This is a genomic window from Pyxidicoccus fallax, from assembly GCF_012933655.1.
GTDB classification, from domain to species: domain Bacteria; phylum Myxococcota; class Myxococcia; order Myxococcales; family Myxococcaceae; genus Myxococcus; species Myxococcus fallax.
On record NZ_JABBJJ010000001.1, the window covers coordinates 1 to 57,671 of the forward strand.

A 57,671-nucleotide genomic window follows, 5' to 3' on the forward strand; every position below is an offset into this window, starting at 1 on the left:
TCAGATGTGTAACAGACACGGGTGAGGGAGGAGAGGGGCGGTGGGGTGACGCGCACCTCCAGCTCCAGGAGGGACTCGGGACCGTCGGGACGCAGCGCGAGGCGGCGGGTGTCGGAGAGCTTCTCGAGCTGCTCGGACAGTCGCTCGGTGGCGTTCTCGGGGAGTGACCTACCCTGGAACCAGAGCTGGGTGCCGAGTCGCGGCGCGTGCAGTCCAATGAAGGACTGGTGGGTGGGTGCGACGACGGTGGTGAGATGCAGGGGTGCGGTGGTGTTCTCCTCGGCGCCCCAGACGGGGATGCCGGGGAACTGCACGGGGTGCGCGGTGCCGCCCTGCGCGGCGATGAACTCGGGGACGCGGCGGGGGTGGACGCGGGAGAGCTGGTCATCCAGCGCGAGCGTCAGCTCCTCGGTGGCCTTTTCCAGGGAGTCCGCGTGGACCGCGAGGCGGGGCAGGGCGAGGGGCGTGAGCGTCACGCGGCCGCTGGCATGTTTCTGCACCCAGCATTGGAAACGAAAGTTCATGGAGAGCGCTCACGCTAGCACGGTGACGCGCAGGGACGCGGCGGGCCCACGGAGGCTGACGCGCCACCGTGGCGCCTTCGATGGTCTCGTGCACGGAGGGCATGTGTATCCGGGCGCTCTTCCTATACATGTGCGCGCTTTCCTTGATGGGGGTATCGCTGGTGCTCGGGCTCATCGGGCCGAGGTGACAACGTCTCGCCTCAACGCCTGCCAACTCGCTGAAGCGCCGCACTGCCCCTGGGGCCGCAGTGGCAGGGCCCACAGCTTCCGGGTGCCTGTACCGTCAGCGGCGGTGAAGAAGACGTCCTCACCGGCGCGAACGAACCTTCGCGGATCCGATGAGAGTGCCCCGGGAGCCAGCTCGTCGAGCGGCACCGTCCCCTCCGCCGTGCCATTGCTCACCCACGGCTCACGTCCACGCCCCGTGACCTCGGCGCTGAAGAACAGGTTGCCCTGAGCCACCATCAGCTCCGCGGGAGACGCGCTGCCGGCCCCGGGTTCGAGGTCCATGACGAGGTGGGTCCCCGACTCCGTGCCATCACTCACCCACAGCTCGCGCCCGTGCGTCCCATCGTCCGCGGCGAAGAAGAGTCGGTTCCCCATCACCGTCAGCCCACCCGGTGCCGAGCCCGCCTCGCCGGCCCGGAGGTCCTTCACCCGCTGCGTTCCCTTCTCGGTGCCGTCGCTGCGCCACAGCTCCGCGTCGGTGCCCGCCTTCCCGGTGGTGGCGCTGAAGTACAGCTGCCCGCCCAGGGCCGCCATCCCGCCGACCTGCGCGAACATGCTCACGAGCGTCGGTGCGCCTCCCTCCGTCGCCATCAGGTGCATCTCCGGGTCGTGCAGGTGCCCCATGACGAAGAACAGGCGCCGGCCCGCGGTGGTCAGCGACTCCAGGATGCCGCCCTCGCTCGGGACGCGCGCCAGCTCGACGGCGCCCGGTCCTCCGTCGCTGCGCATCAGCACCGTGGAGAGCCCCTGGAAGTGCGCGAGGAAGTAGAGCGCGCCATCTCCCCCTCGCGTCATGCGGTCGGGAGAGGTGCCCTCGGGGCCCGGGTCGAGATCCTGCACCAGGACGGTGCCCTCGTCCGTCCCATCGCTGCGCCACAGCTCGCGCCCATGCTCGGGGTCGCTCGCGGCGAAGTAGAGCAGGCCGTTGTACTCGAGCAGGGACTGCGGCTCCGAGCCCGTCTTCCCGGGCCAGAGGTCCTTCACCCTCCGCGTTCCACCCGCGCTGCCGTCACTCACCCACAATTCCCGCCCGTGCTCCGGGTCCTCGGCGGCGAAGAAGACCCTGTTGCCCACCCGGGTCGCTTCCGAGGGCCCCAGCCCCGTCGGCCCGGGGGAGAGGACCCGCACGAGGCACGAGCCCGGCCCTCGGGTACCCCTGCTCGCCCACACGCCTTGCCCCGTCGCGCCGGCCTCAGCGACGAAGAAGAGGGCGCGCTCGCCGTCCACCATCTCCGGAACACCTCTGTCCGATTCCTCGGGCGCGGGCCCCAGCGGGATGGCGGTGCGCCCGCAGGGAGTCCAGGGCAGGGTGTCCGGAACAGGCGGGGGCGGACCGTTTCCTTCCGGCGGAGGCTTGCCGCCTGGGGATGTGGCGCAGCCGCAAAGGAGCGCGAGCACCACGGAGAGCTGACGCCACCACCTCATGAGAGCCTCCTGCGCGGGGACCCTCGTCTATCCGCCTGGAAGAACGGTGTCTGTCTCCCCGCGGGGTCAGCGTGCTCCCATGACCTGACGATTCTCCAGACCCGAGGCCGATTGGCGCTCCATCCCTCCCACGTAGGTTGCGCGCTTTCAGCCGGCAGGAACTCACCCGGAGGCCGCCATGCAATGGAGACCCGTCTTCCCCCGCTCGTGGGGGCTCGCGGTCTGGCTCGTCGGATTCGCGGTGCTGGCCTCTTCCGCTCGGGCCCAGGGCCCCGCGGAGGTGGGGCAGTGGTCGAGCGTCATGTCGTGGCCCATCTCCGCCACCCACACGTCCCTGCAGCCCGATGGCAGGGTGATGTTCTTCGGAGAGTTCGACGAGGGGAACCTGCCTCCGCGGCGCTGGGACCCCGTCACCAACACCGTCACCGCGCTGCCGCACCCGGGTTACAACATCTTCTGCGCCGGCCACTCGTACCTCGCGGACGGCAAGCTGCTCGTCACCGGGGGGCACGTGACGAGCAACGTGGGGCTCAACGACGCGAGCCTCTTCGACCCCTTCACGGCGTCGTGGATCCGCCTGCCGGACATGAACGCCGGGCGCTGGTACCCCACCAACACCACGCTGTCGAACGGAGACGTGCTGGTGGTCTCCGGTGACATGAACGGCAGCGGCAACGTCAACACGCTCCCCCAGCGCTTCCTGGCCAGCAGCCGGACCTGGCGGAACATGACCACGGCCCGGCTGGCGCTGCCGCTCTATCCGAAAATGTTTCTCGCCCCCAGTGGCCGGCTCTTCTACGCCGGCCCGTCGCGAGCCAGCCGCTGGTTGAGCACGGCGGGCACGGGCACCTGGAGCTCGGGCCCCTCCAGCAACTTCGGCACCCGGAGCTACGGGCCCGCCGTCTACCTGGACGCCCGCGTGTACATCATCGGCGGCGGAGACCCGCCGACCGCCACCACCGAGGTCATCGACCTCGACGCGGACGCACCGAGCTGGAGCTACGTGTCCTCGATGACCATTCGCCGGCGCCAGCACAATGCGACCCTGCTCCCCGATGGGACGGTGCTCGTCACCGGCGGCAGCTCCGGCAGCGGCTTCGACAACGCGAGCACCCCCGTCTTCCATGCCGAGGTGTACGACCCCACCGCCAACCGCTGGACGCGGCTCGCGAGCAACACCGTGTACCGGGGCTACCATGCCACCGCGGTGCTGTTGCCGGACGGGCGGGTCCTCAGCGCCGGGGGCAGGAACCGGCGCTCCGCCGAGGTCTTCTCGCCGCCCTACCTCTTCAAGGGGGCCCGCCCGACGCTCGGCTCGGCTCCCGAGACGGTGATGCCCGGGACGACCTTCACCGTCACGACGCCGGATGCGGCGCGAATCACGAAGGTGACGCTCATCGCGCTCGGCTCGGTGACGCACACGTTCGACGAGAACCAGCGGCTGCTGACCTTGCCGTTCTCGCGCGGCACCGACAGCCTCACCGTCACCGCGCCGACCTTCAACAGCAGGGCGCCGGTGGGCTACTACCACCTCTTCCTCGTGAACGACGCCGGAGTCCCCTCGGTGGGGCGGAGCATCAGAATCCTGCGGCGGCCCACGGTCGCGGCCGGGGCCCTCCAGGACGAGGAGCCGTAGCACGGCCGGCTTCGGGTTGCCCTGGACCGTGTCTCGGCTTCACTCTCAGGGGCCATGACCGGTCCGCGACCCAAGACCTGTGCGGCCTGCGGCCGCGCCATCGCCGCCCACGAGGTGTATTACCGCTTCAAGCTCGTCCTCGAAGGGGAGCAGGACGTGCTCGACGCCCCGGGAGAAGGGGGGGAGGGGGACGACCTCGCCACGCTCGTCCGGCAGCTCGAGGAGGGACCGGAAGATACACGCGAGTTGGAGGAACAGGTGCACTGGGAGCGCACCGGGGTGGTGTGCTCGAAATGCCGCTCGGTGGTGGTGCGGACACTGGCGCCCCCCTCGGTGGCCGGGCCGCACTGACGCCCTGCCGTCACGGTGAGACTCCGCCGCTGGAGGGGCAGACTGGCCGAGCGAGTTGGCTCGAGGGCAGTGCCAACACTCTGTCGGACCTCCCACGGCCTCGCTGTAGTAAGTTGGCGCGAATGGTACGCACTCCAGTACTGGTACTCATCGGATTCATCCTCTTCGCCTCCGCCCAGGCCTCCGCCGCGGCTCCGGCTCCCGGCTCCGCGAAGTCCGTCGCGGAGGCCTCGAAGCGAGTGGAGAGCGCTCGCGCCGCCCTCAACGCGGCCGTTCAGCGGATCGAGAAGGATCCGCCGAACAACGCCGACCTCGACGCCGCCGTCGCGGCGGTGGAGGCGCTGAAAGACGCGCTCAATGCGGGAGCGAGCTTCGAGACGGAAGATCTCGACTACGCCAAGACCGTCCTGGCCGCACGGAAGCAGCTCCGGGCGCAGCGCGAGTACGTCGACGAGCGCCGAGCCAAGGTCCACATCCACGAGTTCCGCCGGCGCATCGACGGCGCGCTCGCGACCGTGAACGAGCGCATGACGAAGCTCGCGGACAAGGACCCCGCCCCCAAGGCGATGGATGATGCCCGGGCCGCGGTGGCGGAGCTCAAGAAGCTGACCAACGAGGGCCGGTCCCTGACGAGCCAGGACCCGAAGTTCGCCGCGTACATCACTGATGTCGACGCGACCGTCGCCCGTCACGAGAAGACCATCGACGAGCGGTGGCTGCAGCAGTCGGCCCAGAAGCAGCGAGGGCTCCTGACCGACAGTCGCAAGGCGCTGTCCACCTCGCTCGCCGAGCTGGACAAGGCCTGGTCGGACGAGAAGTTCGGCGCCACCGACAAGGCCGTGGCGGCGCTGCAGAAGCAGCTCGACGAGGGCAAGCCGCTCGAGGAGAAGGACAAGGCGTATCGCGCGGACGCGGACAAGGCTCGGGCCGAGATCACGCAGGCGAAGCGCCGGATGGAGGAGCTCGTGGTGCAGGCGGGTGTCTCGCGGGTCAAGGCGGAGATGGGGCCTGCCCATGAGGAGCTCGTCGTGGCCGCCAAGGCGCTGCGCGCGAGGAAGCCCACGCCCGAGCAACTCGCCGAGGCCAAGACCGCGGCGTTCGTCGTCCGGAAGCTGGTGGAGCGGTACGAGCCGCAGGCGGCGCGGAGCCAGGCCATTGGCCAGTACATCAACGAGGTGAAGAACACGCTCGTCGAGGTGGAGGTGGCCCTCCAGGTTCGTAGCCTCGACGCGGCTCGCGCCGACGTCCTGCAGGCCCTGCGCAATGTCGAGAAGCGCTCGGCGACCGACGAGCAGTTCGAGGAGGCGAAGACGGCGCTGGTCGTCCTGGAGAAGACGCTGGAGACGGTCCACGCGAAGAACCCGGCCATCAGCCCCGCCGCCGCCGAGGCACGTCAGCTGCTCAAGGACGGACGGGCGACGATGGAGCGGCGCCGGTACGAAATCGATCTGCAGCAGCAGCGCGCGAAGGTCGACGAGGCGCGGAAGAACGCGGCGGCCCTGGTCACCCAGATCCAGAAGGAGAAGCCCACCGAGGCGCAGCTCACGGAGGCGGAGAACGCCGTCAAGCAGATCGGCACGGTGCTGGAGACGGGCGCCCACTTCGTCAAGAAGGACCGCGACTACGCGATTTACGCCAAGGAGTCGAAGGAGCGCATGGCGGAGCTGAGCGACCGCATCAACCGGCGGAAGATCGTGCTGGCCGCGGCGGACGCCCGCGCTCAGCTCACCGAGCGGCTGGCCTCGACGAAGGAGAAGCTCGCGACCGCGAAGCTCGTCTCCGCGACCGACGCCGACGTCGAGACCGCCCAGAAGAGCGTGGACGAAATCATGCAGATGTTCGAGGCGCGCGCGGAGCTGGAGCGTCAGGACGCGGGCTATGCGTCGTACGCCGAGCGGGCACGCGCCGAGTGGCTGAAGCTGGTGGAGGGGCTGGAGCTCGCGAAGCAGGCGCGGGCGTTGCGCCGGCTGACGGGTGAGGCCCTGGCCGCCGCCAGCAAGGAGTCGGAGGCGGCCGCGTCCGCCACGGACCTGCGCAAGCGGAAGAGCCTGTACGCGAGCGCGATGGAGAAGCTCCAGGCCTGCCAGGACGACGGCGCCAGGATGGTGAAGGAGAACGCCAGCCTCGCCACCATCGACGTGCTCATTGGCGGAGTCCCCACCCGGCCCCAGGACGTGATGGCTCAGTGCGCCCAGAAGGCGCAGGCGCTGCAGGAGCCCCACAAGAAGGCCGACATGCAGCTCCGGTTCCACGAAGGCCCGAAGACGGCCTACGACTCGGCCCGGCAGCTGCTCTCCAAGGGGAAGAAGAGCGAGGCGCTCGCGAAGCTCAACGACTGCGTCACGGAGGGGCGCATCTTCGAGAACCGGTATCCCGACTTCAAGGAGCAGAAGTTCGACGTCGGCGGCGCCAGCATGAGCGTGAACGACCTGATCCAGGTCTGCGTGAAGGAGCGCAAGCCGCTGCAGGCGGCCCGCTGACGCGCCCGGGGCGTTCGCGCGCCCCGGAACCCCGGCCTGCTCGGCCGCTCGGTGTCAGGACCGGGCGGCCAGGTGCTTGCCGGTCAGTGAGCCCGGGTGTGAGACGAGCTTCCCGGGGAGCCCTTCGAAGACCACGCGGCCGCCCTCGTTCCCGGCGCCGGGGCCCAGGTCAATGACCCAGTCCGCGCGGGAGACCACGTCGAGGTTGTGCTCGATGACGATGACGGTGGACCCGGCGTCGACGAGCCGGTCGAACAGGCCAATCAGCGTGTCCACGTCGTTCATGTGCAGGCCGGTGGTGGGCTCGTCGAGCACGTAGATGTTGCCCGACTGGCCCAGCTCGGCGGCGAGCTTCAGGCGCTGGCGCTCGCCGCCCGAGAGCGTCGACAGCGGCTGCCCCAGCGTGAGGTAGCCGAGCCCGACGTCATCCAGCCCCTGGAGAATCCGGGCGATGGCCGGCTCGGTGAAGAAGGCCACGGCCTCGGTGATGGACATCTCGTAGACGTCGCTGATGGACCTGCCGCGCAGCTTGTAGGCCAGCACCTCGTCGGTGAACCGCTTGCCCTCGCACGTCTCGCAGACGGTCACCATCGGGTCCAGGTGCGCCAGGTCCGTGTAGATGACGCCGAGCCCGTTGCAGTCCGGGCAGGCGCCCTTCGAGTTGGCGGAGAACAGCGCGGCGTCCACCTTGTTCGCCTTGGCGAAGGCCTTCCGGACGTTGTCGAGGATGCCGGTGTACGTGGCGGTGTTGGAGCGGCGCGAGCCGCGCGCCAGGTTCTGGTCGATGATGAGCGTCTCGGGGTACGCCCTGGGCAGGCAGCCCTGGATGAGCGACGACTTCCCCGAGCCCGCGACGCCCGTCACGACGGTCAGCACCCCGCGAGGAATCGAGACGGAGACGTTCTGGAGGTTGTTGAGGCGGGCGCCCTCGATGCGGAGCTGCCCCGTGGGCTGGCGTGGCGTCGTCTTGAGGGGCTGGTACTTCTTCATGTGGTTGCCCGTGAGCGTGCCCGAGGTCAGCAGACCCTCGTAGGTGCCCTCGTAGACGACCTGTCCGCCCTTGCTGCCGGCCCTGGGCCCCATGTCGACCACGTGGTCGGCGATGGCAATCATGTCCGGCTTGTGCTCGACGATGAGCACGGTGTTGCCCTTGTCGCGGAGCTGCTGCATCAGGCCCGCGAGCCGGCCGACGTCGTGCGGGTGGAGCCCCACGCTGGGCTCGTCGAAGATGTACGTCACGTCGGTGAGGCTGGAGCCCAGGTGTCTCACCATCTTCACGCGCTGGCTCTCTCCACCCGACAGCGTCGAACTCTCGCGGTCGAGGCTGAGGTAGCCCAGCCCGATGGTCACCAGGTTGTCGAGCCGGTGGGCCAGCGCCTCCAGCATCGGTCCCACGGACGGAGCGTCGAGCGCGCGGACGAAGGCGGCGAGGTCCGAGACCTGCATCGCTGAACACTCGGCGATGTTCTTGCCCTGGATGCGGCTGCCGAGCGCGGCCTGGTTGAGCCGGCCACCCTTGCAGGCGGGGCAGGTGGCGCGGGTGAAGATGCGCTCGTATTCCGCGCGGACATGCGGCTGGACGTTCTCCGGGTCCTTGGAGCCCAGCGTCCTGCGCAGCCGGGGGACGAGGCCCTCGTAGGTGAGGTTCAGCTTGTCGACCTTGACCTTCCGGCCGTCGTCCAGATGGAGGAGCTTGTCCAACTCCTCCTTCGAGTATTTGGAGAGCTTCTTGTCGAGGTCGAAGAAGCCGGACTTCGCGTAGATGGTCCAGTTCCAGCTGTCGACCGCGTAGTCCTTGGGGAGGATGGCGCCCTCGTTGAGGGACTTGGACTTGTCGATGACGGCGTCCATGTCCATGGACGCGACCTGACCCAGGCCCTCGCAGTCGGGGCAGAGACCGCGCGGGTCGTTGTAGGAGTAGAACCCCGGGCTGCCCAGACGGGGCTCGGCGAGACGCGAGAACACCACGCGGAGCATCTGCGCCGCATCCGTGACGGTGGCGACCGTGGAGCGCGAGTTCCCGCCCAGCCGCTGCTGGTCGACGATGATGGCCGCGGAGATGTTCTCCAGGCTCTCCGCATCCGGCTGGCCGTAGTGCGGCATGAACTGCTGCACGAAGGCCGGATAGGTCTCGTTGATGAGCCGCTGGCTCTCCGCCGCGATGGTGCCGAAGACCAGCGACGACTTGCCCGAGCCCGAGACACCGGTGAAGACGGTGATCTTCCGCTTGGGGATGTCGAGCGAGACGTTCTTGAGGTTGTTCTCCCGCGCCCCACGAATCTTGATGGAACCGTACATGGCGTCCTTCTCCTCGCCGCTCGACATCCTTCCAGCGGCGGCGTAACTTCGTACAGTGCACGGGGTTTAGCACGACAACCTCGTACACTGTAAATAGTTATTTCGAGAGACGGATGAGTGACGAGATTTCTGGGCGGGGCGACCCGTTGAAGTCACTGCAGCTGCTGTGGGGAAGGACCGAGGCGCCGCGACGGGGTCCGAAGGCGAAGGCCGGTGTGGCGGACCTGGTGTCCGCGGCCGTGGCCATTGCCGATGCCGAAGGGCTCGACGCGGTGAGCACGCGCCGGGTCGCGGACGCGGTGGGCATCTCTCCCATGTCGTTCTACACGCACATCCCCGGCAAGGCGGAGCTGCTCGACCTGATGATGGATGCGGTGGCGGGCGAGGTCCTGAAGGACAGGCCCGTCTTCAAGCCCGCGCAGTGGCGAGCCAACCTGAGCCGGGTGGCGACGGACTATCGCGACTTCTATCTGGCCCACCCGTGGGTGATTCAGCTCGCGACGCACCGGACAGTGCTGGGGCCGAACACGTTCCGGTCGGCCGATGTGGCGCTGAGCGCTGTCGAGGGACTGGGGCTCACCGATTTGGAGATGGACCGGGTCCTGAACCTGGTCCTGGACTACGTGCACGGCGCGGTACGCAACGCGGCGCGGGAGAAGCGGGTGAAGGAATTGACTGGAATGACCGACGCGGAGTGGTGGTCCCGCGTCGAGCCGTTCCTGGAGACGGTGGACTTCTCGCCCTATCCCGTGCTGTCGCGTGTGGGGAAGACCACCGGAGAGACCTACGGGGCGCATGACCCCGAAGGGGCCTTTGCTTTCGGACTGGCTCGGGTGCTCGATGGCTTGAGCGTGTTCATCGAGGAGAAGACCGCGAAGCGGAAGCGATAGCTGTGCACGACCCACTTCCAGCAACGAGATGAAGTCATGCGATGGCATCAACAGGAAAGCATTCCGCACTACGAAGACGCCCTGGAACATCCAGAATGGGGCTTCATGCTGCCCACCGATGACATGGATGTATTCGTCTTCGAACCCATGCCGTCAGAAAACTGGAAGGTATCCTCCTTCAACTACGCAGGTGAGAAGGTCTTCTTCAGGCATCGACTTCACGACGACAGAATCCAGGTAGACGTGTTCATCCCCTCCAGGCCCTCCGACGAGCGCACTGAAGGAGATGATGAGTCTTCCCAATACCGTTGCGCGTTGTGGCTGTGCAACCTGGAGCAGATGAAGGATGGCAACCGTCCTCCCAACGCGTCAGTGAAACACAGCGTCTTCAGCGATTTTGAATATTCCCTGGCCGCAAGCCGGACAGACCCTGTCTGCTTCGGCTTCTACCACTGCGAGTGGTACTGAGAGGCCTGCAGTGCCGCAAGGCCCTGCTTTAGAGCATGAGCCCGTGAACGGACCAGGGTTCCATCTACCGGGTGGGCAGTTCCTGGAACGTGATGCCGTTCAGTCCCAAGCGGTGAACTGCCTCCATGAACCGTTCGGTGCCGACAACCACCGTGGAGAAGTTGCTCACCCGGAAAAGGTCCAGGTCGGTGGGCAGGGATGCCACGTCGAGGATGGGCACTTCCGGCAGTCGGGCCGCGAGCCGGCCGCAAGTCGCGCAAGGGGATGGCATGTCCGGCGGTAGGCAGTCCGGGTGCAGCCTGCCGTAGGGCTCGATTTGAAGCTCCAGCAACTCCGGCGGGTTCTTCTCGCGGAACCGCAACGCCGTCGGGAATCCCTGAAGCCCGCGAACGTCTCCCGCTTGCAGGCGCTCCAGCACCTCCCGGCGCACCACCCACGAGATGTCCCCAAGAGACGTGAATGGGCCGAACTTCCCGGAGGCCCGGCCCTCCAGAGGCCCGAAGCGCGTGCCGGGTGGCAGCTTCGCATTGGGAGGCGCGAAGGGACGTACCAGCTCCCGTAGCCGCGCGAGTTCGGTATCGGGGACGGGCCAGGGCCGTACGAACTTCGCCCGCTCGGGCAGTTGTGACAGGTCCACACCGGGGTATTGGTGCCCTGACATCCCCCACGTGACGCCGCATTCGGAGCACTTCACGCCAGGCAGGCTCCACTTGTGCGCGGCATCAATGCTCGCGGGATATGGCTTCTCTTCGCGCAAACAGAAGTACCGGGTCATCTCGATGACCAACCCCTCACGCCCCCGGGCGGGAATAATAGGACTGGATGGGACCGCCCAGGAGTTCGAAGCGGTAGATGAGTTCCCCCGCGTGCTTGAAGATTTCCTCGGGGGAGGCGTACTCGTTTTGTCTCCTGAAGTCCCGCCATGCCTGGTTCCACGGACCTCCACGCCCGTCATTGCCATGAATCCGTCGGTGAACGTGCAGCGGAATGGGCAAGGTGTAGTCGTGGATTTTGACTCCTCTGTCCCTGAACCACTCCGCCATTTCCCGGGCCTGCGGGAAAATGTGGTGCTTCTCCCAACGGCCGGCCGTGAGCTGGCGTGAAGGGGGGACGATTCGCTCGGGGGCGCCGTTCCAATTGGGGAAGACCATGACGGCGCCACCGGGGAGCTTCCCCGCGCCTCCCCAGTTCCTCCGAGGACCGCTGCCCGGCGCCGCCGCAGGAGGGCGCGCCCCGGGGAAGCGCGCCAGCTCGACTTCACCGGGCACGTCCTCACAGCGATAGAAGCCGCAGGTGTCCCCCAGGCAGAGGAGGGTGACGCACTGGTCTTCATGGGGTGCGTCACACTCAACTTCCGCCGCATCGGCCCAAGCCTGCTGCAAGGGAGGTGTGACGCTGGAGCAGCCCAGCCAGGACGCGGCGAGCAGCGAAAGCCAGAACGCGTGAAGGGTCTGCATTGCACGCGAACCCTAACAGCCCATCCCGTCAGAAGCCCAGGATGCGGAGCCTGGGGTTGCCGCGGCGGAGGGCCTCCACCGCGCCGGGCTCCAGGGGCGTGCGGTACAGCATGAGCTCCTGGAGCGAGGGCATCCGAGCCAGCGCCGCTGGGAGCCCCTGAAGGGGATTGCCCGAGAGGGTCAGCGAGGTGAGTGACTTCAGCTCGGTGATGCGCTCAGGCAGGGAGGTGAGGCCGCAGTCGTGCAGGAAGAGCCTCGTGAGCCGGGGCAGGCGAGTGAGGGCCTCCAGGAGCGATTCCACGTCGAGCCCCGGATTTCGGCCCAGGTCCAGGTGCACCAGAGAGCGCAGCCCTCCCATGGCGGCGGGAACACGGACGAGTCCCGACTCGCGGTACGCGAGGACCGCGAGGTTGCGCAGCCGGCACGCCTGGTCCAGCGTCGCCGTGGCATCGCTCCAGGGGTTCCCATCCAGCGACAGCTTCTGCATCCGGTAGAGCGCCTCGAAGCCGGAGGGCAGGGTGCGCAGGGCGTTGCCATGAAGGTGCAGCACCTTGAGCGACCTCAGCGCCATGAAGGCCTCGGGCAGATGCGAGAGGCGCGAATCGCTCAGGGAGAGCACCTCCAGCCGGGGCAGCCTCGCGAGCTGCGTCAGCGCGACGTCGGCATCCAGGCTGGGATTGAGGGAGAGGTTGAGCTTGCGCAACGAGCCCAGCGCCTCCAAGCGGTCATGGAGCTTCACCAGCCGGTTGTCACGCAGGCTCAGCTTCTCCAGGCCCGGCAGGTCGAAAATGACGTCGGACAGCCGGGTGAGCCGGTTGTGGGACAGCTCGATGCGGCGCAGGTTCGGAAATTCGAGAAGGTCGGGCGGCAGTTCCTCCAGCCTCGCGTGGCTCAGCGAGAGGTGGGTGGCCCGCGAGGCATCGGCACGGGCTTCCCGGAGCGAGACATGGCCGGAGAGCATGGCCGCCATCCTACAGCCGTGGGCCCTGCTTCACTCGACGTGCGGTGAGACCGTACTCCCGAGCGCGCCGGGAAATGGCCGCGCACGCGTCGCGTAGGGATGGGGTATGAGCCGCGCCGAAGCCATGCACACGCCCGCCGTGGATACCTCTCCCTGGAAACCCCTGCTGCTCACGGTGGTCGGGTTCGCCCTGCTCGACGCGTTCTATTACCTGCCGCTCATGCTGGGGCCGAGCCCCACGGTCTACGTGGCGGTCTACGTGTCGTTCTTCCTCGTGGCCCACGTCTGGGGCCGGCTCACCGGGGTGGGCGGCTTGCGCGGCTACGGCTTCTTCCGGCACGCCGGCTGGGGCCGCAACGTCGCGCTGGGCTTCGCCGCCGGCCTCGCGTTCCAGGGGCTCGGCTACGCGGCGGAGTGGGCGCTGGGCGGCTTCCGCGTCGACGGCTTCATCGCCGCCGGGCCCCTGTTCTCACTGCTGGCGATGGCCGCGTTCGGGATGTTCCTGTCCTCCGCGACGGACGACATCCTCATCCGCGGGTACCTCTTCCGGCACCTATCGCCCTACGTGTCCAGCCGCGGCCTCATCCTCGGGACGACGGCGGTGTACGTCCTCAACCACGTCTTCTACGCGGAGCTGACGCCCCTGCTCTGTCTGCGGCTCGCGCTGCTGGGGCTCGTCTTCGCGTACACACTGGCGCGCACCGGCTCGCTGTGGCTGGCCATCGGCCTGCACTGGGGCGGCAACGTCATGTACCGCATGCGCAACGGCTTCGACCCCCAGCAAGGCGGCATCATCCGGTTGTCCGAGCTGCCCCAGCCGGCGTGGTTCGACTGGCTCGGCGTGGGCGCGACGGCGCTCATGCTCGCGACCTCGGTCCTGCTCGTCCGTTGGGCGGTGAAGGCGGAGCCGCTGCCTCCATCCACGGAGGCAGCCGAGCCAAACGCCGCTCCGGCCATGGCGCCGGGCGCCTGACGTCCTTCGCCGCGCGGCCGAAGTCAGGGGGCGACGGGAAGTCGCTCCGGCTCCTGGAGCAGCACCTCCAGGCACCTGCCTCGGACCTCCTCATGGAGTGAGTACCTCGCGAGGTGGCCCACCAGGCTCCGGCGGGCCCGCGCCTCCCAGTGTCGGCTCTTATCCAGCAGCTGCTCCAGCCAGACTCCCGCGGGCAGACGGGGCAGCTCGGGGAACTCCTCGACAGCCCGCGCCCGGGTCCAGGCCTCGCGCCAGAATGCATCGGAGGGGCTGTACGCCCCCTCGCTGGCACGGACCAGTATCGGACGCAGCAGCTCCGGGGACAGCTCGCGCTCGCGCAGCGCCGGCAGGTCCTGCGCCAGGAGTGCGTCCACGCACCCGAGTCCGAGTGCGCCTCCCTCTGTCCGCGCGAGCGCTCCGAAGACGCACGCGCTTCCATGCGCGCTCAGGAGGGCCACCCAAAAGGAGGCCGTGGAATCTCCCCGCATGGGCCGAAGCCATTCCGGCGAGAGGGCGAGCCTGAGGAGGCCCTCCGCGCGAGCCGGATGATGCTCGGCGCTCCGCCTCAGCGCGTCCCCGAAGAAGGGGGCCGCCCTGACCGCCTCAGGGGCCGGTGCGGCGGCGAGCAACCCGCCCACGATGCGCACGGGCTCCACGACGTCCTCGCCGTGCTCCGCCGCGTAGGCCAGGACCCGGGCCTTCACGTGCAGCGGCGCCCAGGGGTTCTCCCAGGGCTGGCCGGGGAGCCGCACGTAGAAGGGAAAGACGGTGGGCTCTGGCTCTCCCTGGAGCTCGATGTGCGCCTTGAGGGAGGGCCAGTTCCGCTCGGTCACCAGGAAGACGCTCATGCGTTGCTCGAAGCACGTGAGGAGCCGCCAGGCCTCGTCTTCCCAAGGCGTCTTCCAGGCCTCGCTGACGAGCCGCTCCCACAGGGCCACCTCTTCGCTCGGCAAGGGCAGGGGCAGGTCGGACAACCAGTGGAACTCCCCCAGCGGGGCGTTCCTCTCGACCCTCGCGTACAGCGCTTCCCTCCCGGCGGCGCGAGCCAGAACCTTCCGCCAGAACACCAGGTGGAGCGGAATCTCCATTCCGGCCACCTGGCCCATGGAGGGAGCGAAGCCCGCGTGCAGCGCATCCGGTGCGAGGCAGGCATCCGCCAGGACGGAGAGGGCGCTGGCATCGCCCTCGGCCAGCAACCAGTTCAAGGCCTCCTCCGCCTGCTGGAACGCGCGCTGCCATTGCCCCGAGCCGAGGACCTCGGCGCCCGAGATGGCGATGACGCCCACGGGCCCATGACGGAAGGCCTCCGGCGCCTCGCGCTTCTGGATGAGCTTCCGGACGCACCATTGCGCGATGAGCGCCTGGGGAACACCGGCCTCGAGCAGCGTCCTCCAGCCCAGCGCCGGCTGCTCCATCCACATCTCGCTGTGTGCCTGCCACTCCGGGTCGCCGAACCCCAGCAGGCGCAGGACCGCGGCATGGGTCCGGATCCGCTCGCCGTCCCTGTCCGTCCGAGGCCACAGGTCCACGAGGTTCTCGAGCAGCGCCTGGACCGCCGTCTCACGCAGGCCGAGCGAGTCCAGCCGTTCCAGGCCTTGCTCCAGCACGAGCCGCCGGAGCGCCTCCGAGACCTCTGCCAGACCGACGAGCCGGGGCACGGCGCCGACCCACGCCTGCACCGCCTCCTCGGGCGAGGACACGGAGAGACTCCGCCAATCCTCGAACCACGAGGGGATGAGGCTGGCGCGATTGAGCAGGTAACCCGCGGGATGCCGCCCCTCGGGAATGACGAGCAGCCGCCGGGCCTCGGAGCCTCCCACACGCCGGAGGATGGGGATGCCCACGGCCAGGAACCAGGTCTCCAGGAAGGGCTCGGTCATGAGCCGCCCCAGGCGTGTCTCCGGGAAGCCGAAGACCTGTCGTAGGAAGGGCTCGCCGAGCCGTCCGCTCCGGGCCGCCGCATCCGGTGCGCACAGCGTGGCGATGGCCTCCCGCTCCTCGGGGACGAGGCGGAATGGAAGCTCCAACGCGGTGAGGACCTCCGACAACGGGGCCGGTGGCGTGGGCGGCAGCACCAGGCTCAGGCGCGCTCCGAGAACACGCGAGGCCTGGGCCAGGTCCAGCACGCACTGACGCCAGGACTCCTCGGGAAGGAACCAGGGAGAATCCGGGTCGCTCACGTGCTCGTCGGACACATATCGTGGCGCGAAGGCCACCATGGCCGCGACGCAGAGCTGGAAGGCCCGCGCCATCTCCTCCGAAGGTACGGCGCCCTCGGGAGTCGCGCCGAACGCAGCGCAGGTGACCACGACTCGCTCGAACAACCGGAGCGGGTCTCGTTCCGCGAGCAGGGGCCTGGCCCAGGAGGCCAGGTCGTCGCCATCGGCCACCGCCATCCAGGCGGCCTCCGCCCAGGAGCGCTCCCGGCCCACCTGCTCGGTGAGCCGCTCCGCCTCGCCGCGTCCGCGCGCGAGCTGCCGGCCCACCAGGAGCGCGGCGAGGGTGGGCACCTCGAAGCCCAGCCCGTCCTCGTCCCGCCGCAGCCAGCCCGCCTCGATGCAGAGCATCGATTGCCGGTGCAGCAGCGGCATGAGCATGAGCAGCCGCTCGGTGTCCCGGGGCGACACGCCATGGTCCATGCTCCGCATGAGGATGTCCTTGAAGGTCTCCTCGACGCGCTCCCCGGGGCCTTCCAGCCGCCCGTCCGCGTCCAGGCCCGCATCGAGGAGCCGCCGCGCGTGCCACGTCAGCAAGTCCAGCGCCTCCCGCTCGAAGGAGGCCAGGGACGCGCCCTGGTCGTCCCGCCGGCTGTAGCGCAGCCGTTCCAGGCCTTCATGCAGGAGTCGCTCGATGAACGCCGCTCCACCCTCCACGCGATGACGGCGGATCCCTGGGGACGGGTCGACGGAGGACTTCTCGGCCGGGTCCTCCGTCGTGGACGGCGGACGCGGCAGGGGAGGGACCTGCCCTTCGGAGACGGGCAGGTAGTCGAGCAGGAAGCGGCGGATGTCGAAGAAGGCCTCCCGCAGCTGGCGGTGGGGAAGGAGCGCTCCCTCATGGGTGGTGGTGTTACGCCGGATGCGCCATCGGTGGAGCGCCGCCGCCCGCTCTCGTTCGAAGCGGGGCCGTGCGTGACGGGCCAGCATCCGGAGCAGCTTCTCGAAACCCTCCTCATTCAGCTTGTCCAGCTTCTCCGGTGGCAGGCGGTCGGGGCAGAACGCGTCGAGGCAATACTTGACGCCCCATTCCAGCGCTCCCACAACCTCGGTCCAGGCCGCGCGGCTCTCACGCTCGTAGCGAGCCAGGTCCTGCTCCTTGACGGCTTCCAGGGCGCGCAGGAAGGCGTCACGCCCCTGGTTGAAGCGAGCCACGGCCTCCTGGCTGTCTGGGACGTTCCCCATGGGGCACCTCCGGGTCCTTCGGTCTCAGGTAGCGTAGTACGACGGAGCGGAATGATTTCAATGACAGCCGTTCCACGCCGTGTGCCGGCTCTCCAGTGCTTTCCGTGACGTGCCACGCACTCGTGTGATTGTCGTTGACCGGTGCGCTGGAACCTATAGAAGGCCGCCCCGCGTCGGCGCCCGGTTCTCGCGCCACGCGCAACTCCTCTTCAATTCAACCCAAGCACGAACATTCCAAGGGAGTGTCATGTCTTCTTCACGCAAGGTTCTTGCGGCGGCCGTGGTGTGCGCGGCGATGTCCCTCTCCGCCTGCGGCGGTGGAAAGGACCCGCAGAGTGGCGAGGTGGGCGAGCAGCAGCAGGGCGCGCTGACCGGCTGGACGGTGCCCTCGTGCACCAAGGTCATCGGCACCAATGCCATCACCTTCACGAAGGACGAGGGGGCCACCCTCACGCCCGTCAGCGGCACGGCGCTCAGCGGCGTGGCCTACACTCATGGGTTGGTCGCGCTGGACACGCCCAACACGATGCTGGCGTCGCACAACGGGAAGCTCCTCAAGTCCACCAACGCGGGCTGCAACTGGACCCAGGTGAACACGCTGGACTCGGTGACGCTGACGGCGGCGCAGGGTGGCCGCGCCTACGGCTGGGCCGAGAATGGCTCCAGCCTGTACCGCATCGACGGGGCCAGCACCCTCGTTCCGCTCGTCTCCCCGGTGTCGAACATCCTCGGCCTGGGCGTGGACCCGGCCAACGGCCTGCACGTGCGGGTGGGTGACTCGGTGGGGCAGCTCTACGAGTCCTTCAACGGCGGTGTCTCGTGGACGGCGGTGGGCGTGCCGGCCGCCACCGGTGACCTCGTCCTCGGCTACACGGTGGCGTTCGACCCGAGCAACCTCGACAAGGTGTTCTACGGTCAGGCCGGCGGCGCCCGGGTGTCCACCAACGGGGGCGCCACCTGGACCTCTGTCACGGGCCTGTCCACCACCCGCGCCAATGCGTTCACCATCGTCGTGTCCCCGGCTGACAACCAGGTGGTCTGGCTGGAGGCCATGGACCTGACCACCGAACAGCGGCACATCTACCGCTCCACGAACGGTGGACTCTCCTTCGCGCCGGTCGTCACCGAGTCGGCGGACGTCACGCTGACCAATGGCATCCTGCTGGTGGCCCACCCCACGAACGCCAACGTCATCTATTTCGAGTTCGGCACGCACTTCCAGCAGTACGGCACGGACATCTACAAGTATGACCATGCCGTGGGCACCGTGACGAAGACGCACAACGCGAACGATGGCGTGTCTTCCATTGCGTTCTCACCGGCCAGCCCTTCCGTGCTGTACTTCGGGCTCACGTCCACGAACTGAGACGCGATACGAGGTCCGCGCTTCGGGGGAGGGATGGACGCGAGCCTCACGCCACGGAACGCGGACGGTGACGGGGTGCCCGCTTCACGGGGGCACCCCCTCCAAGCTCAGCTGATGGTGGTGACGAGGCCTCCCTCGGCACGGAGCACCGCGCCGTTGGTCGCGGCGGACAGGGGACTGGCCAGATAGGCGACCAGGCTGGCGATCTCCCCCGGTTCAATCATCCGCTGCAGGAGCGAGGACGACCGGTGCCTGGCGAAGAACTCGGCCACGATCTTGTCGGCCGGAGCGTCGGGCTCACTGGACACGCTGCGCAGGAAGTCGACGATGCCCTCCGAGTGCGTGGGGCCCGGCAGCACCGAGTTGACCGTCACCTTCGTGCCCTTCGTCAGGTTCGCGAGCCCCCGCGAGATGGAGAGCTGCGCCGTCTTGGTCGTCGCGTAATGAATCATGTCCGGAGGAATGGTGAGCGCGGACTCGCTGGAGATGAAGATGATGCGTCCCCAGTCGCGCTTCAGCATGCCCGGGAAGTAGGCCCGCGACAGCCGCACCCCGCTCATCACATTGACGTTGAGATAGGAAAGCCAGTCGGCATCGGAGATCTCGGCGAAGGGCTTGCTCTCGTAGATGCCCAGGTTGTTGACGAGGATGTCGACCTCGTTCGCTTCCTTCTGAATCATGGCCGCGCCCTCGGCGGTCGCCGCATCCGCCAGCACCCCGCGGATGTGCTTGCCGCCGGAGGCGCGGATGTCCTCCACCGCCTGGTCGAGCTTGGCCCTCGCGCGGCCGGTGATGAGGACCTCGGCGCCCTCTACCGCCAGCGTCCGCGCGATCTCGAGGCCGATGCCGGCCGTGGCGCCAGTCACCAGCGCGGTCTTCTTGTTCAATTGCAGGTCCATGAGTGCTCCCGGTCGGGGTGAAAAGGGGCGGCGCGAGCCGTGCCGTGATGCAGCTGGAATAACCCTTGCGTGCCGGGATGAACATTCACAGGATGGTCGTAATACCTGTGAATGAGGTTCACGAATGGCGCGCATCCTCATGGAGCGCTCCGGCGAGCTGGAGGTCTTCCTGCGGGTCGTGCAGGAGGGAGGGTTCTCCGCGGCCGCCAGGAGCGTGGGGCTCACGCCCTCGGCGGTCAGCAAGCTCATCACGCGGCTGGAGACCCGGCTTGGCGCCCGCCTGTTCATGCGGACCACCCGCGCGCTGAGCCTCACCGAGGAAGGTGAGGCCTACTACCGGGCGGGGCAGCGCATCCTCCAGGAGTTGAACGACGCCGAGCAGGCCGCCGCCGCGGGCGCGGTCCGCGGTCGCCTGCACGTCAATGCGTCGATTCCGTTCGGCTCCCAGTTCGTCGTGCCCGCCATTCCCGCCTTCCTCGCGCGGTACCCCGACGTCATCGTCGACCTCAGCTTGACCGATGACGTGGTCGACCTGCTCGCCCAGAAGACCGATGTCGCCATTCGCACGGGCGACCTGCCCGACAGCTCACTGCTCGCGCACAAGCTCGGGCAGAGCCGCCGCGTCGTCTGCGCCTCGCCCGCCTATCTCCAGCGCAAGGGCACGCCGAAGACGCCAGACGAACTCCGACACCACGACTGCCTGACCTTCAACTTCCGGCGTGCCCGCAGTGGCTGGCCCTTCCGGGAGGCGGGCGGCATCACTCAACAGGTCGTCGCGGGAAGCGTGCTGGTGAACAACGGAGAGACGCTGAAGCAGATGCTCCTGAACGGGGTGGGCATCGGCCGCCTGGGGCTGTGGCATGTGGCCGCGGAACTCAAGGCCGGTCGCCTCGTCCCCTTGCTGGAGAAGTACAACCCGGGCGACCTGGAGCTGATTCACGCCGTCCATGTCGGAGGCGGGCAGGTCCCGCACCGCGTGCGTGCCTTCATCCGCCACATGGTGGATACGATGAAGGCCTCGCCACTGGCGGGTTAGCGCGACCGTGGCGGGGCAAGGCGGTCATCAGGCACGGAGGACGCTCAGGCCGAGTACCTGTTTTCCCTTACCAGGCTGTGAGGACGCCGCGAGGAGGACCCGGATGCCAACCCACATCACCCTCAACCAGGGCAGCCTCACCGAAGGCGACGAGAGCGTCCTGGTGAATGCCTCCAACACCCAGGCCCAGCTGGGCAGCGGCGTGTCGGCGGCCATCCGCGCGGCCTGTGGCCGCGGCTACCAGGCGCGCGTCTTCGAGGCGCTGCAGCACCGCTTCGGCGGACCCATGCAGCCGGGCGAGGTGCTGATGACCGACGCGGGCGAGCACCCGCGGGCCCGCCACGTCGCGCACGTGGCGGTGATGGACTACCGCGACGGCTTCAACGCCTCGTCCTATCCGACCGCCGATGTCATCCGTACCGGGTGCGAGCGGCTCTGGGACGAGGTGGAGCGCCTGCCGGAGAGCGGCGTCAGCGTGGCGATGGTGGCGCTGGGCGCAGGTACCGGGAACCTCGGGGTGGTGGAGCCGACCCGCATCGCCTGCGAGACGCTGAAGGCCCACCTGGCCCTCCACACGAACAGCCGCCTCGCGCGGGTGACGTTCTACGGCTATGAGCTCCACGAGTACCTGGCGATGGCCTCGGAGCTGGTGCGCCACTTCCCCGAGCTCGCGGCGAGCCTCCCGGACGAGGTCCGGGCCTACCTGCGCTAACGCGCCCCGCGCTGTGAATCACTCCACGGGTTGGGAGTGAGGCGCTTCACATCGCCGAAACGGCTGGGATGGCACCTTGGATTCCACCAGGGGCCACCAGAGGCGGTCCTTGGTGAACCAATCCCCCAAGGAAGTCATCATGAATCGAGCGAAGCTGAGCCGGATTTTCAATCGGATGGAGCTGGTGGCCGTTGCCGCGGCGGCCGTGCTGTTCGGTGGAGAGGCCCTGGCCGATCAAACCACCTCGTGTCCCTGGGTGATCCAGGGAACCAGCTCCTGGGCTCGCTGGGCGCCGGCTCCGTACCTGCGCTGGGATGCCTACAATGACCTCAACGGGAAGGTCCAGCTCGTGGCGGAGCCCGGCACTCGGAGCGCCGTCTTCTTCCTGAACGCCGACGGCAGCGTCGGCTACCGCAACGTCGACCAGAACACCACCACGACCTTCCCCGGCATCCAGGCCACTCACATCGCGGTGGGCTACAAGAGCCGCCTGTGGGCCCTCACGCCCTACGGAATGTGGGCTCGCTGGGCGCCGGCGCCCTACAACCGCTGGGACTACTACTACGACCTGGATGACAAGGTTCAGATCGTCGGTGACCCCACGTCCGAAGCGGGTGTCTTCTTCCTGAACGCCGACGGCAGCGTCGGTTACCGCAACGTCGACCAGGACATCACCACGACCTTCCCTGGCATCCAGGCCAGCCAGATCGCGGTGGGCTACAACGGGCGTCTGTGGGCCATCACGACGAATGGCATGTGGGCGCGCTGGGCGCCGGCACCCTACAACCGCTGGGACTACTACTACGACCTGGATGACAAGGTTCAGATCGTCGGTGACCCCACGTCCGAGGGAGGCATCTACTTCCGCAACGCGGATGGCTCGATTGGCTACCGCAACATCGATCTGAATGTCGATGCCAGCTTCCCCGGCTGGAACGCGACCGAGCTGACCGTTTCGGACGTGGCTCCGTAGTCAGACGCACCGAGGCTCGACCGCTGCTGATGGAGCGCGCCCCTGCCATCCGGAGATTGGAAGGCAGGGGGTGCTTTTTGACGTCCAGACTGGAATGGACTGCTCTCCGGAATGTGCCCAAGGGGTCTCAGGCGCCGGGTTCTGGACGCGTTCCCGCTCCCCCATTCCCTATCGCTTGACGTGGCATCCGGAGGTTCATTATCCGTCGCCTCATGCCCCTCCTTCTCTCTGCTCTTTCTTCGCGTCTGTCCATGGCGCCGCGCTTCCTCTTGCTGACGCTCTCGGTGCTCGTGGCCTGTGGTGACGACGACCCCGAGCAGCCCGGGGCCACGCCCATCACGGAGGCACGCGGCCGCGCCACTGGCACCGAGGTGACGGTGGAGGGGTACGTCACGGTGCAGCCAGGCGCCTTCTCCTCGGCATTGGGCAACGAAGGCTTCGCCATCCAGGACAACTCCGGTGGCATCTACGTGAAGCTGACGCAGAAGCTCGACTTCGGGCTGGGCACCCGCGTCCGCGTCAAGGGCACACTCAACGATGAGAACAATCTCCGCATCCTCGAGAGCGAGCCCGGCTCCGTCGAGACGCTGTCGGGCACCCAGCAGGTGGGCGCCAGGGATGTCAGCACCGGCTCCGTGGGCGAGTCCACCGAGGGACTGCTCGTGCGCGTGACGGCCACGGTGACCCGGCCCATCGAGGATGAATTGCCCTACGGCTACGAGCTGTATGTCAATGACGGCTCGGGCGAGGTGCAGGTGTACATCCACCCGACGGCGGGCTTCACCCCGGAGTCCGTGAGCGCCATCACCGTGGGACAGCAGCTCCAGGTGACAGGCCTCTCGGCGCAATACGAGTCCACCTATGAGGTGGCTCCCCGGCAGCCGTCGGACCTCGTGTTGAAGTAGGTCGAGGTGCTGACGTGCGGTTCGCGGCGAAGCGGCGAGTCGAACCGGAAGTCGCGGCGCCAGGCCTGGGGTGAAGCAGGGGAGTGAGAAATGCCCCAGGCGTAAAGCCATTCCGTTCATTGCACCACCGCCACTACAGTCGTCCGCCTCCTTTCCCGTCACGGTCGAGCACGAGGGTGCGGCACCGCCGCGGGGAGGAGGAGGACCGTCGCATGGAGGGGGGCGCAATGACGCGAGGAAGCAGAAGCTGGTTGCGGAGCCTGGCTGTGGGCCTGTGTGTCGCGGCACTGGCGGGGTGTGACGGGGAGAAGGCGCCGGAGGACCCCACCGACTCGGGGACCGCGGTCGACGCCGGCACATCGGACGACGCGGGCAGTCCCGACGACTCCGGTACGCCGGGTGAGGAGGACGCGGGGATTCCGGCCGACGCGCGTTTCGCCGAGCCACTCGCCGCCGGCCTGGAATTCAGTCTCGCGCTGAAGGAGGACGGCACCGTCTGGGCCTGGGGCCGCAACAACCTGGGCCAGCTCGGAAATGGGACAGACACCCCCCAGGTGACACCCACGCAGGTATCGGGCCTCACTGGCGTCGAGGCCCTGGCCGCGGGCGAGTCGCACGCGCTGGCGCTGCGAACCGATGGCACCGTCTGGACCTGGGGCTACAACATGCACCTCGAGACGGGCGGTGACAATGAGAGCGACCCCCTCCGGCTGACGCCCGAGCAGGTGCCGGGCCTCACCGACGTGGAAGTCCTGGTCGCGGGCCATGGCCACTCGCTGGCATTGAAGTCGGACGGCACCGTCTGGGCCTGGGGCAGCAACCGGTACGGCCAGCTGGGGAATGGGTCCCTCACCCAGCGGGTGAAGCCCATCCAGGTGCCCGAGCTCACCGGGGTGGTGGCCCTGGCCGGAGGCAACAGGCATTCGCTGGCACTGAAGTCGGACGGCACCGTCTGGGCCTGGGGCAGCAACGACATGGGACAGGTGGGCCGTGCAATCGAGCTTCCCTATTCCATACCGGTGCCCACGCAGGTGGCTGGACTCTCCGGTGTGGTGGCCGTGGCCGCGGGAGGCATCCACTCGCTGGCGCTGAAGGCGGATGGCACCGTCTGGGCTTGGGGCCACAATCTGTACGGCGAGCTGGGCGAGCCGACCCCTGCCCGCCGCGAGACGCCCGGGCAGGTGCCCGGCCTCACCCACGTGGTGGCCGTGGTCGCGGGCGCCACCCACTCGCTGGCGTTGAAGTCGGACGGCACCGTCTGGGCCTGGGGCGACAACTCGGACGGCCAGGTGGGCGATGGGTCTTTCGCAACGAGAAAGAGCCCCACGCAGGTGCCGGGCCTCACCGGCGTGTCCAGCGTGGCTGCCGGCTACAACACGACGCTGGCGCGCAAGACGGACGGCTCCCTCTGGGTCTGGGGCAATGCTCACAGCAAGTTCCTCACTCCAACGCTCTCCCAGCTCACGAATTGCCAGCAGGTGGCCGCGGGCTCCCTCCACACGGTGGCGCTGAGAAAGGACGGCACCGTCTGGGCCTGGGGCAACAACGCGGCCAGCCAGCTGAGCAATGGGCCGGGCCCCGTACGGCCGACGCCGATCCAGATGACTGGGCTCACCGGCATGGTCCGTGTGGCGGCGGGCACCTATCACTCGGTGGCGTTGAAGTCGGACGGCACTGTCTGGGCCTGGGGCGTCATCATCCTTGACCAGGAGCAGACCGGCTTCTGGCTGACGCCCACGCAGGTGACAGGCATCACCAGCGTGGCGACCCTGGATGCGGGCGAGGACCACGTGCTGGCGCTGAAGTCGGACGGCACCGTCTGGGCCTGGGGCCGCAACTCCGGCGGTCAGCTGGGAGATGGGACGACCACCCCGCGGCTGACGCCCGCACAGGTGCCGGGCCTCACCGGAGTGACGGCGGTGGCCGGAGGCGAGAGTCACTCGCTGGCGCTGAAGTCGGACGGCACCGTCTGGGCCTGGGGCGACAACTCTCATGGCCAGCTCGGAGATGGGACCATCACGCCGCGCCGGGTGCCCACGCAGGTGCCGGGCCTCACCGGGGTGGTGGCTCTGGCAGGGAACGGTGCGTCCTCGCTGGCGCTGAAGTCGGACGGCACCGTCTGGCGCTGGCCCGGCGGCGACGGTGGTCAGTTGATGCCCACGCAGGTGCCGGGCCTCACCGAGGTGGCGGCCCTGGCCAGGGGCGGCTTGCACACACTGGCGCTGAAGAGGGATGGCACCGTCTGGGCCTGGGGCAACAACGCCGATGGCCAGCTGGGCGATGGAACGGTCAGCGGGCGCTCGACCCCCGCGCAGGTGCCGGACCTCACAGGTGTGGTGTCCCTGGCCGCGGGAGAAAAGTTCTCGCTCGCGGTGAAGGCCGACGGCACCGTCCGGGCCTGGGGTCTCAACCTCGATGGACAGCTGGGAAATGGCCGCGCAGGAGTGAACCCGTCCCCGGTTCGGGTCAGGTGAGGGCTTGGCGGCCACCTGGCTGGCGGCGTGGTTGCACGCTCGCCGGGTGGCGCCGAGATTGTGCGCGAGGAGGCTCCACACACGCTCGGCCAGTGGGGAGCTCCGATTCGAGACGCCGCGCGACCTCGTCGGCGATGGGGGCGGGCCTTGGAACGGTGGCTTCCCCCAGCTCGCTGTCGATGGCCAGGACCAGCTCTACGTCGTCTGGGAGCTCTTCCCCAACCCGTCAGCGCGGCCCAGGGGATTGGGCTTCTCGCGCTCCAGCGACGAGTGAGCAGGCCGCGCGGGTAGGGTGCCCCTGACCAACGCGTCAAAGAAACCAGCGGCCCATCCGCATACCGCGAACGAAGGCCGCCCCGAAGGCCAGGAAGAGAAGCGGGGCCGCCAGGCTCGCCAGCACCGCGCGGACGCTGTCGTGCGTCAGGAAGGCACCGACGGCACAACCCACCCCCGCGAGCAGTGCCACCCGCGTGAACACCGTCAGCCCCGAGGTCTTGCGGCCCTCGACGCTCGCGAGGGGAGGAGCAGCTCGCGCGGCCTCCCAATCGGCCTGCGACACGTCGATGGCGTGGAAGAACGACTCCCACTCGCGCGGCCAGGGGAGCGTGTCTCCGGCCTTCAGCGTCTTGCGCGCGAACGCTGCCTCGAGCTCGCTGTCATTTTCGGCATCGGAAACGTCCTTCGCGGCCTCGAGTTCCTCATCCGAGAAAAGCCAGGCCTCCCAGGGCTGGGGTTGCCCCTCCACGCGTTGCCAGACTCCATCGGCGAACTCGATGCGGCGTTGCACCTGGCCGTTTTCGCAGTGCATGACGCTCACCGTGCTGGCCGTTGTCTGTACGAGGACCCAGACCACCTGACCGGAAACCTGCCTGGACAGCGCGACCGTGGCGGCCTCGCCGTCCACCACTCCCGGCAACGCCAGCTCCATCCAGCCCGAGACACGGCGTACCGTGCATGTCCCCTCGACCTCGGGGCGAAGCCCGGGTGGCAGTTCTCCGCGGAAGTAGATGGCATTCCAGGTGCTCATTGAATCCACTCTACTGGAGAGCGACCCCGGCCATCGGGGAGCGCGGGCTACTTCTTCGCGGGAGGCGGCTCGAGCATCAGCCGTGCCCTGACGGACTCCGCGCCCTTGTCCGGGCACACGTAGCGCGCCTTGCGCATCGCCTCGACCAGGCACCCACGCGTCTCGGCGAGCTCCGGGGGCAGCTCGAACGCCGCCCCGGCCACCGTGCCATCCGAGGCGAGGGAGAGGGTGACGGGCGCCTCGAATGCGGCGAGCGGCTTTCCCTTCACGCAGGCCCCGGCCGCGTCGTTGACATCCCGCGAGGACTCGAACGGCAGCTCGAGTACCCAGGCCCTGTTCTCGGGGACAGGGGAGCGCGTCGAGGCGGGGGCCAGAGCCGAACCGCCGCGAGGCAGGTGGTGATTGACGACCGAGACGAAGAGCCGCCGCTCTCGCGCGCTCGCGGGGAACGTGGCTCGAGCGAACGCACCGCAGAGACAGGCGTGATGGGCCGGGCTCGTCGGCTCTTCCGACCTGGGAAGGCAGGCGGAAACCTGCCCCTTCGGGTCGATTTGAAGCCCGACAAAGGAACGGCCGTGCCCCGGCACATGACACGTCTGGATTGCCTCCTCCACTTCCGCCAGCGCCGGACGGAGCGGCTTCACCGCGGCTGCGCCGCTCGGAGCGCGGGAAAAGAACGGACCGCGCTTGCCCCAGGCTCCCAGCAGGACGGAGTACTCGAGCTCGACGCCCTGCTCACGGTCCACGTCCAGGATGGAGTAGCTCGGAAGCGGCTCGGGCGCCTCGCGGAGCTGACGAACGGCCGATACCCAGCCGTCGCCGGTCTCGGGATGCGCCACCGTGGTGCGCCATCTCAACCTGCGCGGAGGTTCGTCCTCCGGACCGGGGAGAACGACCCGGACTTCGAGCACGTGCCTCCGCTCGCAGGTCCTGTCCTGCTCCTGGAGGGCCATGGCGTCGTTGCCGCCGAGCAAGGCCTGCCAGCCGCGCGAAGGCTTCGGGGCGAGCCAGCTCCCACAGACGCTGGTGACGGTGATGGACGCGCTCGCCGCGCCGGGATGGCGGCGGGAGATGAGTTCCTCGAGGCTGGGAGACTTCGCACAGACCGGGCCGTCCTCGACGGTGCGACCGGACGCGGCGAGCACCGCGAGCGCGCGTACCTCCGGGGGCGGAACGAGCTTGGCGCCGACCTTCTGCCCGCCGAGGAACGCAGCCACCGCGTCGTGGAGCTTCGTGGCCTCCGCGTCCAGCAGGACGGCGTCACGCACTTCGGGTGGCTTGAGGACCCATCGCGGCGGTTCTGGAGGAGGCGCGGCGGAAACGAGCAGGCCGAGGAGGGCAGCGGGAGCAGGAGTCATGAAGGGTTCCGGGAACTCGCGAGACCTTCGGGCGCATGGAGCGGCCGGCACGCCCTTTCGGAAGGGTCGGGATGTACCCGACGGCCTGAGCGCTCACAAGCTGGCCACGGTCGCCACGGACGTGGCGCCGCCACCGTGGTGACCTGGCGGAACCTCGTCCTGGCGGAGTGCGCTGGACCCACCTGAAGTCCGCTCTGACTCGTCCGTGGATGTGAGTACCTGAGCGTCCTCAATCCTGTCACACCTCGACGCGGTCGCGCGGAAGACAGACGCTCATCCCTCTGGATATGTATTGGCTTTCATTGACCCAAATGATTTCCATGTCTACCTTTTCCAAAGAGTGAGCTCACACCACGCCCTGTGATGATGTCTCGAGACTCGAGAGCCCACTCTTGCTGGCCAATACCTGTCTGCCGGGGTGGAACATGAAGAGTCTTGGAATGTCCGTTGTCCGCGTGGCGGCTTGTGCGTTCCTGCTGGGTGCTTGTGGACCTGCCATGGAGGGCGAGGAGCTGAAGGTCGCCGAGCCCATGGTCGAGAAGGATGCGCCCTCTGGCGTTCCCGATCCTGACGCGCTCGAGGTCTCGGAGCCGGGGATGGTGCGGGCGCAGGGGATTGTGGGGGAGCTGGGCAGTCTGCTGGGTTCCCCCGTCACGCCCCCTTACGCGGGCATCAGCACGGCCAGCAACCAATGGTACGTCAATTGTAATAACGGGTACTCGCGAGACATCGCCTACACCTGGAGGGTGCCAGCGACGGGGTCGTACACCTTCAGCACCACCGGCTCGAACTTCGATACCGTCCTGCAGATCCGCCGTCTGAGCAACACCTCGGAGGTCCTGGGCTGCAACGACGATACCCCCAGCACCCTTCAGTCGAGAATCACTCTCAACAGCCTCTTCAGTGGGGCGCAGTTGTTGATCATCATCGAGGGCTATGACTACGGCGAGTACACCGATTATGGCAATATCGCCCGCCTGAACATCACCAGGAATAATTGAGGCGGGGAGAGCAGGTCCTGCCACCGCGAGCGGCGGGAGGTGACATCCCTCCCGCCACCCGCACGCCTCACGGAACGAACTTCCAGGGCACCGTGGCCGCAGGCTGGAAGCAGTGGATGTGCGCGAGCGTCCCGGCCGTCAGCTCCTGGATGACTCCGGCCCCGTAGCCGCGGGCCTGGCACCAGCGGCTCACCTCCAGCTTGGAGTCCGCCGACGAGAAGCTCCCCGCGTTCGACGCGGGTCCGAGCTGCTCCTTGGGCACGTCCTGGATGAGGCCCGAGTTGAAGCACCCCACCCACGGCCGTGTCGTCAGCTCGAACAGCTGCCCCGTCGTCCACCCCAGGCTGTTGCACCAGCGGTGCACGGCCGCGTTGCAGTCCATGGCCTGCGCGAAGCGGTCGTCCGAGCACCCCGCATGCTTGCGCGCCAGCTCCTCGAAGGTGACGGCCAGGCTCTGGTGCTGGATGGGCGTACACGCCACGCTCACCTCCGTCGCCGTGGCCGCCGCCGGCACGCCCATCAGCGAGATGGGCGGACGGTTGCCGATGAGCTGCTGAATCGTCTCGTACACGTTGGTGCTGTTCGCCAGCGCGTCGTGCGCCCCGCGCTGCGCGCAGACCCGGTGCATGGACGACGCACACGCCTGCGTGCCCAGCGCCCCGTAGGCGTTGCACCCCGGGTGCTGCTGGCTCATCCCGAACTGGCCGCCCGACGGCGTCACCTGGATGGCCTCGTCCTTACAGTCCGCTCCGTGCGTCGTCATGCACACGCTGCGGTTGGAACGCGCCTGCGTGAAGAAGCGCACCTCGTCGATGGCGCCGCGGAACGAGCCCTCGCCCGTGGCGGGGCACGCCTGCGTGTTCATCGCCACGCCCGCGCCGATGGACAGCGTGCCCGTGCCCAGACGGAACGAGCCCGTGACGACCGGCAGGGAGCGGCCCGTGGACACGCCGTTGATGTACTCGTTGAACTGCCCCGTGACACCGTCCCACGTATAGGCGAGGTGGCTCCACACACCCACGGGCAGGGCGGGGCTCGTTCCCAGGCGCACCCGCTGGCCGTTGAGCTGGAAGGACATCTGCACCGTGTTGTTGGCCTCGTAGATGAGGTCCAGCGCGCCCGCCTTCTGCAGCAGGTAGCGGTACGGATTCCCCGTGCAGCCCTGGTTGATGTTCGCGTCCGGCCGGATGGCCAGCTGCACCGTGAAGCCTCGCACCAGCGCTCCCACGCCGGGCACCGTCCCATTCGCGTCCGTGAGGTTCACCGTGACGGCGCCGCCTCCCGGGACGAGCAGCGCCTTGCCCTTGCCCTGCGGCTCCCACACCGAGCCCGAGGCCGGCAGCGTCACCGCGTTGCCCGGGGAAATCTGCGCCGTGCCCGTGAGCGTGCCCGTGTAGAAGCGGCCCGACAGGTCCGGCGTGCGCGTCAGGTCATACGCCCCCGCCCGCGTCACCATCTCGTTCATGGGCAGGAAGAGCAGGTGGAAGGGGCTCATCAGGTCCCCGATGTCCACCTCGCTGTAGTCCGCCGTGTTGCTGCCGAAGAGCGAGAGCACGTCGTGCGTCTTGGTGACGGGCAGGTAGCGCGTCTCGTTGCTGGAGCCCGGCGGGAAGTTCTGCGCGGGCGCGCGCTCCTGCTCCAGGTTCCACATGGGGCCCGAATAGAACAGGTGCGCGATGTCACTGCGGTCCGTGTTGATGGCGCCGTCGATGTGGTACGCGGTCCAGTTCGTGTCCGCGCCAATCAGGCTCACCGCCTCGCGCCGCGCTCCGTCCGTGTAGATGACGCCCGTGTAGACGACGTTACGTCCCTCGTGGTCCACCCACGCGTAGGCACCGCGGACGAGCGCGCCCGTGGTGGTGGTGCCGAAGGCCTCACCCGTGGCGGCCTTCAAGGGCTGCCACGCCAGCGGGTAGCGCTTCACGCCCGCGTTCGTGTCGTTGAACATCATCGACAGCGGGCGAGGGTTGCTCCAGCCCGACGCCGCGCACGGCGTGGGGTTGTACGAGTACATCAGGTGGTCGATGACGCCGTTGTTCGCGGGGCCCCCCTGGAAGATGAGGAGCCGCCCGTCGGAGGTCATCGTCGGCTCGATGCCCCGGAGGGTGGCGCCCGTGGTGGTCGTCAGCGTCTCCAGGTTGCCCGTGGTGAAGGACGAGATGTCCGCCTGCGCCGTGAAGGGCAGCGACACGCGGATATCCACCGGGCGCCGGCGGAACACGTTGTCCCCGTTGAACATCCGCGAGTCGAAGAGGTACGGCTGGTAGATGGCCAGCCCGTTGGCCAGCGTGTACGGCTGCGCCGGGTTCGTGAAGCAGAAGGCCAGCGCGTTCTCTCCGTTCCGCACCTGCGTGGTGCGCCCGGGGGAGAAGGCATTCGTGAAGACGGGCCGGCCCTGCGTGTCGTACGTCATCGCCTCGGGCCGGAAGACCCGGGCAATCCACGTGGTCGTCGTCGTCGCGTGGTCCTCGCCGATGTTGCCCACGAAGACGCGCCCATCAATCGTGGACGAGTGTCCGTTCGCTCCGAAGGGCGTGCGGATGCGCGTGTTCACCAGCGATGGACGTCCAGCCGCGTCCGCCTCCAGAGAGAGGAGGGTGGCGAGCAATGGCACCGCGAGCAGGACTCGGGGTGGACGGAGGCGGGAGGGCATGATGGCTCCTTTCGAGGAAGTCGGATAATACTTGATTTTGACCTCCGGAGCCGTGAACCTCCGTTGACAACGCATCTTGCGGCAGGCATCGTGCTTTCACTCATGACCTTCGCGCCCTCCACCGCTTGTTGCTGCTGTGACGCACCAGCGGTGGGCGCCTGTCCGCCAGCGGCCTGAAGAGCCCTGGTCGACCCGGTCCGAAAAAGCCCACTGCCCGCGAGGGAGTGGGCTTTCGAGTTTCAGGACCCGAACCCGGCCCATCCCATCGCGACCCCCGCTTCACCTCGAGGTCACGTATGGAAGTCCGCTCCTGGGTTCTCCCGCTGCTGCTGTCCCTCGCCGCCTGCTCCAAGTCGGGCGGAGGTGACGCGCCCGCGCCCGGCGGCGCCGTCACGCTGCTGAACGTCTCGTACGACCCCACGCGCGAGCTGTACGAGGACTTCAACGCCGCGTTCGCGAAGCATTGGGCGGCGAAGAGCGGTCAGAAGGTCACCATCAAGCAGTCCCACGGCGGCTCCGGCAAGCAGGCGCGGGCCGTCATCGACGGGCTGGAGGCGGACGTCGTCACGCTGGCGCTCGCGTACGACGTGGACATGCTCCACGACAAGGGCCAGCTCATCCCCGCCAACTGGCAGACGCGGCTGCCGGACAACAGCTCGCCGTACACGTCCACCATCGTCTTCGTGGTGCGCAAGGGCAACCCCAAGGGCATCAAGGACTGGGAGGACCTGGTCAAGGAGGGCGTCACCGTCATCACCCCCAACCCGAAGACGTCCGGCGGCGCGCGGTGGAACTACCTCGCCGCGTGGGGCCATGCGCTGCGCAAGCCGGGTGGCAGCGAGGCCACCGCCCAGGCCTTCGTGGAGAATCTCTTCCGCAACGTCCCCGTGCTGGACTCCGGGGCGCGCGGCTCCACCACCACCTTCGCCGAGCGCGGCCTGGGTGACGTGCTCATCGCCTGGGAGAACGAGGCCTTCCTGCTCACGCAGGAGGTGGGCAAGGACAAGTTCGAAATCGTCGTCCCGTCGGTGAGCATCCTCGCCGAGCCGCCCGTCACCGTCGTCGACAAGAACGCGGACAAGCGCGGCACCCGCGCCGTCGCCGAGGCCTACCTCCAGTACCTCTACTCCGACGAGGGCCAGGAGCTGGCCGCGAAGCACCACTACCGCCCGCGCTCCCAGGCGGTGGCCGCGAAGCACGCCTCCAAGTTCCCCGGCGTGAGCCTCTTCACCATCGCCGACGTCTTCGGTGGCTGGAAGAAGGCGCAGGCCGCGCACTTCGATGAAGGCGGCGTCTTCGACCGCATCTACGTCCCCAAGGCCCGCTGAGGAAACGCCGCCATGGCCGTGTCCTCCAAGCGCCGCGTCCTGCCGGGCTTCCGGCTGTCGCTCGGCTTCGCCTGGTTCTACCTGGGCCTCATCGTCCTCATCCCGCTCTCCGGCCTCTTCCTCCGGACGTTCACCCTGACGTGGGCGCAGTTCTGGGAGACGGTGACGGCGCCTCGCGCGCTCGCGGCCTACCAGCTCACCTTCGGCGCGTCGTTCGCCGCCGCCGCCGTCAACGTCGTCTTCGGACTGCTCGTGGCCTGGGTGCTGGTGCGCTACCGCTTCCCCGGCAGGGATTTGGTGGAGGCGCTGGTGGACCTGCCCTTCGCGCTGCCCACGGCGGTGGCGGGGCTGACGCTGACGACGCTGTTCTCCGCCAATGGCTGGTACGGCCAGTACCTGGAGGCGCTCGGCCTCAAGGTGGCCTACACGTCCGTGGGCGTGGCCGTGGCGCTGACCTTCATCGGGCTGCCATTCGTCGTGCGCACCGTGCAGCCCGTGCTGGAGGACATCGACGCGGACGTGGAGGAGGCCGCGGCCACGCTCGGCGCCACGCCGTGGCAGACCTTCACGCGCGTGCTCTTCCCCAGCATCCTCCCGGCGCTGCTCAGCGGCTTCACGCTGGCGTTCGCCCGGGCGCTCGGGGAGTACGGCTCCGTCGTCTTCATCTCCGGCAACATGCCGCTGCGCACCGAAATCGTCCCGCTGCTCATCATCACCAAGCTGGAGCAGTACGACTACGCGGGCGCCACGGCCATCGCCGTCGTCATGCTGGTGGCGTCATTCGTACTGCTGCTGGCCGTCAACCTGCTCCACCGCTGGACGCACCGCCGGCTGGAAGCCCGGCCCGGACACTGAGCCCCATGCATCCCTCCACCCTCGTCCTGCGCCGCCGCACGCGGACGCTCAGCGGGCCGGCCGTCGTGCGCTGGGCACTCATCGGCGCGGCGCTGCTGTTCCTCGCGGTGTTCCTCCTCGTCCCACTGGTGGCGGTGTTCACCTTCGCCTTCCAGAAGGGCTGGGCGGCGTACGTCGCGGCCATCAGCGACCCGGAGGCGCTGGCGGCCATGCGCCTGACGCTGACGGCGGCCGTCATCGCCGTGCCCCTCAACCTCGTCTTCGGGCTGGCCGCCGCGTGGCTCATCGCCCGGTTCCGCTTCCCCGGGCGCTCGCTGCTCGTCACCCTCATCGACCTGCCCTTCAGCGTGTCGCCCGTCATCGCGGGGCTCATCTTCGTGCTGCTCTTCGGGCGGCAGGGCTGGCTGGGGCCGTGGCTGGCGGAGAGGAACCTGCAAGTCATCTTCGCCGTGCCGGGCATCGTGCTGGCCACCGTGTTCGTGACGTTCCCCTTCGTCGCGCGCGAGGTGCTGCCGGTGATGCAGGCGCAGGGCAGCGACGAGGAGGAGGCGGCGCTGACGCTGGGCGCGAGCGGGTGGCGGACGTTCTGGCGCGTCACACTGCCCAAGGTGAAGTGGGGCGTGCTCTACGGCGTCATCCTTTGCAACGCGCGGGCAATGGGCGAGTTCGGCGCCGTGTCCGTCGTGTCGGGCCACGTGCGCGGCATCACCACGACGCTGCCGCTGCACGCGGAGATTCTCTACAACGAGTACGACTTCGTCGGCGCGTTCGCCGTGGCCTCGCTGCTGACGTTGCTCGCGCTCGTCACGCTGGTGGTCAAGAAATACGTGGAGTGGAGGAGCGTGGCGTCATGAGCATCATCGTCGAGCAGGTCACCCGGCGCTTCACCTCGGGCGGCTCCCCGGCCGTCTCGGAGGTGTCCTTCCAGGCGCCCCGGGGCGCCATCACCTCGCTGCTGGGGCCGTCCGGCGCCGGCAAGTCCACGCTGCTGCGCCTCATCGCGGGGCTGGAGGTGCCGGACGCGGGCCGCATCCTCATCGATGGCGTGGACTGCACGTCCATGCCCGTGCAGAAGCGCGGTGTGGGCGTCGTGTTCCAGAGCTACGCCCTGTTCCGCCACATGACGGTGCGCGAGAACATCGCCTTCGGCCTGGACGTGCGCGGCAGCCCCCGCGCGGAGACGGACGCCCGCGTGGACGAGATGCTCCGCCTGGTGCAATTGGAGGCACTGGGCGGCCGCTACCCCGGGCAGCTCTCCGGCGGGCAGCGGCAGCGCGTGGCCTTCGCCCGCGCGCTGGCCATCCGGCCCCGCGTGCTGCTCCTGGACGAGCCCTTCGGCGCGCTCGACACGCGGGTGCGCGAGGAACTGCGCGAGTGGCTCCACTCGCTCCACGAGCGGACGGGGCTGACCACGCTGCTGGTGACGCATGACCAGCAGGAGGCGCTGGAGATTTCCCAGCACGTCGTCGTGATGAGCGAGGGGAGGGTGGCGCAGGCGGGCTCGCCGGAGGTCATCTACAACCGGCCCACGTCGCCGTTCGTCGCCTCCTTCATCGGCGGGGCCAGCGTGGTGCGCGGCCGTGTCGAGTCGGGGAGGGTGGCCATGGGCTCGCTGTCGGTGGACGTCGCGGCGTCGGCCCGAGAGGGCGAGACGGTGCAGGCCTTCGTGCGCCCCCATGACATCAAGCTCGCGAAATCGCCCGGGGGCCTGGTGAATGGGCATCCCCCTACCGGCCGGGTGGAGCGGCTCAAGCCCGTGGGCGGGTACGTGAAGGTGCTGTTGCGCCTGCCCACCGGAGACGAAGTCACGGTGGAGGTGCCGCGCTCGGAGTTCGATACGCTCGGCGTCGCCGAGGGTGACGCGGTGCGCGCGGATGTCCGGTCCGCGACGGTCTTCGTCGGGGACTACGCCATCTGACAGCGTCGCTCAGCCGGATTGAGCAACGGGGTAGCCGCAGTGGGTAGACGCCAGGGGAGGGCCACTTCATTCCGACGCCCAAGGAAGCAGTCGTGTCCTGCCACCGGACGTTACGCTGAATGTCCAGCGCCCGATGACGCGGTGCGACGCGCCCTGCGGGAATCCCGGGGTCGTCGCATCTTTCTCCATTACCCGAAAAAACTGGTTGAATGCCCGTCCCGGGCGAGCAGGCGCCGGGGCGGGGCCCCGGTTTCCGGCCCATGGAGGAAGACATGCACAGACGACAGGATTGGCGTTCGATGCTGATGGTCGCGGGTTGCGTGGCCCTGGCTGGCGGTTGCGGCGAGGAGACGTCCCCCGAGCCCGAGCCGTTGCCCCTCGTGAGTCAGGCGCAGCGCGAGCTGGCGTACGACCCGGGACCGGGATGGAACCTGGCGTGGCAGGACGACTTCACGGGCACCAGCGTCAACGGCGCGTACTGGACGGTGCTGACGAGCAACTACGACCCCGTCACCAACAACTGCAACTTCGGGACGGGGGAGCTGGAGTTCCCCCGGCCGCAGAACGTCACCGTGGGGGGCGGCAAGCTCGTCATCACCGCGGAGCGCACGAGCGACGGGCCCTATGACTCGCGCTGCGCCGGGTACGGGCCGCGCTCGTTCTACTCCGGCCGGCTGCACACCAAGGGCAAGGTGGAGCGGCGCTACGGCAAGCTCGTGGCGAGCATCAAGATTCCGTCCGGCTACGGCATGTGGCCGGCGTTCTGGACGCTGGGCGGAAACATCTCCTCGGTGGGCTGGCCGCGCAGCGGTGAAATCGACATCCTCGAGTGGCACTCCAACGAGCCGACGTGGATGAAGTCGGCGACGCACTACTTCGCCAACAACGCCGCGCAGCACTGGGGCACGGGGGCCAGCCGGGGCGTCAACCTCGCGGACAGCTTCCACGTCTACGAGGTGGAGTGGACGGCGAACCAGATGATCTTCCGGCTGGATGGCCAGACAAAGGCGACGGCGGACTTCTTCCACAACGAGCCGGCCTTCCAGCAGAACCACTACATCCTGCTGAACCTGGCGTTGGGCGGGAACTGGTACGGCAACCCGCCGGCCAGCGCCATCGCGCTCGGGGCGGGGGAGCGCAAGACGATGGAGGTCGAGTGGGTGCGCTGGTACGACGCGGGGCCCACGTCGCCCACGACGCTCACCAACCCCGGCTTCGAGTCCGGCATGACGGGCTGGGCCACGTGGAGTCCGAATGGCACCGAGGCCGCGGACTTCAGCGAGACGCACAATGGCGGCCACTCGGGCAGCTACCACCTGACGCACTGGACCAACGGCTCGCCGTTCGAGGTGTGGACGTACCAGACGAGGTCCGGGCTTCCCTCGGGCACCTACAAGGTCCGCGCGTGGGTGCGAAAGGGCGGCACGTTCGCCGTGGCCAACCTGCAGGCGAAGACGTGCGGCTCGTGCGCGCCGGTGGCCACGGCGCTCGGAACGTATGGCGCGTGGACGCTCGTGGAGACGCCGCCCATCTCCGTCACGGGCGGGTACCTGGAACTGGGGTTCCACACGCGCGTCACCGCGGGGAACGCCGCCAACTACATCCACATGGATGACGTGGAGTTGATTCGGCTCTAACGGGCGCCCGCCACGGAAGCGAACGGGACCTCGTAGTGGGTGACGTGGAGGTCCTTGTCGATGAGGAAGCGCTCGTCCTCCGGGTAGAAGACAGCCTGCTCGGGGGACGGGCCCGCGAAGCGGCGGATGGCGTCCATGGACTCCCAGAGCGTGACGAGGAGGAACTCGGCCCGCTCGCCATGGACGCGCCGCAGGCAGTACGCCCCGAGGTTGCCCGGGGTGGCGCGGTAGTTCTTGAGGCCTGTCTCTTCCAGGTACGTCTGGTAGGCGTCGGCGTCGGTGGCCTTCGTGACGCCGCGCCAGGTGCGGGCCAGCATGGGGAAGCTCCTCTCGAGGTGGAACCCTGGCGCGGAGCTTTAGCCGGCGGTGAGCACGGTTACAGCAGCAACCGCCACGACAGTCCGGCGAGCGTCGTGTAGCCCACCACCGCGCGCTCCACGCGGCCCTCGGGTGACAGGAAGACCACGGTGGGGAAGGTGTCCACGCGCCAATCCTGCTGGACGCCGTCGTCCCCGAGCAGCACCGGGTAGTCCACGCCGTGCTTCGCGACGAAGCGCCGCACGGCCTCCTCGTCGTCGTACGCCAGCGCCACGGACACCACGTGCGCGGAGTCTCCCGCGAGGCTCCGCAGCCGCGAGATGTTGGACGACTCCATGCCGCATACGCCGCACCACGGAGCCCAGAAGGCCAGCACCACGGGCTTGCCGCGCAGGGAGTCCAGGCTCACCGTCTCGCCGGCCAGCGTGCGCAGCGTGAAGGCCGGCGCGGGCGTCCCGGCCCCGGGCAGGCGCCGCGCCTGCCATGCGGCCACGGCCGTGAGCAGGACCGCCAGCACCACCAGGTCCACGCCCCAGCGCACCCACCAGCGGCGGCGCGCGTGCTCCCACCCGGACTTCAGTCGCTCCAATGCTCCGGCCTTGCCCTGCATTCCCATTCGCTCCGGAGCCAGCGTCTCCCGCCGGAGCACCCGCGTGCTCCGGGCCGGGCACTTCACGTCGCGTCCCCTGGCCCGCTTCGGACGCGACCGTCACCGTAACACCGGGGCGACCCTCCTTCAGGACGGCCGTCCCGGGGCTTCGTCACGTCACGGCGAGACCGGCCCGACGCCCTGCCACGCGGCGTCATCCGGTCCGTCACCTCACGCCAGCGCGGGCTCCGCGGGCACGGCCCACGCCCCGGTCCGGAGGCTCTCTCCGGCCTGCCGCTGCGCGCGGCCCACGGCCTTGATGACGGCGTGCTCCGCCCGGTCCAGCGCCTTGTCCACCGCCGCCACCAGCGTGCTGCCCTTGGCCTCCAGCGTCAGCTCCTTGCCGTGCTCCAGCCGCAGCGTCACCCGGCACGCCTTGTCCACGCCGCCGCGCGGGCCGTTGGTGTCCTCCAAGCGCAGCACCACTTCCTTCACGCGGTCCGACAACCTGTCCAACGCGAAGAGCACGCGGCGCTCGCAGTGGGTGCGAAGGGTCTCGGTGAGGGGGATGTGACGGGCTCGGATTTCGATACGCATCCAGGACGCTCCTTCTGGCCCCCCATTGGGCCTACTTCTTCTCTGTGCATCCGGTGCTTTTGCCGCAAATAGGAAAAGCCCCCGTGGCGCTTCGGAAAAACCGAAGGCCCACGGGGGCTTGTAGGCCGAAGGGGGAGGGTGCCCCACTTCGGAGCCGGGACTACGGAGGCGTCGTCGTGGCCGTGGCGGCGGGCTTCTGGGACGACTTGCCCGCCGGCGGCGTGGCGGCCGCCTTGGCCGCGTCCTTCAGGTCCTTCGAGGCGGCCTCGGCCGTGGCGGTGTCCGCCTCGGGGGCGGGCTTCTTCTTCTCCGGCAGCGCGTAGATGGGCTTTTCCGGCACCGAGCGGGCGCCGATGCGCACCTGCTGCTCCACCATGCGGGACCAGAGCGACGGCTTGGGGCCCACCAGCGCGTTGTCCGCCAGCACCAGCGTGCGCACGTCCTGCGCGCGGCGGTACAGGCGCGGCGCCACGTCCGGCTGCTCCGGGTCCGAGTCGCTCACCTGCACCTGCTCCTGCACGCTGATGCCCTTCTCGTCGAAGGTGAGCGTGGAGGTCAGCTCGAACTTGCGGCGCAGCCCGTTGGGCAGCTCGAAGGTCATCTCGCGGGCCAGCGGGAACCACGCGGCGCCCAGGCACGCGCGGGCCTTGTCGGACACGGACTCGGTGAAGAAGCGGTTGGTGCGCAGCGGCATGATGCGCGCGTGCCGGCGGCACACCTCCTCGCCCTCGGTGGTGCACGCGTCACCCTCGGCCACCAGCACCCGGGTCTTCTGCACCGTCTCCAGCCGCAGCTTCGCGTTCTTCGGCATGGCGCGCAGCGAGCCCAGCGCATCCACGCGGAAGCCCTGCTCCGTCGTCTCCACCAGCGCCACCGGCCCGAGGGCCTCGCCGTTGGTGAAGCGCCGCGTAATCACCCACACCAGCCGCTGCCCGGCCTGGAGCGTCTCCAGCACCAGGTCCTCCTCGGTCAGCTTCTCCGGGGGCGGCAGGGCGAGGGCGTCGGGGCCGGGCTCCACGCACTCGTCGGCGGCCGGGTCCTGGGACCACACGGGCGCGCCCGTGCAGTCCACCGCCGGCCGCGGCGCGGCGCCGGTGTCCTTGTCATAGCCGTGCAGGAGCAGGGCGAACCACGTATCGGGCGTGGGGAAGGAGCGCGCGTTGGCGCCGGCTTCCGCGAAGCACATCGACGGCTTCTGCACGGTGGCGCAGCCCGACAGCAGGGACAGCGCCACGGCGGAGACCTGGAGCATTCGTCTCATGGGTTTCTCTCAGGCATGGGCGAACTGGAGGTCCCAGTCGCCTTCCGCGGTCAGGGCCACATGCAGCTTCGGGGGCACCGCGCCGCCCACCAGGTGCTGCAACAACTCGCGGGAGAGCACGGGCATCAACGAGCCCTGGAGGATCTGCTCCATGTTGCGCGCTCCCATCTCCGACTCGGTGCACCGGCGCGCCAGCTCGTCCAGCAGGTCCGGCGCCAGCGTCGTGTCCACGTTGTGCGCGGCCTTCAGCCGGCCCACGAGCTTGGACAGCTTCATCTCGGCAATCTGGCGCATGACATCGCGCTGCACCGGGCCGAAGGGGACAATCGTCATGCGCGCCAGCAGCGCCGGCTTGAAGTGCTTGCTGAGCGCGGGCCGGATGGCCGCCACCACCTGCTCGGTGGTGGGCTCCGCGAAGTCCTCGTACAGCCGCATCAGGATGTCCGAGCCCAGGTTGCTCGTGAGGATGATGACGGTGTTCTTGAAGTCCACCTGCCGGCCCTCGCCGTCCGTCAGCGAGCCCTTGTCGAACACCTGGTAGAAGAGGTTCATCACCTCCAGGTCGGCCTTCTCGCACTCGTCCAGCAGCACCACCGAGTAGGGCCGCTGGCGCACCGCCTCCGTCAGGAGGCCGCCCTCGCCATAGCCCACGTAGCCCGGCGGCGAGCCGATGAGCCGGCTCACCGTGTGCTTCTCCTGGAACTCGCTCATGTTGAGCGTCGTCATGAAGCGCTCGCCGCCGTAGAGCGTGTCCGCGAGCGCCAGCGCCGTCTCCGTCTTGCCCACGCCGCTGGGGCCCACGAAGAGCATCACGCCAATGGGTGTGTCCGGGTTGCGGATGCCCGCCTGCGAGATGCGGATGATTTCGGCCACCTTCTTGATGCCGGCCTCCTGGCCGCGCACGCGCGAGCGGAGCTTGTCCTCCAGCGTCAGCACCGAGGCGAGCAGGTCGCTGCGCATCTTGCCCACGGGCACGCCCGTCCAGCCGGCCACCACGCGCGCGACGATGTCCGCGTCCACGTCCGCGTGCACCAGCGGCACCTCGCCGCGCACGCTGGCGAGCTTCTTCGTCGCCTCGTCCACCGCCGCCTTCAGCGCCGCGGTGTCCGCGTCCGGCTTCGCCTCGCGCAGCGCCTTGCGTGCCTCCATCAGCGCCGCCACCGCCGCGCGCTCCGTCTCCCAGCGCGCGTGCAGCGTGGCCCGCTCGTCCTGCGCGGCGCGCAGCCTGTCCTCCGCCGCGGCCAGGGCGTCCTGCTCCTCCTTGCCGCCCGTGCCCTCGGTCAGGTCGCGCTTGCGCGCGTCGCGCTCGCGCTCCAGCGAGGCAATCTCCTGGTCCAGCGCCACCAGCTCCTCGGGGCGCGTGGACAGCTCAATCTTCACGCGGGCCGCGGACGTGTCGAGCAGGTCCACCGCCTTGTCCGGCAGCTGCCGGCCGGAGATGTAGCGGCTGGACAGACGCACCGCGGCGGACACGGCCTCGTCGCGGATGGTGACGCCGTGCGCCGCCTCGTACGTGGGCCGCAGGCCGCGCAGCATCAGCTCCGCGTCCTCCACGCTCGGCTCCTCCACCTTCACCGGCTGGAAGCGCCGCTCCAGCGCCGCGTCCTTCTCGAAGTACTTCTTGTACTCGGCCCACGTGGTGGCCGCGAGCGTGCGCAGCTCACCGCGCGCCAGCGCCGGCTTGAGCAGGTTGGACGCGTCCGTGCCGCCCTGCGAGCCGCCCGCGCCGATGATGGTGTGCGCTTCGTCGATGAACAGGATGATGGGCGTGGGTGACGCCTTCACCTCGGCGATGACGGCCTTGAGCCGGTTCTCGAACTCGCCGCGCACGCCCGCGCCGGCCTGGAGCAGGCCCAGGTCGAGCCCGAGCAGCTCCACGTTCTTCAGCGCGTCCGGCACCTCGCCGCGAACAATCGCCCAGGCCAGGCCCTCCACGAGCGCCGTCTTGCCCACGCCCGGCTCGCCCACGAGGATGGGGTTGTTCTTCCGGCGGCGGGAGAGGATGTCCACCATCTGCCGGATTTCACGGTGCCGGCCGAAGATGGGGTCGATCTTCCCCTCGCGCACGCGGCCCGTGAAGGACGTGGCGAAGCGCTTGAGCGCCTCGTCCCCGCGTCCGCCCGGAGCCCCGGCCGCGCCACCCGCGCCCGCGCTCACGGCGGCGTCCGCGTTGGCCACCTCCACGTTCTCCGGCGAGGGCCGCAGCACCACGTCCAGCGAGGACATGAGCTCGTCGCGGCTGATGGCGTCCAGCTCCTGGAAGAGCTCCGCGGTGTAGCGCGAGCGCCGGCTGACGAACTGGGCGAACAGCACACCCGAGCGCAGCCGCGTGGCGCCCTGCTCCACGGAGGCCAACAGCCATGCCTCTTCGAACCACTGGAAGAGCGTCTCGGAGAAGACGGGCCGCCCGGCATTGCCGGCGCGCAGGCCCTGCAGCGCCCGCTCCATGCTGGACAGGAGCTGACGGCGGTCCACGCCGAACTGCTGGAGGATGCGCGCGACGTCCGAGTCCTCCGGCTCCAGCATCTGCACGAGCATGTGCTCCGGGACGATTTCGTAGAACCGTCCCGCGCTCGCCCGGGCCACGGCGGCCTCGAGCAGACGGGTAGAGGTGGGCGTCAGACGACGGACCAACGCTTTCGGATCGACGCGAATGGGAGCCCCCAGAAAATGACAGCGATGTTGGACGGTATACCGGGCAGGCCGAGCGCCGTAAATCCCCGGCCCTCACGCCCGCCCGCTCGGGATTTCATCTCGCCACGGGAACACTGAGCTGCGTTTGCTGGCTGTTGCCCAGCCATGTGTCCCGGCCCAGCTTGCTCGGTTCCTTCTGGGAGAGGCGGAATTGGTTCCGCACCCCCTCTGTGAGGCCGAGCTCCAAATCATACTCCAGCGGGTCCTTCACGAAGAGGGCCACCACCTCGCGCACCAGTGGCAGCAGGTCTCCGTCCGGCATCAGGCGCACATAGGCGCGGGGCGGCAGCGGGCTGACATGGATTTGAATCTTCCCCGTCCTGTCGAAGGCCTTGCCGCCCAGGAGCATGTTGCGCCCGAGCTGGTGGTTGGCCTGCCCCAGCTGCGCCCGCGCGTCGATGTCCACCCACCGGCCCACGAACTGGCGCACCGACACCCGCGCCCCTTCCAGGTCGTCACCCAGCACGTCCTGGAGGGCCACCTCGAGCTGCTCCGCCGTGCGGAAGCGCCCCGCCAGCAGAGGGGCGATGCGCAGCAGGCGCCAGGTCGGCAGCTTGCCCTCCAGCGGCTTCTCGTACGTGTCGAAGCCGCCCAGCGCGAGCAGCCGCTTGGACCACTGGTCCTGGAAGCCCGTGTCCGTCTCGCTGGTGACGCGGTACTTCGACTCGATGCGGTACAGCAGCGACAGGAGCCGGTGGTGGAAGAGGTCCAGGAACTCGCGCCGCACCGGGTGGTCCGGGTCCTCCTGGGCGACTTCCTCCGCGATGTAGTGGGGGAGGGGGCTCACCGAGCCCGTCAGCCCGAGGAAGCTCGTCACCACCTCGAAGAGGGGCCGCCGCGAGTACGGGTCCTCCGCGCGCACCGGCACCTGATGCAGCGTGACGCTGTTGACCTCCCCGGAGGGGAAGCCCAGCGACGGGTCGTGCCGGAAGCGGATCATCTCCTCGTTGACGGGGCCGGCCGCGCCCACGCGGACGGAGCCCGCGGTGAGCCGCTCCAGGAAGGCCACCAGCGGGAAGAAGCCCGCCCGCGGCGCCGACCCGGTCAACTGCTCGGCCGCTTCTACAAGAGCGTCTGCGTTCCGTTCCTCGGAAGCCACGTGTACTCCGTCTGCGAGGGGTGGAGGCGGATGCTCAGCTCGTTGAAGGAGTTGATGGTGACGTGGGACGCGAGCAGCTCCTCCAGGATGCAGCCGAAGAGGAACGAGTCACCCACGCCCATGAAGTTCTCCTCGTCCATGTCCACGCGCGTCTTGTGGCCCCGGAGCGGCGCGCCCTCCAGGAACCGCGTCACGGGCTTCGTCTCCACGTGGCGGATGGCGTTGATGCGCAGGCGGCTGGCGCGCGCCGCCAGGTTGTCCGTGAGGGAGTGGAAGTTGTAGAGGTCCATCAGCCGCCGCAGCGCCGCCGCGTCCGCGAGCGAGTGCTGGTTGATGGCCAGGTGCGACAGGAGCCGCCAGTGCAGCTCCGAGCCCAGCGGCGGGCGCGCCGGCCGGCTCACCGGGGAGATGTTCTTGAACTTCGCCTGCGTGGGGCTGGCCGAGGTGGAGGCCGTCAGGTCGCCCACCTGGAGCCGCGAGGGCAGCGAGCGGTTGGTGCACGTCAGGTCGATGGAGAGCGCCTCCTCGGCGTCCAGCGCCGGCGCCACGTCGCGCGGCGTCTCCAGGGTGATGTACGTGTCGATGCCGTCGTCCAGCGGCGAGTGCGAGCGGCGCAGCCGGTAGAAGGACTGCTCCGCGTCCCCGCCGGCGGTGTGGCTGAACTCGAAGAAGGGCCGGTAGTTGCGCCGCGCGTTGCGGCCGGCCTGCAGGCCCGTCACCGTGTCCACCGAGTACACCTCGGCGTGGTTGGGCGGCAGGTCCGACGCGCGGATGAGGTGCTCGCGGTCCAACGTGCGGTGGAGGATGGGGTCCGCCGGCACGCTGAAGAGGTTGACCACCGGCGCGCAGTGCAGCCGGAACATCTCCCGGTGGATGCGCGCGTCCAGGGGCGGCGGCCGCTCCAGGTGGAAGGAAATCTCGAACTTGTCATCCTTCAGCGACGCCGCGGCGTCCAGCCCGCGCACGTCGAAGAAGAGGAACTTCTCCGGCAGCGTCAGGTACTCCTGGAGCTGGCGGTAGCCCTCGCTGGCGCGCGGCCAGGGCAGCAGCTTGAAGTCCCGGTCGAAGCCCACCGGGTGGATGGCGTTGGCCGGCAGCCGGATGCCGTCCCCGGTGGAGGACGCGCCGCGCACGCGCACCTGGCGGCAGTAGCGCAAGAGCCACAGCAGCACCACCGACGCGGCGGACAGCTCGCCGTGGATGAACAGGCGCAGGCCCTGCGAGCGGAACACCTCCGCGCGGCCCTGCTCCGTCGTCTGGAAGTACAGCCGCAGCACGGGAGACGTAATCGACGCGCGGTCCAGCAGCGCGTCCGTCAGCTGCACCGGCAAGAGGTCCACGTCCGTCGTGGTGCGGAAGACGCAGGTGGTGCCGTCGATGGGCTGCGACGCCACTTCCGCGCCGGCGGGCACCTTGGAGCGGCCGCGCAGCGCGCGCAGGTGCGGGGAGAACTCGACGATGCTGGAGGCGGGCAGGGGACGCAGGTAGTGCGGCAGCAAGAGCTCCGTCAGGCCGTGCACCAGTTCGGGCACGTCGTCGTCCACCCGCTCGCGGATGCGCGCCGTCAGGAAGGCGAAGCCCTCCAGGAGCCGCTCCACGTCCGGGTCCGCGCCACGTTCCACCAGCAGGCCCGCGACGGAGGGGTTGGCCAGCCCGAAGGCGCGGCCCATCTCCCGCAGGTACGACAGCTCGCTCAGGTAGTACTTGCTGAACATCCTCGCCCTCTGCCTCTCACCGCGTGGCTCACCACAGGTCCACGCGCCCGCCCGGATGTACCTGCGTATGGAAGCGCACCATGCCCCGCCGGTCCCGGGTGGCGAGCTGCGCGGTGATGTCGAAACGCAGCGCCGTCGGGTCCGTCGGGTCCGCGGCGTAGTGCACCACCACGTTCTTCAACCGTGGCTCGAAGTCCTGGATGGCCGTGCGGATGGACTGCGTCATCCGCGGAATCGCCGACGGGTACGAATGGACGATGTCGTTCAGGTCCAGGATGCCGTACGCCGGAGTCGCCACGGATTCACCCTTGCGCGTGTTGAGCAGGTTGCGCAGGTGCTCGGCGATGGACTCCACCACGTCGCCGGGTGGCGCGAGCGTGCCGTTGCCTTCGGCGATGCGGGACAACAAGCCTCGGGAGCCCATAGGTCTCTTCGGTCTTCAGTGAAGAAGCCCCACCTGCCGACCGCCCGCGTCGACTGCCGCGCGGACGGCCGGAGGGTGGAGCGGACGCGATTAGCGCTGGGTGTCCCAGGTGTCCTCGTGCGTCACACCACCGGCCGTGATGGTCCAGTTGATGGTGTGGAACACCAGGGAGATCTCCTCCATGGGCGGCAGGTTGGTGCTCGCCGGGATGAAGGAGTCCGGGACGTACTGCTTGATGCTGTTGATGCGGGCCTTCTTGATGGACGTCGTGTAGAACTGCTCGGTCGTGCCATCTCCCGTGGGGTTCGGGCGGAAGAACTTGAAGGTCGCCTCGATGACCTGGTTCTCGCAGAGGGCCTTCATCAGCAGCGGCGACGACTTGTCGATGCGCTTGCGGATGGTGATGCCCTCGTACTGGCGGCGGCCGGTCGCCAGGCCGGAGCCGGCCTCGCGAGCGGTGAAGACCTTCTGGTCGTAGTAGACGCACTCGATGGAGTCGGCGCGGCCCAGGCTGGTCTGGGTGCTGTCGCCCTTGATGTCGGTGCCGTTCGCCTTCAGGTACAGGTGTACTGACTCTGCCATGCTTCAACCTCTTCGCTATGCGCCTTCGCGCGGGGGTGGCCCGGGCTCACGGTGAGCCCGGGTGTTGGAGCCCTTACAAACTAGCTGATCTGACCGACAGAGCGTGAACCGGGCTCACTCCTTGTCCAACTTGCCCACCAGGGACAAGGTGAACGACGCGCCCATGTACTTGAAGTGCGGGCGCACCTGCAGGCTGCAACGGTACCAGCCGGGCTGACCCTCCACGTCCTCGACGGCGACGCGGGCGGCGCGCAGCGGGCGGCGCGAGCGGACGGCGGGCGCGGGGTCGTCCATGTCGGAGATGTACTGGCTGAGCCAGTGGTTCAGCTCGCGCTCCAGGTCCGACTTCTCCTTCCAGCTGCCAATCTGCTCGCGCTGCAGCACCTTGATGTAGTGCGCCAGGCGGGTCATGATGAACATATACGGAAGCTGGGTGCCCAGCCGGTAGTTCGTCTCGGCGGCCTTGCCCTCCGGGGTGTTGCCGAAGAACTTGGGCTTCTGCGCGGAGTTGGCGCTGAAGAAGGCGGCGTTGTCCGAGTCCTTGCGGAACACGAGGCCGATGAAGCCCTCCTCGGCCAGCTCGTACTCGCGGCGCTCGGTGAGCAGGATTTCGGTGGGGATCTTGGTCTGGATCTCCCCCATGGCCTCGTAGTTGTGCAGCGGCAGGTTCTCCACGGCGCCGCCGGACTGGGGACCGATGATGTTCGGGCTCCAGCGGAACTTGGCGAAGGAGTCCGCCACGCGGCTCGTCATCGCGACGGAGGCGTAGCCCCAGAGGTAGCGGTCGTGGTGGCCGACGACGTCCTCGGTGAAGTTGAAGGCCTTCACGGGGACGGTCTTCTCACCGTAGGGCAGGCGCAGCAGGAAGCGCGGCATGGCGAGGCCGACGTAGCGCGCGTCCTCGCTCTCGCGGAACGAGTGCCAGCGGGCGTACTGCGGGCCCTCGAAGAGGGACTTGAGGTCCTTGAGGTCCGGCAGCTTGAGGAAGCTCTGCTCGCCGAAGACCTCGGGAGAGGCATTGGCGATGAAGGGCGCGTGGGCCATGGCGGCCACGGAGGCGCACTTGCGCAGCAGGTCGATGTCCTGCGGGCCGACGCCGAAGTCGTAGTTGCCGCAGATGACGCCGTAGGGCTTGCCGCCGAAGACGCCGTACTCGTTGGAGTAGACGAGCTTGTACAGGCCGCTCTTGACGACCTCGGGCGCGTCTTCGAAGTCCTTGTGCAGGTCCTCCTTGGAGACGTTGAGCATCTCCACGCGGGTGTTCTCGCGGAAGTCCACGCGGTCCACGAGGAACTTCAGCGAGCGCCACGAGGACTCGAGCTTCTGGAATTCGGTGGCGTGGAGGATCTCGTTGACCTGGGCGGACAGGCGCTTGTCGATCTCGGCGATCATCGCGTCGACGAGGGCCTTGTCCACGCGCTCCTCGGAGCGGTTGGGCGACAGCATCTCCGTGATGAAGGCCTGCACGCCGCGCTTGGCGACGTCATAGCCCTCGTCCTTGGGCTTGAGCTTGGCCTCGGAGAGGATTTCGTCGAGGAGGGAGAGCGAGGCGTCGGCGGCGACGCCCGTGGACTTCTGGGTCTGGGTCTCAGTAGGCATGGTGTTTCAAATCCCCCGAAAGGTGTGGGCTACTTCGTCTCTTCCTTGAGGCCCAGCTCCTTGATGAGCGCCTTGCGGCCCTCCTCGTCGGCCAGCAGCGCCTGCAGCTTCTTGCGGAACGCGGGCAGGTTGCCCAGGGGCCCCTTGAGGGCGTTGAGCGCGCTGCGCAGCTCGAGCAGCTTCTTGAGCTCGGGAACCTGGTTGACGACGCTCTCCGGGGAGAAGTCGTTGAGGTTCTTGAACTGGAGCGTGACGTTCATGGTCGCGCCCGGGTCGGCGGACAGCTTGTCCGCGGCGGTGAGGGTGACCTTCAGGTTCTGCTGGGCCATCACCTCGTTGAAGTTGCCCTTGTCCACGTTGATGGGCGCGCGCTGCTCGAGCGGGCGGTCATCGGCCTGGCCCGTGAAGTCCCCCATCATGAGGACCTTCAGCGGCAGCTCGACCTGCTCCTGGGCATTGCCGGTGGCGGGCTTGTAGACGATGTTGACGCGCTCGGTAGGGGCAACAGAACTCTCTTTGCTCATCTGCGGCTTTCTCCTTGGGTGATGCGTTTGAGGCGCGGGCGTCGCATAGGGGGGAGCTTCGCCGCGGTACAGCGGGGGTCACGTACCGACGCGCAGCGCGGCGGAAGAATCCAGCCGCGCTAGACGACGATAGCGGTTTCGGACTTTGACTGCCAACCGTCCCCCCTCCTTTTCCCCAGGGGTGCGGGTGGACAACCAGCCTTCGAGACACGCGGCCGCGAGCGCGGGCTCCCACGTGTCGAGTGAATGGGCAGACACCTCCTCGTCGAGCACGTCGTACACCGCACGTGCGAGCGGGACTTGTCCCGCATTGGCGCACAGCCGCGCCAATGCCAGTCGTGAGAGGAATCGGGAGCGGCCGGTGGTGGCGGCGGCGACGGCGGACTGCAAGCGAATGACGGCGTCATGGACGCGGCCTTCCGCGAGCAGCGCGCGGGCCTCCTCCTCCAGGGCAGGTCCGTTTTCACCCGCGAACGTTTCGGCCGGGAGCGCGAGCGGCGGCAGGGACAGCGCCACGGGGGCCGCGCCGGCGGGAGCAGCGGGGGCGGCGGCGGGCGTGCTCGTGGCGAGCACCTTCGCGCGAAGCCATGCGCGGGTGGCCTCGTCGGTGAGCGGCGTGCCGTCCGCGGAGAGGAGTTCCTCCACGCCGGGCATGCGACGCAATTGATTGCCAAGCTCCTGCACCAGCGCGGTCAGGGCGGACTCATGCGAGTCGCCCAGTCCCTCGAGCGCGGTGACGCTGTAGCGGTGGAGCACGAGCGCGAAGCGGTGCTGACCCACGGCGGACTCGGACTCGTCCAGCAGGTCCGCCCAGCGCTGGTTCGACTCCAGCGTCTCCAGCTTCTTGCGTACCGCGTCCGGAAGCGTCTTCAGCGAGGTGCGGCCGTTGGCGCCGGCGGCCGGCGGCCGGGACAGGTGCAGCCACAGGCCCTGACGCAGCAGCCGGTAGGGGAGCGGGTCCACGGCGCTCGCCTGGCGCAGCGCTCCGGCGGCGCCCAGCAGCGCGGTGCCCACCGTGCGCAGGAAGTCCGTGACGGCCTCCGCACTGGACAGGTCCGGCGTCGCGGGCAGCGAGGGCAGGGGTGGCACCACAATGGGAGATACGGACGCAGCGGGCTTCGCTGGCGCGGCCGGCGTGGTGGGCTTCGCGACCTGGGCCTGCGCGGAGGCGGGCTGCGCGGCGCCCTTGGCGGGCGTGGGCTGCGCGCCCGGAGTGCCCGGGGGCTGCGCGGAGGCGGATGGAGTCCCGGGCTTCTGGGCGCCCTGGGCCTGCGTGCCGGAGGCTTGCGCCCCCTGGGCCTGGGCACCGGAAGCCTGCGTACCGCTGGCCTGTGAGCCGGACGCCTGAGCGCCCTGGACCTGCGAGCCGTTGGCCTGGGATCCGGACGCCTGCGCGCCGGAGGTCTGCGCGCCGGAGGTCTGCGAGCCGTTGGCCTGAGCGCCGGACGCCTGCGTGCCGTTGGCCTGGGAGCCGGACGCCTGCGCGTCCCCGGCGTTCGTCAGGTCCCGTGCCGCGCGCTCGGGCTCGGTGGTGTCGGGCGCCGTGGCGGCGTTCGCCGGCGCGGGCTCCGGGGCGGGCGTGGGCTCGGGGAGCCCCGCGCGCAGCCGGGCGATGGCGTCCTGCAACGGGCCGAAGGCGGGGGCCGCGTCCGCGAAGCGCTCTCGGGACAGCTGCGCCAGCCGCTTCACGGCGATGGCCAGGGCCTCCAGGGACTCGGCGGTGACGGTGGCCTGGTCCACGGTGGGGAGCATCCTCCCCAGCCGCTCCACGAACCAGCCCACGGCGTTGGCGCGGCCGCGCAGCCGCTTCAGCTCCGGGAAGAGGTCCGGCCAATACCGCTCCGTCACCTCGGCGATGACGGCGGCGCCGGTGGCCGCGCCGTCCAGGCCCCGCGTGGCGTACAGGCCATAGGCCATGTACGACGCCAGCCACAAATCCTTGGTGGTGCTCTTGAGCAGCTCCCCCGCGCCGTCGACCACGTTGTCCCAGCGCACGCCCGCGCTGGCGGGAGACTCCAGCTTGGCCACCTCGGTGGTGATGGCCTCGTAGGCGGGCTCGTGCTTCGCCTGGACACCGGCTGGCGTGGCGCCGGGCACGGGCTCGGACCAGGGACGGGCGCGCTCTTGGAGTTCTTCGAGGGTGAGCGGCATAAGGCGGAAGGGAGCGTTCAGGGAGCCAGCGCTTTCAGCAGCTGCTCGAGGGTGGTGGATGGTGCATCGATGATCTGACGCGCGGTGGCCTTGAAGCCCTTGCGCGCGTTGTCGATGGCGGCGGGCCGGTCCGTGCGCAGCGGCCACACCTGCGCGCCCGGACGGCCGGGCTGGGCCAGGGCGAGGAAGACGGCCGGGGTGGGCGCGCCAAGGCTGAGCAGCAGCCGGGGCTTCTCTCCCTCGGACCAGAAGAACGCGGGCGGCTGGCTGGGCCAGCGCAACAGACGCGCCGACAGCTCCAGCCACGCCACCGGACCCACGCGCGCGTCCAGCGGGCAGTCCAGCGCCACGCCCGCCAGCGACTGCTCGCGGCCGCGCTCGCCCATGCACGCGGTGAGGAAGGTGTGCAGCGCGTAGTAGCGGCCGCCGTCCGGCGTGCCCTCCACCACCGGGGCCAGCAGGTCCGCCGTGCGGTGGTCCGCCAGCGCCGCGTCGCGCAGCCGCTGCGCCACGCTGAAGTCACCCGGGCCGGGCAGGGGCAGCGCCGCCGCGCGCTCCAGCAGCTGCGGCACCTCCAGCTCCGCCGCCGCGCGCGCCAGCAGGCCCGCCGCGCGCAGGAAGGGCTGGAAGGCCTCCGGCGTCAGCGCGTAGCGCGGGGCGGTGGCCGCGGAGGCCACCTCCGTGAAGACGGCCAGCGGGAAGGCCCGCCCCACGCTGTCGTTGCTGGGCGCCATCAGCCCCACCAGCGCCTGCTTCTGCCCCGGCGCGGTGAACACGAAGCTCACCGGCTCGGCGGGCAGGTCCACCCGGGCCCTCCGCGCGCGCTCCACCCCTTCCTCCATCCAACCGTAGAGCTGGAGGGCGAGGGGGGTGGCGGCGTTGAGCCGGATGAACTCGGCCTGACGGGGCGTCTTTCCCAGCAGGCCGATGCGCTGCGACTGCACCGTCATGTCAACGGACTCCGTCCGCCGCCACGGCCTGCCCCTGCTTGGAGCACGCGCCCCCCTTCCGGGCGATGCCCAGGGGCGGCTGCAGCCCCGGGTCCCGGAAGATGGCCAGCAGCTTCGAGGTGTTGCCCGCCAGCCCGAAGAACGGGTTGGCGGTGCGCTCGGGCCGGAAGTCGATGGACACCAGCGCGCCGTTCATCTCCTCGATTTCCCACGTCGCCGTGAAGTAGCGGCCGTCCGCGCTCGGCTCGATGCGCTTGACGCGCTCCAGCAGGCGGAAGAGGCCCCACTCGCCCTCGGCCTCCAGCGCCGTCTCCGTGGCACCGTCCGCGCTCTGCACGAGGATGCGCGCGCCGAGCTTGCCGGCCTGGCCGGGCCAGATCATCGGCTTCCACAGCGTGTCCGGACCGTTGCGGTACGTCTCGTCCGTGCCGTCCAGCGTGAAGGTGATGGAGGAGATGGGAGACGCCGTGCCGTCCGGGGAGATGCCCGGACGCAGGCGGACCTGGAAGCGCACCAGCGGGTCCACCGTGTCGCCGCCCGGGAAGAGCGTGAGGGCCAGCGCGGCCTGCTTCTCCAGGAAGGTGAGCATCTCCGGCCGGTAGCTGGCGCCACCCGACGAGTTGAACTCCCACTTGCGGCCCGTCTGCACCACGTCCTTCAGCAGCTGCTCCTTGACGAACTTGCGGACCAGGCCGCCCTCGGGGCGCAGGAATTCGGCCACCTCGGGCAGGGGCGCGTCCTTCTGCGACGTCCGGTCGAACGGGTAGCGGTCCTTGAAGGCCTGCAGGTACGGCTCCACCACCTGCTCGCACCACAGCTTGCTCTTGCCCTCGGCCACGCCCTCGGTCACCACGGTGCGCATCTCCTGGAAGGGCGGCAGGAGCAGCCGCTCGAAGATGGCGACGTTGTCGGGCTGCTTGCGCACCAGCATGTCCACGTCGTTGCGCGTGGACTCGATCTTGTCGAGCAGCACGCCTGCCTCCGCCGGCTTGTCCTTCACCCCCAGGAGCGTGGTCTGCACCGTGCTGAGGTGCTCCTCGTAGGACTCCAGCGCGGTGATTGACTCCTCACCGTCCGGCGTCTTGAACTTCTCCGTGGTGAAGCGGATGAGCGAGGCGAACTCGCGCGTCACGTCGCGCGCGGTGACCTCCTCCGCGCCCGACGGCGAGTTCGGGTCCAGCAGCTCGCGCTTGGGCTCCAGGGCCTTCTCCGCCGCGTCGTCGCCCATGAGCTTCTTGAACGGCCGGGTGATCTTGCTGGCCATCGTCTCCGCCGCCTGCACCTCGCGCCGCTCGAGCTGCAGGTTGTGGGCGAGCGACTGGAAGAGCCGGCCATAGGGCTTGGGCTTGCCGCGCGTCAGGTTGGTCAGCAGGCTCTCCATCTGCGTGATGTTCTCCGGCGCCTGCACGCGGATGGACATGAGGAAGTCCCGCCACTCCTGGATGTAGGCCTCGAAGTAGAGCGTGCGCAGCTCACGGCGGGACTCCACCGCGTCCACCTTCTCGTCGCGGTCCAGCACCCAGGACTGCTGGTCCTGGAAGGCCAGCTCCATGCGCTGGCGGATGATCTGCTCGTAGGCGTTGCGCGTGAAGGCGCCGCGCACGCGCTGGGTGGCGCTCATCTGAGGCACCGAGCCCACCAGCTGCTCCAGCGACATGTCCGGGAACTCGTTGCTCACGTTGGCCACGAGCTGCGCCAGCTCCAGGCGCACCAGCGGCACGTTGTTGAGCGAGCGCCGCGCGGCCTGGATGACGCCCTTCTCGCGAGAGAAGGCGATGCGCTGCTCTCGCGCGGGCTTCTGCTCCTCCGGCAGCATCTGCTCGTTGGCGAGCATGCGCAGGTACGTGGACGCGTGGTTCTCCACCGCGCGCTCGTCCACCGCGTCGCCGCGCACCCGCTTCCAGTGGCTGACGATCTGCTGCACGAGCCACTTCTGCTGCGTCTCGTCCAGCTCCGGCTCGCGCGGGTCGCGCGGCGTCGTCACCAGGAGGTACATCTTCAGGTCGTCGAAGTACTGTCGGTACGCGTCGAAGTGCTTGTTGTAGTCGGACTCGTTGCGGATGGTGATGAGGTCCGGATTCTTCCCGAAGGAGTCCAGCCGCTGCTGGATGAGCTCGAACTGCTTGCCCAGCAGCACCCGGCGCAGGGCGGCGTTGTAGAACTGGCGCGCCTGCGGCAGCAGCTTGTCACCCTGGTAGAGGCCGAAGCGCATGTACATGGGCGCGCCGCCCTCCTCGTGCTCGGTCAGCTCCTGGAGCCGGTTGCGCAACGGAATCAGGTCCTCCACGCGGCGGATGTCATCGCGCGGATCCAGGTTCACGTCGGTGATGGCCTTGGTGACCGCCTGGGCCATGGCGCGGTTCTGGAAGAAGGAGAGGGTGGGCAGCGACAGGAGCAGCGCGGTGGCCACCATGGCGGTGCCCGCCAGGACCATCCGTTGCCGGCGCACCCTCGCTTCCTCGAGCGAGCTGCGCACCGCCATCTGCTGGTCCTGGAACATCACCTTCGTGAAGACGTCCCAGAGGAAGTAGCTGCGGCCCTCCGTGGCGCCTTCGGTCTGCGCCCGGCCGTTGGTGCTGCCGAACAGCTCCGCGGCGGACGGGGACACCTTGTCCACCGAGCGCACGTCCTGGGTGCCGCTGTTGAAGTACAGGCCGCGGAAGACGGGCGTGTCCTGGAACACGTTCTCCAGGAAGAGCGGCTGCAGGAACTCGGAGAGGTTCTTGCGGAGCGCGTCGAACTTCTGCGGGAAGCCGTAGATGTTCTCGCGCGTCTCCAGCCGGCGCTCCTGGCCCAGCCGGCGCAGGCTGCGCTGCTCCAGCACGGAGAGCATCTCGTCGAAGCGCTCGCGGAACAGGTCCGTGCTCGCCTCGCGCTGCTGCTCCACCGGCACCGTGAAGCCCCAGATCTGCCCGCGCTCCACGCGCGACAAATCGGAGAACATCTCCACGAAGCCCGGCAGCAGGTCGCACTTCGTGATCATCACGTACACCGGCACGAGCATCTTCAGCCGGGTGGTGATTTCATCGAGGCGCTCGCGGATGGTCTGCCCCATCTCGCCCACGGCCTGCGGGTCCGCGTTCATCAGCTCGCTGACGCTGATGGCCACGATGAGGCCGTTGATGGGACGGGTGGGGCGGTGCTTGGCCACCGTGTCGAGGAAGGCCAGCCACTCGGGGCGGTCCTCCTCGGCGCTGGTGTAGCGACCGGCCGTGTCGAGGATGACGGCCTCGTTGGTGAGCCACCAGTCGCAGTTGCGCGTGCCGCCCACGCCGCGCACGCCGCCGCGCGCGGAGAGGTAGGGGAACTTCAGCCCGGAGTTGCGCAGCGCCGTGCTCTTGCCGGCACCCGGAGGACCGACGATGAGGTACCAGGGCAGCACCGCCAGCGCGTCCTTGCCGCCGCGCGCCAGCTTGGAGGTCTTCAGCGCCTCCACCGCCTTGGTGAACTCGGCCTGCATGGCCTTGATTTCGGGCTGCAGGTCCGGCCGCACCGTGGCGGCCTGCTCCTCGGCCTGCGTCGCCAGCGCGCCCTCCAGCTTCTTGGATGCGGCGCGGGCGCGGATGCGCTTGACGAGCCACACCACGCCCATGGCCAGCAGGCCCGCCAGCGCGGCGACGATGGCCGCCTGCCGCGGCGTGAAGCCCAGGTAGCTCAGGAGGGCGAAGGTGGGCGCGCCAATGCCCAGGAGCGGAAGCAGGTACGCCATCATGGCGTGCCTCCCATGGAGGCCGTGGTCCCGGCCTGACTGGCCGAGCTGGCCGTGTTCTTGGCGGCGTGCACCTCGATGCGGCTCTGGAGCTCGCCCACCGTGTCATTGAGGAAGAACTGCAGCACCCCGTAGAAGAGCACCGCGACCGCGAGCGCCGCCGCGGAGATGCCGAGCGAGGAGATCTTCTTGCGCTTGGACAGGAGCGACTCGGTGGGGCGCTCGCCGTGGGGCGACAGCACGTCGAAGTCGAAGGGGCGCGCGCGCTCCAGGTCCTTCTGCACCGTGTCGATGAGCGTCATCAGCTCCAGTTCGCCGCCGCGGATGCGGTAGCGTCCCTGGAAGCCGAAGAGCATGCACAGGTAGTAGACCTGGAGGACCTCGGCGCGGTGCGGGTCCTTGCGCACGGAGTTGAGGCGGTTGAAGAAGCCGTCACCGGCGACGTTCTCGTTGAAGTAGTGGAGCTGCAGCGGGTTGGCGCTCCAGAACTGCCGGTACTCCTCCGGGCGTCCGAGGACGACCTCGTCGATGAGGGCCACCAGCGCGTACGCCATGTCCTGCGCGTCCTGGTGGCTGAAGCCCAGCACCGCGGCACGGCGCAGCATCTCGTCCACCACGCCGCGCAGGCGGTGGTGCAGCGTCTCGGGTGGGGGAACGGCCGCTGCTTCCGAGCCGCGCAAGTGAATGGCGGCGTCGAAACAGTCCTTCGTGGCTTCCGTGACTCGATCCATGGGCAGGGCAGGGCGTCAGCGATTGGCGGTGGGGACCGCGAGCAGCTCCACGGTCGTACGGCTGGCATCGAACGGCTGCGGGAGGTAGAGCGCGAGGTTCCGGTCGCGCATCACGTTCTTCCAGTAGGCGTCGTTCAGACTGAGATTGAAGTAGACGGTGCCCGGCTGCACCGGCACCTCTGGAGGGGGGCGGTACGTGACGGACAGGCGCACGCCGGGGGCGGCCGCCTGCAGGAGCGCGCCGATGTCGTCCCACGCGGCCACCTTGGACAGCCGGGGCAGCTGGTCCGCCACCGTCTGCTCCGGCAGCTCGCTGCGCACGGCCAGGAGGAACTGGCCGCAGCGCTCCAGCCGCTCGTCCTGGAGCTCGCCGCGGAACATGCCATTGCGGCCCGCCGCCAGGCTCACCGTCAGGCACTGCTCCAGCGCCACCGAGCGCATCAGCTCGGTGAGGCGGCGGAACAGCTCCTCGAAGGTGACGCGCAGGTTGGTGAACTGGAAGGGCGGCAGCGTGGACGGGTCCGCGTTGGCGGAGAAGGTGCACAGCTGGCCCGCCGTCTGCGACAGCATGAGGTACACGTCGCGCGGGCGCAGGTTGCCCGCGTCCAGCGCGTGCTGGAGGTAGGGGATGGTGCCGTTGAGCGCGTTGAGCTCCAGGAAGAGCGTCACGTCGCCCGCGGTGAACTCCAGCGCGGACGCGTCCCGGTGCCGGCGGCGCGCGGCCAGCTGGCGCTGCTTGGACACCATCAGCCGCAGCAGCGTGCGCAGCTCGTTCATGATGAACGGCGACGCGTCGATGCGCAGGCACGGGGGAATGTACGACTCGACGAGCGTCAGGCTCCCCGACTTGTCGCGGGACAGCTCGCACAGCTTGATGGCGTCGAAGTCGTCGCGCGACTCGGTGCCGAAGAGCAGCCGCACGTTGCGCTGGCCGAAGGCCACCTGGGCGATGGAGGTGGAGGCCGTCAAGTCATTGATGGGGCGCGACGAGGGCGTGTAGCGCGGGCTGCCGCCGAGCCGCTCGCCGCTGCCGTAGCTCTCCACGCCGCTGCGCTCGCGCGGCACGCCCAGATACACGTCCAGCGTGCGCTGCGCGGGCGGGAAGAAGCCCTCGGTGGGGCGCGCGGGCGGGGCCTCGGCGTCTCCGGACTCGAAGGAGACGGGCAGCCCGTCCGGGAGCACGCCGGTGAAGCGCGTGAGCTGCACCTGGCCGGCGCGCAGCGCCTCCATGTCCAGCTCCAGGGCCACGACGCCCCAGGGGTACGGCTCCAGCGCCGCGAGGCGCACGTCCAGGAGCTGCTCGTGGTAGAGGTCCTGCTGCTGGAGGTGGTGGGGGCTCATGAACATGCCCTCCGACCACACGACGCGCTGCACGGACTTCATACGCCTCTCCGTGGCGACTCGCCGTCGCCCACTTGGGGTTGGGACTCCGGCGCCTGCGTGACGGGCCGGAGCATCAAGTCAATCTGGTAGCCCTGCAGCCGGTAGCGGAAC

45 protein-coding genes and 1 pseudogene (1 of these 46 running past the window's edge) are annotated in these 57,671 nt (G+C 69.0%); 18 read left to right on the plus strand and 28 right to left on the minus strand.

Features of this window, described 5'->3' with window-relative positions:
* Together HG543_RS00005 and HG543_RS00010 are read right to left on the minus strand one after the other, a co-directional pair.
* Positions 1-524, minus strand: a pseudogene (locus HG543_RS00005) (AAA family ATPase); the annotation flags it as partial.
* A 171-nt stretch (positions 525-695) separates the two neighbouring features.
* Complete coding sequence (locus HG543_RS00010) at positions 696-2,177, minus strand: ELWxxDGT repeat protein (RefSeq protein WP_169342540.1); 1,482 nt, start codon at positions 2,175-2,177, stop codon at positions 696-698.
* Positions 2,178-2,355: 178 nt separating this feature from the next.
* Between HG543_RS00010 and HG543_RS00015 the strand changes: the two genes are divergently transcribed.
* The 3 genes from HG543_RS00015 to HG543_RS00025 all read left to right on the plus strand — a co-directional run bounded on the left by HG543_RS00015 (position 2,356) and on the right by HG543_RS00025 (position 6,644).
* The gene (locus HG543_RS00015) at positions 2,356-3,813 is read left to right on the plus strand and encodes a galactose oxidase-like domain-containing protein (RefSeq protein WP_169342541.1); all 1,458 of its coding nucleotides are present in this window, start codon (positions 2,356-2,358) and stop codon (positions 3,811-3,813) included.
* Between the two features lie 54 nt (positions 3,814-3,867).
* Complete coding sequence (locus HG543_RS00020; protein ID WP_169342542.1) at positions 3,868-4,164, plus strand: hypothetical protein; 297 nt, start codon at positions 3,868-3,870, stop codon at positions 4,162-4,164.
* 122 nt (positions 4,165-4,286) lie between these two features.
* Positions 4,287-6,644 (plus strand): hypothetical protein, encoded by a 2,358-nt coding sequence (locus HG543_RS00025; RefSeq protein ID WP_169342543.1) that lies wholly within the window; start codon positions 4,287-4,289, stop codon positions 6,642-6,644.
* A gap of 54 nt (positions 6,645-6,698) precedes the next feature.
* Here HG543_RS00025 and HG543_RS00030 read toward each other — a convergent pair whose 3' ends face one another.
* Entirely contained in the window at positions 6,699-8,942 is a 2,244-nt protein-coding gene (locus tag HG543_RS00030; protein WP_169342544.1) for an ATP-binding cassette domain-containing protein, read from the minus strand.
* A 113-nt stretch (positions 8,943-9,055) separates the two neighbouring features.
* On the opposite strand from HG543_RS00030, the gene HG543_RS00035 reads away from it, so the two are divergent.
* Positions 9,056-9,832, plus strand: a complete 777-nt coding sequence (locus tag HG543_RS00035) for a TetR/AcrR family transcriptional regulator (protein ID WP_169342545.1) — start codon at positions 9,056-9,058, stop codon at positions 9,830-9,832.
* A 36-nt stretch (positions 9,833-9,868) separates the two neighbouring features.
* The gene (locus HG543_RS00040) at positions 9,869-10,300 is read left to right on the plus strand and encodes a hypothetical protein (RefSeq protein WP_169342546.1); all 432 of its coding nucleotides are present in this window, start codon (positions 9,869-9,871) and stop codon (positions 10,298-10,300) included.
* 64 nt (positions 10,301-10,364) lie between these two features.
* Here the strand turns inward: HG543_RS00040 and sitI6 are convergent, their stop codons facing one another.
* Genes sitI6 through HG543_RS00055 form a run of 3 tightly spaced genes read right to left on the minus strand, consistent with a single transcriptional unit; the run spans position 10,365 to position 12,718 of the window.
* Positions 10,365-11,075, minus strand: coding sequence for a SitI6 family double-CXXCG motif immunity protein (gene sitI6 / locus HG543_RS00045; protein WP_169342636.1), 711 nt, complete (start codon positions 11,073-11,075; stop codon positions 10,365-10,367).
* Positions 11,076-11,091: 16 nt separating this feature from the next.
* Positions 11,092-11,757, minus strand: coding sequence for a SitA6 family polymorphic toxin lipoprotein (gene sitA6 / locus HG543_RS00050; protein WP_169342547.1), 666 nt, complete (start codon positions 11,755-11,757; stop codon positions 11,092-11,094).
* Positions 11,758-11,785: 28 nt separating this feature from the next.
* A complete protein-coding gene (locus HG543_RS00055) occupies positions 11,786-12,718 on the minus strand; it encodes a leucine-rich repeat domain-containing protein (protein ID WP_169342548.1) in 933 nt (310 codons plus the stop codon).
* Positions 12,719-12,824: 106 nt separating this feature from the next.
* Here HG543_RS00055 and HG543_RS00060 point away from each other — a divergent pair, with 106 nt between their 5' ends.
* Complete coding sequence (locus tag HG543_RS00060) at positions 12,825-13,691, plus strand: CPBP family intramembrane glutamic endopeptidase (RefSeq protein WP_169342549.1); 867 nt, start codon at positions 12,825-12,827, stop codon at positions 13,689-13,691.
* 23 nt (positions 13,692-13,714) lie between these two features.
* On the opposite strand, the gene HG543_RS00065 is transcribed toward HG543_RS00060, so the two are convergent.
* Positions 13,715-17,092, minus strand: coding sequence for a hypothetical protein (locus tag HG543_RS00065; protein ID WP_169342550.1), 3,378 nt, complete (start codon positions 17,090-17,092; stop codon positions 13,715-13,717).
* Positions 17,093-17,339: 247 nt separating this feature from the next.
* Between HG543_RS00065 and HG543_RS00070 the strand changes: the two genes are divergently transcribed.
* Positions 17,340-18,458, plus strand: a complete 1,119-nt coding sequence (locus HG543_RS00070) for a WD40/YVTN/BNR-like repeat-containing protein (RefSeq protein WP_169342551.1) — start codon at positions 17,340-17,342, stop codon at positions 18,456-18,458.
* A 107-nt stretch (positions 18,459-18,565) separates the two neighbouring features.
* On the opposite strand, the gene HG543_RS00075 is transcribed toward HG543_RS00070, so the two are convergent.
* Positions 18,566-19,357, minus strand: a complete 792-nt coding sequence (locus HG543_RS00075; RefSeq protein ID WP_169342552.1) for an SDR family NAD(P)-dependent oxidoreductase — start codon at positions 19,355-19,357, stop codon at positions 18,566-18,568.
* A 124-nt stretch (positions 19,358-19,481) separates the two neighbouring features.
* Between HG543_RS00075 and HG543_RS00080 the strand changes: the two genes are divergently transcribed.
* From HG543_RS00080 to HG543_RS00100, 5 genes are all read left to right on the plus strand, one after another.
* Positions 19,482-20,393, plus strand: a complete 912-nt coding sequence (locus tag HG543_RS00080) for a LysR family transcriptional regulator (protein WP_169342553.1) — start codon at positions 19,482-19,484, stop codon at positions 20,391-20,393.
* 103 nt (positions 20,394-20,496) lie between these two features.
* Positions 20,497-21,105, plus strand: coding sequence for a macro domain-containing protein (locus HG543_RS00085; protein WP_169342554.1), 609 nt, complete (start codon positions 20,497-20,499; stop codon positions 21,103-21,105).
* Positions 21,106-21,244: 139 nt separating this feature from the next.
* A complete protein-coding gene (locus tag HG543_RS00090; RefSeq protein WP_169342555.1) occupies positions 21,245-22,078 on the plus strand; it encodes a hypothetical protein in 834 nt (277 codons plus the stop codon).
* A 251-nt stretch (positions 22,079-22,329) separates the two neighbouring features.
* The gene (locus HG543_RS00095) at positions 22,330-22,983 is read left to right on the plus strand and encodes a DNA-binding protein (protein WP_246356640.1); all 654 of its coding nucleotides are present in this window, start codon (positions 22,330-22,332) and stop codon (positions 22,981-22,983) included.
* A 251-nt stretch (positions 22,984-23,234) separates the two neighbouring features.
* Positions 23,235-25,457 (plus strand): RCC1 domain-containing protein, encoded by a 2,223-nt coding sequence (locus tag HG543_RS00100; RefSeq protein ID WP_246356641.1) that lies wholly within the window; start codon positions 23,235-23,237, stop codon positions 25,455-25,457.
* Positions 25,458-25,767: 310 nt separating this feature from the next.
* Here HG543_RS00100 and HG543_RS00105 read toward each other — a convergent pair whose 3' ends face one another.
* Together HG543_RS00105 and HG543_RS00110 are read right to left on the minus strand one after the other, a co-directional pair.
* The gene (locus HG543_RS00105; protein ID WP_169342558.1) at positions 25,768-26,484 is read right to left on the minus strand and encodes a hypothetical protein; all 717 of its coding nucleotides are present in this window, start codon (positions 26,482-26,484) and stop codon (positions 25,768-25,770) included.
* Positions 26,485-26,531: 47 nt separating this feature from the next.
* Complete coding sequence (locus HG543_RS00110) at positions 26,532-27,752, minus strand: hypothetical protein (protein ID WP_169342559.1); 1,221 nt, start codon at positions 27,750-27,752, stop codon at positions 26,532-26,534.
* Between the two features lie 530 nt (positions 27,753-28,282).
* Between HG543_RS00110 and HG543_RS00115 the strand changes: the two genes are divergently transcribed.
* A complete protein-coding gene (locus HG543_RS00115; RefSeq protein ID WP_169342560.1) occupies positions 28,283-28,843 on the plus strand; it encodes a hypothetical protein in 561 nt (186 codons plus the stop codon).
* A gap of 67 nt (positions 28,844-28,910) precedes the next feature.
* Here HG543_RS00115 and HG543_RS00120 read toward each other — a convergent pair whose 3' ends face one another.
* On the minus strand, positions 28,911-31,496 hold the full coding sequence (locus HG543_RS00120; protein WP_169342561.1) for a LamG domain-containing protein: 2,586 nt from the start codon (positions 31,494-31,496) through the stop codon (positions 28,911-28,913).
* Between the two features lie 296 nt (positions 31,497-31,792).
* Between HG543_RS00120 and HG543_RS00125 the strand changes: the two genes are divergently transcribed.
* The 5 genes from HG543_RS00125 to HG543_RS00145 all read left to right on the plus strand — a co-directional run bounded on the left by HG543_RS00125 (position 31,793) and on the right by HG543_RS00145 (position 37,234).
* Positions 31,793-32,824, plus strand: coding sequence for a sulfate ABC transporter substrate-binding protein (locus HG543_RS00125; protein ID WP_169342562.1), 1,032 nt, complete (start codon positions 31,793-31,795; stop codon positions 32,822-32,824).
* 12 nt (positions 32,825-32,836) lie between these two features.
* On the plus strand, positions 32,837-33,679 hold the full coding sequence (gene cysT / locus HG543_RS00130; RefSeq protein WP_169342563.1) for a sulfate ABC transporter permease subunit CysT: 843 nt from the start codon (positions 32,837-32,839) through the stop codon (positions 33,677-33,679).
* Positions 33,680-33,684: 5 nt separating this feature from the next.
* Positions 33,685-34,533 carry a sulfate ABC transporter permease subunit CysW gene (gene cysW / locus HG543_RS00135; RefSeq protein WP_169342564.1) on the plus strand — a complete coding sequence of 283 codons (849 nt, stop codon included), beginning with the start codon at positions 33,685-33,687 and terminating at the stop codon, positions 34,531-34,533.
* Positions 34,530-35,597 (plus strand): sulfate/molybdate ABC transporter ATP-binding protein, encoded by a 1,068-nt coding sequence (locus HG543_RS00140; protein ID WP_169342565.1) that lies wholly within the window; start codon positions 34,530-34,532, stop codon positions 35,595-35,597. Before cysW ends, HG543_RS00140 begins: the two co-directional genes overlap by 4 nt.
* Positions 35,598-35,869: 272 nt before the next feature.
* Positions 35,870-37,234, plus strand: a complete 1,365-nt coding sequence (locus HG543_RS00145) for a glycoside hydrolase family 16 protein (RefSeq protein WP_169342566.1) — start codon at positions 35,870-35,872, stop codon at positions 37,232-37,234.
* Here HG543_RS00145 and HG543_RS00150 read toward each other — a convergent pair.
* The 17 genes from HG543_RS00150 to tssJ form a co-directional block, all read right to left on the minus strand.
* Positions 37,231-37,551, minus strand: a complete 321-nt coding sequence (locus HG543_RS00150; RefSeq protein ID WP_169342567.1) for a hypothetical protein — start codon at positions 37,549-37,551, stop codon at positions 37,231-37,233. The genes HG543_RS00145 and HG543_RS00150 overlap by 4 nt on opposite strands.
* 59 nt (positions 37,552-37,610) lie before the next feature.
* Positions 37,611-38,168, minus strand: coding sequence for a TlpA disulfide reductase family protein (locus HG543_RS00155; RefSeq protein WP_169342637.1), 558 nt, complete (start codon positions 38,166-38,168; stop codon positions 37,611-37,613).
* A gap of 204 nt (positions 38,169-38,372) precedes the next feature.
* Positions 38,373-38,738, minus strand: a complete 366-nt coding sequence (locus tag HG543_RS00160) for an HPF/RaiA family ribosome-associated protein (protein WP_169342568.1) — start codon at positions 38,736-38,738, stop codon at positions 38,373-38,375.
* Positions 38,739-38,898: 160 nt separating this feature from the next.
* Positions 38,899-39,999 (minus strand): hypothetical protein, encoded by a 1,101-nt coding sequence (locus HG543_RS00165; RefSeq protein ID WP_169342569.1) that lies wholly within the window; start codon positions 39,997-39,999, stop codon positions 38,899-38,901.
* Positions 40,000-40,008: 9 nt separating this feature from the next.
* Positions 40,009-42,633 carry a type VI secretion system ATPase TssH gene (tssH, locus tag HG543_RS00170; RefSeq protein WP_281404345.1) on the minus strand — a complete coding sequence of 875 codons (2,625 nt, stop codon included), beginning with the start codon at positions 42,631-42,633 and terminating at the stop codon, positions 40,009-40,011.
* 115 nt (positions 42,634-42,748) lie between these two features.
* Positions 42,749-43,741, minus strand: coding sequence for a type VI secretion system baseplate subunit TssG (tssG, locus tag HG543_RS00175; RefSeq protein WP_211193630.1), 993 nt, complete (start codon positions 43,739-43,741; stop codon positions 42,749-42,751).
* Between the two features lie 14 nt (positions 43,742-43,755).
* Positions 43,756-45,507: a type VI secretion system baseplate subunit TssF gene (tssF, locus tag HG543_RS00180; protein WP_169342571.1), complete on the minus strand. Its 1,752-nt coding sequence runs from the start codon at positions 45,505-45,507 to the stop codon at positions 43,756-43,758.
* Between the two features lie 28 nt (positions 45,508-45,535).
* A complete protein-coding gene (gene tssE, locus HG543_RS00185) occupies positions 45,536-45,913 on the minus strand; it encodes a type VI secretion system baseplate subunit TssE (RefSeq protein ID WP_246356642.1) in 378 nt (125 codons plus the stop codon).
* A 108-nt stretch (positions 45,914-46,021) separates the two neighbouring features.
* Positions 46,022-46,513: a type VI secretion system tube protein TssD gene (tssD, locus tag HG543_RS00190; RefSeq protein ID WP_169342573.1), complete on the minus strand. Its 492-nt coding sequence runs from the start codon at positions 46,511-46,513 to the stop codon at positions 46,022-46,024.
* A 114-nt stretch (positions 46,514-46,627) separates the two neighbouring features.
* Positions 46,628-48,112: a type VI secretion system contractile sheath large subunit gene (gene tssC, locus HG543_RS00195; RefSeq protein WP_169342574.1), complete on the minus strand. Its 1,485-nt coding sequence runs from the start codon at positions 48,110-48,112 to the stop codon at positions 46,628-46,630.
* Between the two features lie 29 nt (positions 48,113-48,141).
* Positions 48,142-48,636 (minus strand): type VI secretion system contractile sheath small subunit, encoded by a 495-nt coding sequence (tssB, locus tag HG543_RS00200; protein ID WP_169342575.1) that lies wholly within the window; start codon positions 48,634-48,636, stop codon positions 48,142-48,144.
* Positions 48,637-48,714: 78 nt separating this feature from the next.
* Positions 48,715-50,787, minus strand: coding sequence for a type VI secretion system protein TssA (gene tssA / locus HG543_RS00205; protein WP_169342576.1), 2,073 nt, complete (start codon positions 50,785-50,787; stop codon positions 48,715-48,717).
* A gap of 17 nt (positions 50,788-50,804) precedes the next feature.
* The gene (gene tagF, locus HG543_RS00210; RefSeq protein WP_169342577.1) at positions 50,805-51,737 is read right to left on the minus strand and encodes a type VI secretion system-associated protein TagF; all 933 of its coding nucleotides are present in this window, start codon (positions 51,735-51,737) and stop codon (positions 50,805-50,807) included.
* 1 nt (position 51,738) lies between these two features.
* Positions 51,739-55,449, minus strand: coding sequence for a type VI secretion system membrane subunit TssM (tssM, locus tag HG543_RS00215; RefSeq protein WP_169342578.1), 3,711 nt, complete (start codon positions 55,447-55,449; stop codon positions 51,739-51,741).
* The gene (locus HG543_RS00220; RefSeq protein WP_169342579.1) at positions 55,446-56,177 is read right to left on the minus strand and encodes a DotU family type IV/VI secretion system protein; all 732 of its coding nucleotides are present in this window, start codon (positions 56,175-56,177) and stop codon (positions 55,446-55,448) included. Before HG543_RS00220 ends, tssM begins: the two co-directional genes overlap by 4 nt.
* Before the next feature lie 15 nt (positions 56,178-56,192).
* Positions 56,193-57,560, minus strand: a complete 1,368-nt coding sequence (gene tssK / locus HG543_RS00225; RefSeq protein ID WP_169342580.1) for a type VI secretion system baseplate subunit TssK — start codon at positions 57,558-57,560, stop codon at positions 56,193-56,195.
* Positions 57,557-57,671, minus strand: partial view of a type VI secretion system lipoprotein TssJ gene (tssJ, locus tag HG543_RS00230; RefSeq protein ID WP_169342581.1) — the 3' portion only. Its footprint extends 464 nt past the window's final position; the window shows 115 of its 579 coding nt (coding positions 465-579); its start codon lies off the right edge, out of view; its stop codon occupies positions 57,557-57,559. Before tssJ ends, tssK begins: the two co-directional genes overlap by 4 nt.

Excerpts from the sequence above, each read along its gene's own strand:
- sitA6 (WP_169342547.1), bottom strand. The coding sequence starts at position 11,757 with ATGCAGACCCTTCACGCGTTCTGGCTTTCGCTGCTCGCCGCGTCCTGG.
- HG543_RS00075 (WP_169342552.1), bottom strand. The coding sequence starts at position 19,357 with ATGGACCTGCAATTGAACAAGAAGACCGCGCTGGTGACTGGCGCCACG.
- HG543_RS00120 (WP_169342561.1), bottom strand. The coding sequence starts at position 31,496 with ATGCCCTCCCGCCTCCGTCCACCCCGAGTCCTGCTCGCGGTGCCATTG.
- HG543_RS00140 (WP_169342565.1), top strand. The coding sequence starts at position 34,530 with ATGAGCATCATCGTCGAGCAGGTCACCCGGCGCTTCACCTCGGGCGGC.
- tssM (WP_169342578.1), bottom strand. The coding sequence starts at position 55,449 with ATGATGGCGTACCTGCTTCCGCTCCTGGGCATTGGCGCGCCCACCTTC.
- HG543_RS00070 (WP_169342551.1), top strand. The coding sequence starts at position 17,340 with ATGTCTTCTTCACGCAAGGTTCTTGCGGCGGCCGTGGTGTGCGCGGCG.
- HG543_RS00165 (WP_169342569.1), bottom strand. The coding sequence starts at position 39,999 with ATGAGACGAATGCTCCAGGTCTCCGCCGTGGCGCTGTCCCTGCTGTCG.
- HG543_RS00015 (WP_169342541.1), top strand. The coding sequence starts at position 2,356 with ATGCAATGGAGACCCGTCTTCCCCCGCTCGTGGGGGCTCGCGGTCTGG.
- HG543_RS00040 (WP_169342546.1), top strand. The coding sequence starts at position 9,869 with ATGCGATGGCATCAACAGGAAAGCATTCCGCACTACGAAGACGCCCTG.
- tssC (WP_169342574.1), bottom strand. The coding sequence starts at position 48,112 with ATGCCTACTGAGACCCAGACCCAGAAGTCCACGGGCGTCGCCGCCGAC.
- sitI6 (WP_169342636.1), bottom strand. The coding sequence starts at position 11,075 with ATGACCCGGTACTTCTGTTTGCGCGAAGAGAAGCCATATCCCGCGAGC.
- HG543_RS00160 (WP_169342568.1), bottom strand. The coding sequence starts at position 38,738 with ATGCGTATCGAAATCCGAGCCCGTCACATCCCCCTCACCGAGACCCTT.
- HG543_RS00080 (WP_169342553.1), top strand. The coding sequence starts at position 19,482 with ATGGCGCGCATCCTCATGGAGCGCTCCGGCGAGCTGGAGGTCTTCCTG.
- tssK (WP_169342580.1), bottom strand. The coding sequence starts at position 57,560 with ATGAAGTCCGTGCAGCGCGTCGTGTGGTCGGAGGGCATGTTCATGAGC.
- HG543_RS00085 (WP_169342554.1), top strand. The coding sequence starts at position 20,497 with ATGCCAACCCACATCACCCTCAACCAGGGCAGCCTCACCGAAGGCGAC.
- tssA (WP_169342576.1), bottom strand. The coding sequence starts at position 50,787 with ATGCCGCTCACCCTCGAAGAACTCCAAGAGCGCGCCCGTCCCTGGTCC.
- cysW (WP_169342564.1), top strand. The coding sequence starts at position 33,685 with ATGCATCCCTCCACCCTCGTCCTGCGCCGCCGCACGCGGACGCTCAGC.
- HG543_RS00090 (WP_169342555.1), top strand. The coding sequence starts at position 21,245 with ATGAATCGAGCGAAGCTGAGCCGGATTTTCAATCGGATGGAGCTGGTG.
- tssD (WP_169342573.1), bottom strand. The coding sequence starts at position 46,513 with ATGGCAGAGTCAGTACACCTGTACCTGAAGGCGAACGGCACCGACATC.
- HG543_RS00155 (WP_169342637.1), bottom strand. The coding sequence starts at position 38,168 with ATGGGAATGCAGGGCAAGGCCGGAGCATTGGAGCGACTGAAGTCCGGG.
- HG543_RS00010 (WP_169342540.1), bottom strand. The coding sequence starts at position 2,177 with ATGAGGTGGTGGCGTCAGCTCTCCGTGGTGCTCGCGCTCCTTTGCGGC.
- HG543_RS00020 (WP_169342542.1), top strand. The coding sequence starts at position 3,868 with ATGACCGGTCCGCGACCCAAGACCTGTGCGGCCTGCGGCCGCGCCATC.
- cysT (WP_169342563.1), top strand. The coding sequence starts at position 32,837 with ATGGCCGTGTCCTCCAAGCGCCGCGTCCTGCCGGGCTTCCGGCTGTCG.
- HG543_RS00105 (WP_169342558.1), bottom strand. The coding sequence starts at position 26,484 with ATGAGCACCTGGAATGCCATCTACTTCCGCGGAGAACTGCCACCCGGG.
- tssF (WP_169342571.1), bottom strand. The coding sequence starts at position 45,507 with ATGTTCAGCAAGTACTACCTGAGCGAGCTGTCGTACCTGCGGGAGATG.
- HG543_RS00060 (WP_169342549.1), top strand. The coding sequence starts at position 12,825 with ATGAGCCGCGCCGAAGCCATGCACACGCCCGCCGTGGATACCTCTCCC.
- HG543_RS00025 (WP_169342543.1), top strand. The coding sequence starts at position 4,287 with ATGGTACGCACTCCAGTACTGGTACTCATCGGATTCATCCTCTTCGCC.
- HG543_RS00095 (WP_246356640.1), top strand. The coding sequence starts at position 22,330 with ATGGCGCCGCGCTTCCTCTTGCTGACGCTCTCGGTGCTCGTGGCCTGT.
- HG543_RS00150 (WP_169342567.1), bottom strand. The coding sequence starts at position 37,551 with ATGCTGGCCCGCACCTGGCGCGGCGTCACGAAGGCCACCGACGCCGAC.
- HG543_RS00115 (WP_169342560.1), top strand. The coding sequence starts at position 28,283 with ATGTCCGTTGTCCGCGTGGCGGCTTGTGCGTTCCTGCTGGGTGCTTGT.
- HG543_RS00055 (WP_169342548.1), bottom strand. The coding sequence starts at position 12,718 with ATGCTCTCCGGCCATGTCTCGCTCCGGGAAGCCCGTGCCGATGCCTCG.
- HG543_RS00125 (WP_169342562.1), top strand. The coding sequence starts at position 31,793 with ATGGAAGTCCGCTCCTGGGTTCTCCCGCTGCTGCTGTCCCTCGCCGCC.
- HG543_RS00220 (WP_169342579.1), bottom strand. The coding sequence starts at position 56,177 with ATGGATCGAGTCACGGAAGCCACGAAGGACTGTTTCGACGCCGCCATT.
- tssB (WP_169342575.1), bottom strand. The coding sequence starts at position 48,636 with ATGAGCAAAGAGAGTTCTGTTGCCCCTACCGAGCGCGTCAACATCGTC.
- HG543_RS00065 (WP_169342550.1), bottom strand. The coding sequence starts at position 17,092 with ATGGGGAACGTCCCAGACAGCCAGGAGGCCGTGGCTCGCTTCAACCAG.
- HG543_RS00035 (WP_169342545.1), top strand. The coding sequence starts at position 9,056 with ATGAGTGACGAGATTTCTGGGCGGGGCGACCCGTTGAAGTCACTGCAG.
- tagF (WP_169342577.1), bottom strand. The coding sequence starts at position 51,737 with ATGACGGTGCAGTCGCAGCGCATCGGCCTGCTGGGAAAGACGCCCCGT.
- HG543_RS00030 (WP_169342544.1), bottom strand. The coding sequence starts at position 8,942 with ATGTACGGTTCCATCAAGATTCGTGGGGCGCGGGAGAACAACCTCAAG.
- HG543_RS00145 (WP_169342566.1), top strand. The coding sequence starts at position 35,870 with ATGCACAGACGACAGGATTGGCGTTCGATGCTGATGGTCGCGGGTTGC.